This window comes from Paenibacillus sp. RS8 (genome assembly GCF_041956825.1).
Classification (GTDB): Bacteria; Bacillota; Bacilli; order Paenibacillales; family Paenibacillaceae; genus Paenibacillus_AQ.
In genome coordinates this window covers 2,069,249-2,124,451 of sequence record NZ_CP168131.1, presented here as the reverse complement: position 1 = coordinate 2,124,451, position 55,203 = coordinate 2,069,249, and the positions used below count along the sequence as shown (strand labels likewise).

The 55,203-nt window shown below is 45.5% G+C and carries 68 protein-coding genes, 1 tRNA gene and 2 riboswitches (2 of these 71 only partly in view); of the genes, 12 read left to right on the top strand and 57 right to left on the bottom strand.

The window, feature by feature from the left end; genetic code table 11:
- Positions 1-882 carry the 5' portion of a choice-of-anchor A family protein gene (locus ACDZ28_RS10875; protein WP_375104659.1) on the bottom strand. It extends 1,341 nt beyond the left edge of the window, so 882 of the gene's 2,223 nt are visible here — the first part of the coding sequence; its start codon is at positions 880-882; its stop codon lies beyond the left edge, outside the window.
- Positions 883-992: 110 nt separating this feature from the next.
- Positions 993-1,083, bottom strand: a riboswitch (cyclic di-GMP riboswitch).
- 386 nt (positions 1,084-1,469) lie between these two features.
- Between ACDZ28_RS10875 and ACDZ28_RS10870 the strand changes: the two genes are divergently transcribed.
- Complete coding sequence (locus ACDZ28_RS10870; protein WP_156114707.1) at positions 1,470-1,967, top strand: hypothetical protein; 498 nt, start codon at positions 1,470-1,472, stop codon at positions 1,965-1,967.
- Between the two features lie 198 nt (positions 1,968-2,165).
- Here ACDZ28_RS10870 and ACDZ28_RS10865 read toward each other — a convergent pair whose 3' ends face one another.
- From ACDZ28_RS10865 to ACDZ28_RS10830, 8 genes are all read right to left on the bottom strand, one after another.
- Positions 2,166-2,579, bottom strand: coding sequence for an ASCH domain-containing protein (locus tag ACDZ28_RS10865; RefSeq protein ID WP_375105335.1), 414 nt, complete (start codon positions 2,577-2,579; stop codon positions 2,166-2,168).
- A 247-nt stretch (positions 2,580-2,826) separates the two neighbouring features.
- A complete protein-coding gene (locus ACDZ28_RS10860) occupies positions 2,827-3,360 on the bottom strand; it encodes a hypothetical protein (protein WP_339288985.1) in 534 nt (177 codons plus the stop codon).
- 506 nt (positions 3,361-3,866) lie between these two features.
- Positions 3,867-4,574 carry an N-acetylmuramoyl-L-alanine amidase gene (locus ACDZ28_RS10855; protein ID WP_375104658.1) on the bottom strand — a complete coding sequence of 236 codons (708 nt, stop codon included), beginning with the start codon at positions 4,572-4,574 and terminating at the stop codon, positions 3,867-3,869.
- Positions 4,574-4,981 carry a holin family protein gene (locus ACDZ28_RS10850; protein ID WP_375104657.1) on the bottom strand — a complete coding sequence of 136 codons (408 nt, stop codon included), beginning with the start codon at positions 4,979-4,981 and terminating at the stop codon, positions 4,574-4,576. Before ACDZ28_RS10850 ends, ACDZ28_RS10855 begins: the two co-directional genes overlap by 1 nt.
- Positions 4,981-5,166, bottom strand: a complete 186-nt coding sequence (locus tag ACDZ28_RS10845; protein ID WP_375104656.1) for a hypothetical protein — start codon at positions 5,164-5,166, stop codon at positions 4,981-4,983. Before ACDZ28_RS10845 ends, ACDZ28_RS10850 begins: the two co-directional genes overlap by 1 nt.
- A gap of 69 nt (positions 5,167-5,235) precedes the next feature.
- On the bottom strand, positions 5,236-5,772 hold the full coding sequence (locus tag ACDZ28_RS10840) for a hypothetical protein (RefSeq protein WP_375104655.1): 537 nt from the start codon (positions 5,770-5,772) through the stop codon (positions 5,236-5,238).
- A 66-nt stretch (positions 5,773-5,838) separates the two neighbouring features.
- Positions 5,839-7,533: a phage tail protein gene (locus tag ACDZ28_RS10835; RefSeq protein WP_375104654.1), complete on the bottom strand. Its 1,695-nt coding sequence runs from the start codon at positions 7,531-7,533 to the stop codon at positions 5,839-5,841.
- Between the two features lie 16 nt (positions 7,534-7,549).
- A complete protein-coding gene (locus ACDZ28_RS10830) occupies positions 7,550-8,542 on the bottom strand; it encodes a tyrosine-type recombinase/integrase (protein ID WP_375104653.1) in 993 nt (330 codons plus the stop codon).
- Positions 8,543-8,661: 119 nt separating this feature from the next.
- On the opposite strand from ACDZ28_RS10830, the gene ACDZ28_RS10825 reads away from it, so the two are divergent.
- A complete protein-coding gene (locus tag ACDZ28_RS10825) occupies positions 8,662-8,883 on the top strand; it encodes a helix-turn-helix domain-containing protein (protein ID WP_375104652.1) in 222 nt (73 codons plus the stop codon).
- A gap of 136 nt (positions 8,884-9,019) precedes the next feature.
- Here the strand turns inward: ACDZ28_RS10825 and ACDZ28_RS10820 are convergent, their stop codons facing one another.
- The 26 genes from ACDZ28_RS10820 to ACDZ28_RS10695 form a co-directional block, all read right to left on the bottom strand.
- Positions 9,020-9,181 carry a hypothetical protein gene (locus ACDZ28_RS10820; protein ID WP_375104651.1) on the bottom strand — a complete coding sequence of 54 codons (162 nt, stop codon included), beginning with the start codon at positions 9,179-9,181 and terminating at the stop codon, positions 9,020-9,022.
- A gap of 41 nt (positions 9,182-9,222) precedes the next feature.
- On the bottom strand, positions 9,223-9,390 hold the full coding sequence (locus tag ACDZ28_RS10815; protein WP_375104650.1) for a hypothetical protein: 168 nt from the start codon (positions 9,388-9,390) through the stop codon (positions 9,223-9,225).
- A gap of 134 nt (positions 9,391-9,524) precedes the next feature.
- Positions 9,525-11,543, bottom strand: a complete 2,019-nt coding sequence (locus tag ACDZ28_RS10810) for an SGNH/GDSL hydrolase family protein (protein WP_375104649.1) — start codon at positions 11,541-11,543, stop codon at positions 9,525-9,527.
- Between the two features lie 14 nt (positions 11,544-11,557).
- On the bottom strand, positions 11,558-12,343 hold the full coding sequence (locus tag ACDZ28_RS10805) for a distal tail protein Dit (protein WP_375104648.1): 786 nt from the start codon (positions 12,341-12,343) through the stop codon (positions 11,558-11,560).
- Between the two features lie 14 nt (positions 12,344-12,357).
- On the bottom strand, positions 12,358-16,926 hold the full coding sequence (locus ACDZ28_RS10800; RefSeq protein WP_375104647.1) for a phage tail tape measure protein: 4,569 nt from the start codon (positions 16,924-16,926) through the stop codon (positions 12,358-12,360).
- 175 nt (positions 16,927-17,101) lie between these two features.
- The gene (gene gpG, locus ACDZ28_RS10795; RefSeq protein ID WP_375104646.1) at positions 17,102-17,416 is read right to left on the bottom strand and encodes a phage tail assembly chaperone G; all 315 of its coding nucleotides are present in this window, start codon (positions 17,414-17,416) and stop codon (positions 17,102-17,104) included.
- Positions 17,417-17,485: 69 nt separating this feature from the next.
- Positions 17,486-18,367 carry a major tail protein gene (locus ACDZ28_RS10790; protein ID WP_375104645.1) on the bottom strand — a complete coding sequence of 294 codons (882 nt, stop codon included), beginning with the start codon at positions 18,365-18,367 and terminating at the stop codon, positions 17,486-17,488.
- Between the two features lie 2 nt (positions 18,368-18,369).
- Positions 18,370-18,744, bottom strand: coding sequence for a DUF3168 domain-containing protein (locus ACDZ28_RS10785; RefSeq protein WP_375104644.1), 375 nt, complete (start codon positions 18,742-18,744; stop codon positions 18,370-18,372).
- Entirely contained in the window at positions 18,741-19,166 is a 426-nt protein-coding gene (locus ACDZ28_RS10780) for an HK97-gp10 family putative phage morphogenesis protein (RefSeq protein WP_375104643.1), read from the bottom strand. Before ACDZ28_RS10780 ends, ACDZ28_RS10785 begins: the two co-directional genes overlap by 4 nt.
- Positions 19,123-19,443 carry a phage head closure protein gene (locus ACDZ28_RS10775; protein ID WP_375104642.1) on the bottom strand — a complete coding sequence of 107 codons (321 nt, stop codon included), beginning with the start codon at positions 19,441-19,443 and terminating at the stop codon, positions 19,123-19,125. The genes ACDZ28_RS10780 and ACDZ28_RS10775 overlap by 44 nt, the downstream gene beginning before the upstream one ends.
- Positions 19,440-19,712 (bottom strand): hypothetical protein, encoded by a 273-nt coding sequence (locus ACDZ28_RS10770; protein WP_375104641.1) that lies wholly within the window; start codon positions 19,710-19,712, stop codon positions 19,440-19,442. Before ACDZ28_RS10770 ends, ACDZ28_RS10775 begins: the two co-directional genes overlap by 4 nt.
- Positions 19,712-20,002, bottom strand: coding sequence for a hypothetical protein (locus ACDZ28_RS10765; protein ID WP_375104640.1), 291 nt, complete (start codon positions 20,000-20,002; stop codon positions 19,712-19,714). The genes ACDZ28_RS10770 and ACDZ28_RS10765 overlap by 1 nt, the downstream gene beginning before the upstream one ends.
- 39 nt (positions 20,003-20,041) lie before the next feature.
- Positions 20,042-21,322, bottom strand: coding sequence for a phage major capsid protein (locus ACDZ28_RS10760; protein ID WP_375104639.1), 1,281 nt, complete (start codon positions 21,320-21,322; stop codon positions 20,042-20,044).
- A 20-nt stretch (positions 21,323-21,342) separates the two neighbouring features.
- Positions 21,343-21,981 carry an HK97 family phage prohead protease gene (locus tag ACDZ28_RS10755; RefSeq protein ID WP_375104638.1) on the bottom strand — a complete coding sequence of 213 codons (639 nt, stop codon included), beginning with the start codon at positions 21,979-21,981 and terminating at the stop codon, positions 21,343-21,345.
- Positions 21,968-23,227, bottom strand: a complete 1,260-nt coding sequence (locus ACDZ28_RS10750; protein ID WP_375104637.1) for a phage portal protein — start codon at positions 23,225-23,227, stop codon at positions 21,968-21,970. Before ACDZ28_RS10750 ends, ACDZ28_RS10755 begins: the two co-directional genes overlap by 14 nt.
- A gap of 4 nt (positions 23,228-23,231) precedes the next feature.
- A complete protein-coding gene (locus tag ACDZ28_RS10745) occupies positions 23,232-24,944 on the bottom strand; it encodes a terminase large subunit (protein ID WP_375104636.1) in 1,713 nt (570 codons plus the stop codon).
- Positions 24,941-25,267: a hypothetical protein gene (locus tag ACDZ28_RS10740; RefSeq protein WP_375104635.1), complete on the bottom strand. Its 327-nt coding sequence runs from the start codon at positions 25,265-25,267 to the stop codon at positions 24,941-24,943. The genes ACDZ28_RS10745 and ACDZ28_RS10740 overlap by 4 nt, the downstream gene beginning before the upstream one ends.
- 139 nt (positions 25,268-25,406) lie before the next feature.
- A complete protein-coding gene (locus tag ACDZ28_RS10735; protein WP_375104634.1) occupies positions 25,407-26,090 on the bottom strand; it encodes an HNH endonuclease signature motif containing protein in 684 nt (227 codons plus the stop codon).
- Positions 26,090-26,836, bottom strand: coding sequence for a phage terminase small subunit (terS, locus tag ACDZ28_RS10730; RefSeq protein WP_375104633.1), 747 nt, complete (start codon positions 26,834-26,836; stop codon positions 26,090-26,092). Before terS ends, ACDZ28_RS10735 begins: the two co-directional genes overlap by 1 nt.
- A 241-nt stretch (positions 26,837-27,077) precedes the next feature.
- A complete protein-coding gene (locus ACDZ28_RS10725; RefSeq protein WP_375104632.1) occupies positions 27,078-27,638 on the bottom strand; it encodes a tyrosine-type recombinase/integrase in 561 nt (186 codons plus the stop codon).
- Between the two features lie 25 nt (positions 27,639-27,663).
- Positions 27,664-27,990, bottom strand: coding sequence for a hypothetical protein (locus ACDZ28_RS10720; RefSeq protein ID WP_375104631.1), 327 nt, complete (start codon positions 27,988-27,990; stop codon positions 27,664-27,666).
- A complete protein-coding gene (locus ACDZ28_RS10715; protein WP_375104630.1) occupies positions 27,983-28,105 on the bottom strand; it encodes a hypothetical protein in 123 nt (40 codons plus the stop codon). Before ACDZ28_RS10715 ends, ACDZ28_RS10720 begins: the two co-directional genes overlap by 8 nt.
- A gap of 58 nt (positions 28,106-28,163) precedes the next feature.
- Positions 28,164-28,649, bottom strand: a complete 486-nt coding sequence (locus ACDZ28_RS10710) for an ArpU family phage packaging/lysis transcriptional regulator (protein WP_375104629.1) — start codon at positions 28,647-28,649, stop codon at positions 28,164-28,166.
- A gap of 92 nt (positions 28,650-28,741) precedes the next feature.
- On the bottom strand, positions 28,742-28,951 hold the full coding sequence (locus tag ACDZ28_RS10705) for a hypothetical protein (protein WP_375104628.1): 210 nt from the start codon (positions 28,949-28,951) through the stop codon (positions 28,742-28,744).
- A 2-nt stretch (positions 28,952-28,953) separates the two neighbouring features.
- Positions 28,954-29,256, bottom strand: a complete 303-nt coding sequence (locus ACDZ28_RS10700; protein ID WP_375104627.1) for a hypothetical protein — start codon at positions 29,254-29,256, stop codon at positions 28,954-28,956.
- 45 nt (positions 29,257-29,301) lie between these two features.
- Positions 29,302-30,384 carry a DNA-methyltransferase gene (locus tag ACDZ28_RS10695; RefSeq protein WP_375104626.1) on the bottom strand — a complete coding sequence of 361 codons (1,083 nt, stop codon included), beginning with the start codon at positions 30,382-30,384 and terminating at the stop codon, positions 29,302-29,304.
- 223 nt (positions 30,385-30,607) lie between these two features.
- On the opposite strand from ACDZ28_RS10695, the gene ACDZ28_RS10690 reads away from it, so the two are divergent.
- A complete protein-coding gene (locus tag ACDZ28_RS10690) occupies positions 30,608-30,949 on the top strand; it encodes a hypothetical protein (protein ID WP_280788593.1) in 342 nt (113 codons plus the stop codon).
- Positions 30,950-31,066: 117 nt separating this feature from the next.
- Here the strand turns inward: ACDZ28_RS10690 and ACDZ28_RS10685 are convergent, their stop codons facing one another.
- From ACDZ28_RS10685 to ACDZ28_RS10650, 8 genes are all read right to left on the bottom strand, one after another.
- Positions 31,067-31,813, bottom strand: coding sequence for a hypothetical protein (locus ACDZ28_RS10685; protein WP_375104625.1), 747 nt, complete (start codon positions 31,811-31,813; stop codon positions 31,067-31,069).
- A 14-nt stretch (positions 31,814-31,827) separates the two neighbouring features.
- The gene (locus ACDZ28_RS10680) at positions 31,828-32,151 is read right to left on the bottom strand and encodes a hypothetical protein (RefSeq protein ID WP_375104624.1); all 324 of its coding nucleotides are present in this window, start codon (positions 32,149-32,151) and stop codon (positions 31,828-31,830) included.
- Positions 32,152-32,232: 81 nt separating this feature from the next.
- Entirely contained in the window at positions 32,233-32,391 is a 159-nt protein-coding gene (locus ACDZ28_RS10675) for a hypothetical protein (RefSeq protein ID WP_375104623.1), read from the bottom strand.
- A 10-nt stretch (positions 32,392-32,401) separates the two neighbouring features.
- Positions 32,402-33,802 carry a replicative DNA helicase gene (gene dnaB, locus ACDZ28_RS10670; RefSeq protein ID WP_375104622.1) on the bottom strand — a complete coding sequence of 467 codons (1,401 nt, stop codon included), beginning with the start codon at positions 33,800-33,802 and terminating at the stop codon, positions 32,402-32,404.
- Positions 33,768-34,115 carry a hypothetical protein gene (locus tag ACDZ28_RS10665; protein WP_375104621.1) on the bottom strand — a complete coding sequence of 116 codons (348 nt, stop codon included), beginning with the start codon at positions 34,113-34,115 and terminating at the stop codon, positions 33,768-33,770. The genes dnaB and ACDZ28_RS10665 overlap by 35 nt, the downstream gene beginning before the upstream one ends.
- The gene (locus ACDZ28_RS10660; protein WP_375104620.1) at positions 34,093-34,902 is read right to left on the bottom strand and encodes a DnaD domain protein; all 810 of its coding nucleotides are present in this window, start codon (positions 34,900-34,902) and stop codon (positions 34,093-34,095) included. Before ACDZ28_RS10660 ends, ACDZ28_RS10665 begins: the two co-directional genes overlap by 23 nt.
- A gap of 21 nt (positions 34,903-34,923) precedes the next feature.
- Complete coding sequence (locus ACDZ28_RS10655) at positions 34,924-35,112, bottom strand: hypothetical protein (protein ID WP_375104619.1); 189 nt, start codon at positions 35,110-35,112, stop codon at positions 34,924-34,926.
- Positions 35,113-35,124: 12 nt separating this feature from the next.
- Positions 35,125-35,430, bottom strand: a complete 306-nt coding sequence (locus ACDZ28_RS10650; RefSeq protein ID WP_036679401.1) for a hypothetical protein — start codon at positions 35,428-35,430, stop codon at positions 35,125-35,127.
- Between the two features lie 158 nt (positions 35,431-35,588).
- Between ACDZ28_RS10650 and ACDZ28_RS10645 the strand changes: the two genes are divergently transcribed.
- Positions 35,589-35,864 (top strand): hypothetical protein, encoded by a 276-nt coding sequence (locus ACDZ28_RS10645; RefSeq protein ID WP_375104618.1) that lies wholly within the window; start codon positions 35,589-35,591, stop codon positions 35,862-35,864.
- A 304-nt stretch (positions 35,865-36,168) separates the two neighbouring features.
- Here the strand turns inward: ACDZ28_RS10645 and ACDZ28_RS10640 are convergent, their stop codons facing one another.
- The 5 genes from ACDZ28_RS10640 to ACDZ28_RS10620 form a co-directional block, all read right to left on the bottom strand.
- Positions 36,169-36,441 carry a hypothetical protein gene (locus tag ACDZ28_RS10640; protein WP_375104617.1) on the bottom strand — a complete coding sequence of 91 codons (273 nt, stop codon included), beginning with the start codon at positions 36,439-36,441 and terminating at the stop codon, positions 36,169-36,171.
- Complete coding sequence (locus tag ACDZ28_RS10635; RefSeq protein ID WP_375104616.1) at positions 36,438-36,728, bottom strand: hypothetical protein; 291 nt, start codon at positions 36,726-36,728, stop codon at positions 36,438-36,440. The genes ACDZ28_RS10640 and ACDZ28_RS10635 overlap by 4 nt, the downstream gene beginning before the upstream one ends.
- 25 nt (positions 36,729-36,753) lie before the next feature.
- Positions 36,754-37,020 (bottom strand): helix-turn-helix domain-containing protein, encoded by a 267-nt coding sequence (locus tag ACDZ28_RS10630; RefSeq protein WP_375104615.1) that lies wholly within the window; start codon positions 37,018-37,020, stop codon positions 36,754-36,756.
- A 140-nt stretch (positions 37,021-37,160) separates the two neighbouring features.
- Complete coding sequence (locus tag ACDZ28_RS10625; protein WP_375104614.1) at positions 37,161-37,319, bottom strand: hypothetical protein; 159 nt, start codon at positions 37,317-37,319, stop codon at positions 37,161-37,163.
- A 134-nt stretch (positions 37,320-37,453) separates the two neighbouring features.
- Positions 37,454-37,663: a helix-turn-helix transcriptional regulator gene (locus tag ACDZ28_RS10620; protein ID WP_375104613.1), complete on the bottom strand. Its 210-nt coding sequence runs from the start codon at positions 37,661-37,663 to the stop codon at positions 37,454-37,456.
- A 125-nt stretch (positions 37,664-37,788) separates the two neighbouring features.
- Here ACDZ28_RS10620 and ACDZ28_RS10615 point away from each other — a divergent pair, with 125 nt between their 5' ends.
- Positions 37,789-38,223 (top strand): helix-turn-helix domain-containing protein, encoded by a 435-nt coding sequence (locus ACDZ28_RS10615; RefSeq protein WP_375104612.1) that lies wholly within the window; start codon positions 37,789-37,791, stop codon positions 38,221-38,223.
- A 202-nt stretch (positions 38,224-38,425) separates the two neighbouring features.
- Positions 38,426-38,641 carry a helix-turn-helix domain-containing protein gene (locus ACDZ28_RS10610; RefSeq protein ID WP_375104611.1) on the top strand — a complete coding sequence of 72 codons (216 nt, stop codon included), beginning with the start codon at positions 38,426-38,428 and terminating at the stop codon, positions 38,639-38,641.
- A 189-nt stretch (positions 38,642-38,830) separates the two neighbouring features.
- Here the strand turns inward: ACDZ28_RS10610 and ACDZ28_RS10605 are convergent, their stop codons facing one another.
- Entirely contained in the window at positions 38,831-39,163 is a 333-nt protein-coding gene (locus ACDZ28_RS10605) for a LytTR family transcriptional regulator DNA-binding domain-containing protein (protein WP_375104610.1), read from the bottom strand.
- Between the two features lie 105 nt (positions 39,164-39,268).
- Between ACDZ28_RS10605 and ACDZ28_RS10600 the strand changes: the two genes are divergently transcribed.
- The gene (locus ACDZ28_RS10600; RefSeq protein WP_375104609.1) at positions 39,269-40,489 is read left to right on the top strand and encodes a tyrosine-type recombinase/integrase; all 1,221 of its coding nucleotides are present in this window, start codon (positions 39,269-39,271) and stop codon (positions 40,487-40,489) included.
- 81 nt (positions 40,490-40,570) lie between these two features.
- On the opposite strand, the gene ACDZ28_RS10595 is transcribed toward ACDZ28_RS10600, so the two are convergent.
- Positions 40,571-40,642 (bottom strand) — tRNA-Thr (locus tag ACDZ28_RS10595).
- Between the two features lie 96 nt (positions 40,643-40,738).
- A complete protein-coding gene (locus ACDZ28_RS10590; RefSeq protein ID WP_042123742.1) occupies positions 40,739-41,047 on the bottom strand; it encodes an MTH1187 family thiamine-binding protein in 309 nt (102 codons plus the stop codon).
- Positions 41,048-41,416: 369 nt separating this feature from the next.
- A riboswitch (cobalamin riboswitch) is annotated at positions 41,417-41,651 on the top strand.
- Between the two features lie 216 nt (positions 41,652-41,867).
- Between ACDZ28_RS10590 and ACDZ28_RS10585 the strand changes: the two genes are divergently transcribed.
- The 4 genes from ACDZ28_RS10585 to ACDZ28_RS10570 all read left to right on the top strand — a co-directional run bounded on the left by ACDZ28_RS10585 (position 41,868) and on the right by ACDZ28_RS10570 (position 48,033).
- Positions 41,868-43,853, top strand: a complete 1,986-nt coding sequence (locus ACDZ28_RS10585) for an anaerobic ribonucleoside triphosphate reductase (protein WP_339288983.1) — start codon at positions 41,868-41,870, stop codon at positions 43,851-43,853.
- The gene (nrdG, locus tag ACDZ28_RS10580) at positions 43,850-44,365 is read left to right on the top strand and encodes an anaerobic ribonucleoside-triphosphate reductase activating protein (protein ID WP_339288981.1); all 516 of its coding nucleotides are present in this window, start codon (positions 43,850-43,852) and stop codon (positions 44,363-44,365) included. The genes ACDZ28_RS10585 and nrdG overlap by 4 nt, the downstream gene beginning before the upstream one ends.
- A gap of 55 nt (positions 44,366-44,420) precedes the next feature.
- Complete coding sequence (locus tag ACDZ28_RS10575) at positions 44,421-46,754, top strand: ribonucleoside-diphosphate reductase subunit alpha (RefSeq protein ID WP_375104608.1); 2,334 nt, start codon at positions 44,421-44,423, stop codon at positions 46,752-46,754.
- A 247-nt stretch (positions 46,755-47,001) separates the two neighbouring features.
- Complete coding sequence (locus tag ACDZ28_RS10570; RefSeq protein ID WP_042123735.1) at positions 47,002-48,033, top strand: ribonucleotide-diphosphate reductase subunit beta; 1,032 nt, start codon at positions 47,002-47,004, stop codon at positions 48,031-48,033.
- Positions 48,034-48,204: 171 nt separating this feature from the next.
- Here ACDZ28_RS10570 and ssuE read toward each other — a convergent pair whose 3' ends face one another.
- Together ssuE and ACDZ28_RS10560 are read right to left on the bottom strand one after the other, a co-directional pair.
- A complete protein-coding gene (ssuE, locus tag ACDZ28_RS10565) occupies positions 48,205-48,753 on the bottom strand; it encodes an NADPH-dependent FMN reductase (RefSeq protein ID WP_042123733.1) in 549 nt (182 codons plus the stop codon).
- 147 nt (positions 48,754-48,900) lie between these two features.
- Positions 48,901-49,104 (bottom strand): hypothetical protein, encoded by a 204-nt coding sequence (locus ACDZ28_RS10560; protein ID WP_139328433.1) that lies wholly within the window; start codon positions 49,102-49,104, stop codon positions 48,901-48,903.
- A gap of 147 nt (positions 49,105-49,251) precedes the next feature.
- On the opposite strand from ACDZ28_RS10560, the gene serS reads away from it, so the two are divergent.
- A complete protein-coding gene (serS, locus tag ACDZ28_RS10555) occupies positions 49,252-50,550 on the top strand; it encodes a serine--tRNA ligase (protein ID WP_375104607.1) in 1,299 nt (432 codons plus the stop codon).
- A 70-nt stretch (positions 50,551-50,620) separates the two neighbouring features.
- On the opposite strand, the gene ACDZ28_RS10550 is transcribed toward serS, so the two are convergent.
- The 4 genes from ACDZ28_RS10550 to ACDZ28_RS10535 form a co-directional block, all read right to left on the bottom strand.
- On the bottom strand, positions 50,621-51,259 hold the full coding sequence (locus tag ACDZ28_RS10550) for a histidine phosphatase family protein (protein ID WP_375104606.1): 639 nt from the start codon (positions 51,257-51,259) through the stop codon (positions 50,621-50,623).
- A gap of 38 nt (positions 51,260-51,297) precedes the next feature.
- Positions 51,298-52,101: an aminoglycoside N(3)-acetyltransferase gene (locus ACDZ28_RS10545; RefSeq protein WP_375104605.1), complete on the bottom strand. Its 804-nt coding sequence runs from the start codon at positions 52,099-52,101 to the stop codon at positions 51,298-51,300.
- Between the two features lie 148 nt (positions 52,102-52,249).
- A complete protein-coding gene (locus ACDZ28_RS10540; protein WP_375104604.1) occupies positions 52,250-53,812 on the bottom strand; it encodes a response regulator in 1,563 nt (520 codons plus the stop codon).
- Positions 53,809-55,203, bottom strand: partial view of a sensor histidine kinase gene (locus ACDZ28_RS10535; RefSeq protein WP_375104603.1) — the 3' portion only. It continues 579 nt past the right edge of the window; the window shows 1,395 of its 1,974 coding nt (coding positions 580-1,974); its start codon lies beyond the right edge, outside the window; its stop codon occupies positions 53,809-53,811. The genes ACDZ28_RS10540 and ACDZ28_RS10535 overlap by 4 nt, the downstream gene beginning before the upstream one ends.

Sequence of the window (55,203 nt, the reverse complement as noted above, 5' to 3'; positions counted from 1 at the left end):
TGGTGTTGGTGTCACGGTCGGCGTTGGTGTCGGAGGTGGTTCCTCCCCTCCATATGGATACCAATGCATCTGTACCCCACCAGCAAATCCCTTTGCAATCAGTGTCCCATGCAGTTCACCAGAATTATAAGTTACTTTCGCATGCGGAGCTAGGATAGTTCCTTCTATCGTTAAACTTCCTATGTTTACAGTGCTAGCTTCATAAAAATTAAATAATACCTTGTTAGGGCTGCCTCCCCATATTTGAAAACTTGGAATTTCAACTGAACTTCCACTAACGTTAACGATAACTGTGGCGTTATTTGCAATATTAAACTGTAAGCCATTAGCATTAGCGAAATCGGCAGCACTTAGATTAAGAACGTTAAATGATTCCGGAGCATCAATTGTTATTTTCCCATATTCCTTTTTGAAAGTTCCAACTGTAGTAAGTGAAGAGAATTCATTAGAACGTCCGATAAGAAATTGCTCTTCAGCATCAAAATCAATAGGCGTTCCTTTTCTCGCTGGTTCTTTAAGATCTACACCGTTGCTGGAAAAAACACCACCATAAACGGATGCTCCATGAATAGTACCATTAGTAAAAGTAATGTCATTACCAGCAATAAGGACATCTCCACCTGGATTATCCTTGGATACGCCGTAATTCTGCAATGTAATGTTACCTTTGGCGGCAAGGCGCCCATGAACCTGATCATTAGATTGTTTGAAATCCCCAAAAATAAAAGTATTAAAATTCCCTGCAATACCTAACACAGGTGTAGGAGTATAGGGAGGTACCTCCCCTGCTGCATTTACCAAATGCCCTCCGGAAAGTCCATTGCCTACCATTAAAGCCCCCGCTAATACTAGTGAGAGTAGCGGTTTTATTCTTCTTTTCAAAAAGCACACCTCCTAAATCTATCATTTATATCTAATCAGAATAATTACCAGAAACTCTAAAAGACCTAACAACAAAAAAGACCGCCAAAAAAGAAGTAGAATTCCCTTCTCATGGCAGTCGGACGGTCATAGTGTCCTTAAGACACTTTAGACTCCTGGACTTTGCGTCCCACCCTTTCGGGCGGTTTGCTATTATCATGATTATATATGTATACCCTTTGCAAAATAGAACCGGCAGTTTAAGCATCCTATTAAATAATCGTCTATGACTTTTAATACTTTTGAACTAATAATAGTTTAGCGCTCCGCCCCCACAAATGTCAATCAATTCCTTTTAATAATCATACACATTAACCAGCACAAAAAAAGCACCTAAAGGCGCTTCACGCAAAAGTTTTTATTCAATTTTAAAGTAACTGTATATAGCCTAATATCGATATCCATAATGGAATACTAAAAATCAAACCAAATACCAATCCACGGCGGAGACTTCCTTCCTCTCTCATCCTAATTCTCCTTTTCATAAGCCTAAATCATTAATTTTTATTATTACAATTTTAATATATTTTATTCTTTCTATTTTAGTTGTGAATTTAATCACATTGGACTGGCTGTTTAGAAATACCATTGATTATTTTTGGGATATCGGGGTAGAATACGAATATACGTTCCCATTAGAGGTGATGAGATTCATGCATAGAGCTGAAAGCAGAGACAACATGCTGGTGAAATCTTATTTATTGCTTCCGATGATTTTATCAGCTTTCGAACGGGACTCCGCCATTTTATCTACACATTTACGAACGCCCGCCCCCTATCTGGAGGTTCTTGGAACCGCCGCGGCAGTAGCTACAGCAGATCTAAGAGATGTTCGTTCGGAAATGAGAAAACGGGGAATCAAGGTATATGAGCAGAACAGGCTCAACACAGGGATAGAAGCCAAATTTATATGTCGCGGATACCATGAACGAATGCTGCTGTTAAACGACATCGTTGCTGCACAAGCTGCTATTCATATGCGCAGATATCTCGGGCTGGATATTTCATCTTTTAAGAGCTATGAAGGGCAGTATCAGATTAAGTAAAGCCGCGTAAAAAGTTACGCCCCTCCCCCCATTTCCATTAGCGAACAAAAAAATAGGCCTTACCATGGGAGTTGGCAAGACCTAAGAGATTTATACCACAAAACACTGGGGGGTGTTTGGTGTCTTCAATATATACCCCGAACCTGAAAATAAGATGATGCTCACATGAAAATCACATTAAAAAGATCAATTTTTGGTTTAGGCTAGATCTGGATGCTCCCATAAGCTTAATCTGCCCTTAGCCGGTACAGGATGACTTAACTGATGAACATCTTCAAGCTTCCAAGCAAAACGCCCTTCACTATAGTCGCCAAAATCATATTCATTTCCCTTTATCCATTCCCTTAGGTCCACCTCCGGTGTAACCTCATAACACCCCGTGAGTTGACCTAACGCAATAATAAACCCTGTTGGTAAATTTATTGCTGTATAACCATGCTTCGCCAATATCGACCTGAATGGTTCCTGTTCACATATCTTCTTATCTATCCTCATTCCGGCATGAATACCTAACCCCCCGCGGTAGGTTGTTCTCCATGATCGAGTTTCGAACTGTTTTTCACCAAGAGCAATCAACGTTGCCCAAGGCTGTCGTATCGTTAAACACCGCATCATATCCATCCCCTCGGAAGATACAGAAAAGCGTGGTCTCCGAATTCCCGGAATACCGCGGTTAACTGGTTCGCGCTTAATGAGTTCATAGTAATATCCCCTTTAACTATATGATTAATTAAACCTATTAAAAGGAAAAATGTACATAACAAAAAGACCACCCGAGAGATGGCCATAGTATCATGCTTATGGTAGGTGCATCTCAGATCCAACATATAGAGGCTTTGGTTCAACATGCACCAGTGCTTTATTCACCAAGCTGCTCCTTGATCTGCGCAATTTCTGTTTCCGTGTACACAAGGCGTTTATTCAAATCGGCGATATAGCTTCTGCGAGCTTCTTGGTCCGCTGTGCTTGTTAGATCGGCCGCAGTAGCTTCCGCTTGTTGGATCGCTTCTTTGAGAAATTGCACGCTGGATTCTGCCACTGCTAATCTTTCCCGGAGTTTAGCCGCCTCAATGATTGCCTTTGGTGTTCCTGTCCGATCTGCAGCCGTTGTGTCAGTCTCAGATATTGCCGCGGGCTTCTCCGTTACTTTACTCTCCAGTATTATTGTCTTCCCTTCTACTGTCAGGTCCGTTCCAGTCGCTTCGGATATCGTGCGCACGGGTACGTAAGCTGATCCGTTTATAATAGCTGCGTCCGCAATCTTCTTTCCGTCTTGCTTTATCGTATACAGTCCGGTAACTTTAGCGCCAATTATTGACGAGCTTGCTGCAAATCCTATTGATCCTCCGAGCAACAGCGCTGCAGCTGCAATCCCTACTATTTTCTTCTTCATACGTATGAACCTCCTAAGGATAGCATTATTCCAATTATACCCAACAGTTCTACATTATGAAAGATATATTAAGAGACTCCGTACGTACGACCGCCCGCTGGTGTCAGCGTAGTGCTTCCGTGATTATGATTAGGTAGAGTGATTAAATGTACATAACAAAGCCTCCCACAGTTTTCCGTAGGAGGCTTCATATTTAACCGTATATCAGCAGGTACGCACCGACGAATTAACGTCCGGAAAACAACATTTAACGCTGACAACGTTGATATAGCGGAAAATATGCTGGTGAAGGGAATTGAACCCCCGGCCTACGCATTACGAGTGCGGACAACACGGGTTTTCTATGGTTTTACATGGTCTTTTTAGCCTCCGACTCCGCATATAATATACGTTTAAGGTTCCGCAAGTTACTGTTCGGTTTTTCATGACGGTAGAAGAATTGGTAGAAGAACAGGTTATAAGAAATTAAAAAAAGCCCCTGCGCTCGGCAGAGGCTTCGTAATAGTCTACTTGGTTACACTAGCCGTTTTCGTAGTGTTGTCCCATCCAATCTTAACACCTAACGCTTCGGTTACTGCACGTAAAGGAACATAGGTTGTCCCTTCAATCAGCAGCGCATCCGTCTCTAGCTTCTTTCCATTCACAGTGACATTTGCTTTAGTAGCTTTCACTTCGAATACCTCCTTCGCTTTCAAATTATCATACAACCTTGCCCACGGAAACTTAGGTCCAGGGCAATAAGGCTTACGAATAGGATCAACCTGAAAATGCCCAATTACATGTTTACTATCCAACATGATCGACTTCCCATACAACCGTTCAACCTCGCTACTGATCCATTGGTGTAACCAAACAGAAGCAGCATACTGCGCCTCCGTCAAAGTGCCATCTGTGCCTTCGTGTTCGATACTAACACTATACTTGTTCGGATTGACCGGAGCTTTCTCCTTGACAAGTGCGGCTGGCGCTTTTCGTGAATCAGCAGCGGATAACCCATTTGCCCAGGCCATCCGCTGGATGTCAACGTACTGGTGGATCACTCCGGTCTTAGACACACCGAAGTGAGCGCTGCTAACCTCATTGCTCGGGGACTGGAACCAGTTATCCATGCTGGTCATTGTCCCACCACTGATATGGTCCACAATCATAATCGGTATGTGTCCGTCTCGACTGCTACTATTTGTATGCTTATTCCCCTTTTGAATAATCTCCATTACTCCCCAGCTCCTTTGTCTCCTGACTTACCTTTAAGCACCTCGACTGCTTGCCGCAGACCTGGTGGGATTGGTGCATCCAGCCGACCAGCGTTTTCAATCAACGAAAGCAGCTCATTTGCCAAATAGAAAAATATAGCTGCATCACGGAATAAATGAGATCCTCCCAGCGCCTGATCTACCAAGTGCGCTACGGCAACAATTACAAAGATGATAATCTTACGTGGGATACCCCACCAACCTACTCTACTGTTCAGCTTGCCTTCTTTAGCTGCGGCTGCCACGCCTGTAGCATAATCCAGTACCACAAACACAAGTAAAATGTTCAATAATGCCGACCAGCCTCCAAACAAAAATGATGCTAATACACTAGCGATAGGCAAAACTACTTTAATAAATCCATCCATTAAGACTCATCCTCTCTTTTAGTTTCCTTCAGTTCTAGCAACCTATCATTTAAGGCCTTCATTATCCCTTCAATGAATTCCACTTCCCTTCCAGGATAATAAGCACTCACTGCTGAGATTACTGCACATACCTCCGGCACCGTTGGTTCCATTTCAATCGCTAACCGATTTCTAATTAATGGCATAATAATCAATCCTTTCGTTCAACTAAAAGAGCCCCACCAATGTTGGTGGGGCTCTAAATGTTGGATATGTTATTTTTGGAGTTCTGCTATTTGAGCATCAATGTCAGCTAATTGCTGTTGTAACGTAATTATATCTTGCTTGTATTGGTCTCTCTCAGCAGTTCTACCAGCAAGCCAATTCGCATAAGATTGCTCCATATCAGAACCAACCGTAATTCTTGCATTTTCTTCAGCTCTTGGGATGATATCCGTTTCATAAAGCTTAACGCCACCTTCAGCAGTTTCAATTTTCCTAATGATTCCGGCGCGTTGATATTGCAACTTTTCAATTTGTGCTACAACATTTATTGTTGCGCTAGCCTTGCTCTCCATAATTATCTTCTTCCCATCTACGTTCAGATCCGTACCAGTCGCCTCTGACATAGCTCGCACTGGTACGTAAGCCGATCCGTTTATAATTGCGGCGTCTGCTATCTTCTTTCCATCCTGCTCTACTGTATATATTCCAGTAACCTTAGATCCCAATAGTGTCGAACCCGCCGCGAAACCAATCGAACTTCCTAGGAATAATGCAGCCATAACAAGTCCTATAATCTTCTTCTTCATGTGTAACCTCCTGAGTATAGTAATCTACCCAATTATACCCAATAAGGCCGTAACGTTAAAGGAAAATTAAGAGACTCCGTAGGTACCTCCACCAGACGGAACTAGCGTTGCACTACCGTGATTATGGTTTGGCAACGTGAGAGAGTGTGAATGAGATAGATTTGCTTTATCAGCAATGGCTGACCGTATCTCGTCTAACTCTGCTTGTAACGATCTTCCATCCAGCTCTGATCTCAAATTAGCCCAACTTAATACTGAAGTACTGTTATATCCTCTAAGTTTGATATCACCCAAAAACTCCATTGTTAGATTGCCACTACCATGTAAATAAAACCCAGCCTCCCCTCCTGGTAAGCTAGCATTTGCATACTCATTGTCGTTTGTAAATCTTAAGGTTGCAATAGAGTTTGGATAACCTGAAGACTGCATTTGAATTCCGTTGGTAACGGATGCCCAAACTGAGAATGTTTTATCTGAATCGCTCATTTCAGCACGCGGGTAAACACCAAATAATCCGGTGCGGATCAATGCCCCTGTAATTACTCCGCCATCGATATCTGATGCGGTAATTTTCCCACTAAATTCAGCATCAACGGCTTTCATGTGTCCGGCAGGATTTACACTGAATGGTGCATCAGCAAAGGCCGCGTTTCCCAGCCATATTCCCCAATCACTAGCTCGGAAGGCATTATTCCCGCTGCCGATCATGATGGTACCACCCTCGAAGGATGCAGCGATTACTCGGCCTGAAAATATCCCATTACCTTCGGTGTCCAGGTAAATGACATCTGTCCAGCTTGATCCGCTGCCATTACCCTTCTGCAGCTTGATTCCTTCTGTGGCATTCATTACCGCGCGGGCCATCTTGTCACTACGGATTGCCTCAAATCCAACCTCCGGCCCGATCCTGGTCCCGTTGTACACCTTGTCTTTGACGATGGTTGTCTTTTTCAGACTAACGACTGCGTCCGTGATACCTGTGATCGCATTCGATATGACCACCTTACTATTGATTCTTCGGCGTGGGCTATAAGTGTAACTGATTATCCGCTGCTCCTCATCGATGCCGAGTTCAGGGTCCACAATGAACACTGAATCCCCAAGATCAAACTCTTCCCACCCCGCGAACTCCGGAAGCTCCCGCAGTTCCTGCACGTCCACCTCATAAGCAGTAATTATCTCGCCGGAACGTGTATCAACATCTTTGATAATACCCTTTAGGTTTTTACCGAGTAGGAATTGAACGCCTCTCAGCTGCCCTCGTGGAGCCAAAAGGGATATCGTGTAGCGATCAAAAAACAACTCACCTCCAGACAACGCCGCAATCTCCATCATAATGGTCCTAGCGTTGACATTTTCCTCAGCGAGATCCACCGAGATATACTCGCTGACCTCCACGCTGCCAATACTAAATCCTGTACCCTCCAAGATCATCGCCAGCAGATCCGCAGGCGTTCCGGCATGTACGAAGCCATCTTCCCATTCGAAACGCAGCAGATCATACGCCACCTGTTCCCCGTCCACGGCCACAATTAAAGATCCGTCATTTGCCCGGGTCCTACGGTGGTGGACAATATTGAATAGTTGGTCTTCCACTTCGATTAAGTTGTCCTCAACCAGGTATTCACTCTTGCCATCATCTTCGATGAGTGCCGTGAATGCCAGCTTATACTCCCCATTAATCGTCTCCTGAATAGTGTCATTGGTGTACCGATCAATAATGGCCAACGCCTCATGATCTGGACCTAAAACTGTAATCAATTAACTTCACCCCCTCTTATTGAACCAGATAACGTTTGTGTTGTTCTCGCTTGCGATCCTCTGTGATACGCGCGTACCGTAGTGTTGTCTGAGGGTCTGAATGCCCCATAAGTTCCTGCACAGCAACTAGTTCAGCGCCATTATTGAGTGTCAAAGTAGCAAAGGTGTGTCTCAGTACATGCGGACTGACCTTTTGCTGTAGTCCTGCTGCTTTGGCTATAACTCCAACTTCACGCTGTATGCCCCGCTTGGTTAATCTGCGGTGTGGCTTACGCTCCGTCACCATGAGTGCTTCGCAATCATCGTTCCGGGTCTTCAGATATTTATTAAGGTGATACATAGCCTTAAAGCTAAAATAAACCTCCCGCTCCTTATTGCCTTTGCCAATAACGCGGCAGCTCATGGACTGCTGGTTGATTGCGTCTCGATCCATACCGTAGACCTCTGACAATCGACAGCCTGTCGCGTACATAATCTCAATAAAGGCACGCTGGCGAACTGTGACACAGGCTTCACGAAGCATTTCAAGCTCTGGAATGGTCAGTGCCTTCGGTAACCGCTTTTCTAGCTTCGGCGTTTTTAGCTTGGCTGATGGATCTCTCGGCAAGATTTCTTCTGATGTCAGCCAACCGAAGAAGCTCTTCAGTACAGACAACTTCTTGCCGATCGTGCTCATCTTTAAGTTATCGAACTGGCCTAAGTAAGCCCGAATATCTGCCGCTGTAACGGCGTCTGTACGCTTGCGTACATGTTTAAAGAATATGTGTAAGTCTAAGGTGTATCCATCCAGCGTGAGAGGGCTCAGTCCTTCCAAACGTTTAGAAGAGAGGAACATCTTGATTTTCTCATCTGAGTCTGGATGTGGTTCGTCTTCTTCAATTTTCTGAATATGGTATTTAGCCACTACGGCGGACAATATAGCTTTTGTTCTTTCTACTTCAATCTTAGGAAACGACTCATAAATCACGGCCACGACATCGGACAATAGTTGCTCGCTTGCGTTAATCATGGTGCTGCACCTCCGTCATTACTCGTTTTTCGTGTAATTAAATAATACCATTACACGAATTTCGAGTATATAGGGCTTTTTACACGTTTTTCGTGTATAATGTTTCCAGGAGGTGCCCCATGAGAATAAAATCCAATTTGAAAGCTATAATAGACGAGAAAGGCCTTAACCCGTTGCAACTATCAAAGAAAATTGATTATCGTTATGAGTCGGTACGAGTGATGTACAACGACACGGCCAAGCATTATCCGAAGGATCTACTTCTCCTGCTCTGCAAAGAACTGGAAGTAACGCCTGGAGATTTGATCATAGTGGAAAACGAAAAAGAGCCGCTGGAGTGATCCGGTAGCTCTTTTTTTATATCCATTTTCAGTTGTCCATTAGTGAACAGTATGGTCCTTGGTTCCGATATATCCATAAACGTTGATTTATCAGCATTTATAGCCATTTATAAAGGTTAATATCTACTACTGCGCACTACCTTTTGCGGCTAATATCTATGTTAGTAATAACTTCATTTTTATTCGTGAACGGATCTCTCAATTCAACTTTAACTAACCCTCCAAGTATCCCTACAAGTGTGATCAAAAACAGCCATCCAAGCCCGAACAACGCTAACAATGAAAAGATAACATGCATTCAGTACCACGCCCCTTTCACAAAATAAAAAGAAACACCCATTATGAGCGCTTCTTCCGGAACTCCTCGATCATCTTCTCTTCTTCGATGAACTCTTTCATCTGCTGATTAATCCAAGTTGATATCTTAATACCTTTCTTCCCGGCATATCTACAAAACTCTTCATAGACTTCCGGATCAAGCGTGATGTTGTGTCTGGACGTAGCCAATACCCCACCTCCTAATGTATAGGAGTATTGTCCAATATCCACCAGTAAAGATCAATACACATCAATACACACTAGTGCGCAGTATGGTCCTACTGCGACTACTGCGACTGCTGCGACTACTGCGACTACTGCGACTACCGGCTATAAAGTACTTCTCCGGTAACTTTCAGGTAACTGCCGCTTTGCACGTAACCTGCCGCAGTAAGCAGCACGACTGAGCTTAGCATTCTTCCGCATCCTCGGTTCGTCCCGTCTTTAAAAACATAGGACAACACGGCTGTTGTGAGCAACGGTGTCAGGTACACATCAATACGGTTTGCGGACAGTTTAACATATATATCAAGATTGCGAACCTGCTGCTCCAGCGACACATTGCCGACTAACTGCTGGCTAACGCCGATGTCGATTTTTTCAAGTCCAGCCGATTGATTAGACAAAACAATACTAATACCCTCGGTAGACTTTGAAAACAAGTCAACCTTAATGACGTCCTCTTCGCGGAGGTTACTCTCAATCTTGATTTTATATAGCGATTCTTTATAAGTATTTAACTTTTTCCCTTGCAACAGATTAAAACTGTTCGCGGGAATGTCATAAAGTGTGTCTGTATAAACCCGCCGCCGATCCCGATTGAATACAATCCCACTGAAAGAGCATAGAGAGCTGTTTGTGTAAACGATAATCCGGTTTAGACCCAGTTTTGACTTTCCAATATAAGATTCGAGAGAAAGTCCTGGCTTAGTAAACTCTGAATCACCTGCTTTTGCAGCGCAGTGCGCAATCTCAATGTTGGGACCGCCGTTGAAAGTGACGAGTAAAGGACTCCGGACTGTAACAGTATCATTTTTACTTGCCTCATCATAAGCAAGATCAAGGTGGTAATAATCATTCGAGAACATATAGAAATTAGACAGTACCCGCTGGTCGTCATCTCCGAAATCATGGAACACTTTGGTATTCGGCGTGTTATCCGGTCTGGATGGCACCTCACTACCGATAACAAAAGATTCGCTGATATCGCACTTGTTGATCCGATTGACGATCTCCACGACCTCGGATTCGGAATCAACGAACAGCACGCGCGGGCAAAAGTGTGCGAACAGCAGATCCGCAATGTACTTATGCCCCCTGTCGCCAAAATGAAGCTTATCCGGAATTACATCCGTAACGACATTGCCGTCTTTGTAGGATGATAAAAATCCGCTGGCGTATTTGTTGACATCGACAAGCTCCAGTTTATAGGCCCGGGCGAGGTCTTGTTTAACCCTGTTGGCTACGGAGTTGATAATCTCGTTGTTGCGGTTAGGATACTGCAGCATGGACGTGGACGGCTCCATAGTCGGCTGTGTCGTCAACAGGAATGGCTGTATGCCGTGAGTGTAGCAGTACACAATCATTTGCTCAATGTTGTTGTAAAAGGCCACGTAAAAGTCATGCGGATTATCGTAAAGCAGCCGGTCATTGATACCGAATCCTAACCCGAGCATCTTAATCCCCGCAAAGGGCGCTAAAACAGAGTCGATGTTATCCTTAGCCCACGTTGAGTTTTGTCCGGCGAACCCAAAGTTGTATCCGATGTTATATGCCGTACCAGTTTCTTCCTTTATCAGTTGCTCCAGGACGTAAGGAAAGGCATTCGGAGAACGATTCAGAAATCCAACGGTGTTTGGGGTCCAGCCGGTTGTTCCTGTGCCGTCTATCGTAGAGTCTCCGAAAAATCCGATAGGAAAGAAATCGTTTTTCTGCCACGCCGTCCAAGCGTCCTGAAACGTGTACAGCGCGTTTATCTTCATCGCTGTTTCCGCCAACTGTTCATCAGTGGCATTCAACCGTTCGGATAAGAGCTTTTTACCTCCACGAGCGTCAATCAGCTCCGTATCCTTCGTACCATCCCCGTTATGAGCAATAATGCTCGTAATGCGATTGCCTTGGTTAACCTGTTCCGTTTCGACCGTAGTAAGTCGGCTACCGTGGTTACTAAGCGCTCCTTCGGCAGACAATATACGCCCTTCTTGATTCGTTATATTTTGTCCATGAATTTCTAACTCCGTGTTGGCTCGCTGGAAATTTCTATTGATCTTTGGATAGGCCTTGGAAAGCGAGTCAGAGGCACTCCCGTTGTCCGCTCCTTTGATTAACTCAATTTCTGCCATTTCATTCACCTCATTTATGCATATTTCGCGTGCAGGTTAATCGACAATGAGCAATTTAGCCCGCTACCGTTCACCATGATAATTGAATCACCCACCGGTAGCGCCCCAAATCTACGATTGGTATTACGTAGGACATTCGTAGATCCGACACGTGCCGTCTTCCTTGCGAAGTCGAGAACCAATGTGCCGGACATAGCGGTGTTATATGTGGTTTCGACTCCACCGATAGTAATCGACAAATAGGAGAATGATCCTGATATTTCAAGCACCGGTGTTCCGTTTAGCGATCCAAAGTTTTTAAAAGGGATCACCATCGGACCCGTCACCGAATATGTGGAAGCCAGGTCAACGGATACTTCCATATCCACCGGGATCTCACTGTCCACGTTGATCTCATCCAAGTCATAGATGCTATAGGCAAACGGATCAAATGCAATGAAGGGTAAGACAAATTTCCCTAAACCCGCTTCCCTGGTTGTCGGCAACTGGCCAGAATACCGGACTAAAAATTGCTGATCCGGTTGATTAGTATAGATCAGGGACATCGTACGCGGCCTGCCCTCACCATCCACCAAATGAGCAGCGAGTGCCGACACCCGCCGCTGTAATTGGTAGGGATTTCGTTCCATAAATGCACATTCCAGTGGTAACGGGCGCGGACCAGCATCTGACCCAAAGTCGTATGCCCCATGCATAAATGGCATCGCGTATGTCCTGTCTACAGTCGGTGCAAGAATGGGCCGCTGTGAATCTCGGAGCGTTCGTAGCCCAAGATCCTTCGGAGATTTATCACCTAACATAGCAACTACACCCCTCATGTCACCAACCCCGCCCCTCGTAACGCATCTGCTAGTTGCCCACCAAATACTTGGCCAAGCCGCTTCGCTTCGTCTTCGTCCCTCATATTGAAATTCGCTCCCTCAAACATCCCTTGCATGACCACCTGTATAATAGCCGCTGGGGAAGCCATAGTAGATGCTCCCGCGGACAATCCTCCGTTGCTTACTGAAGGTGACTGAATACTCGGCATTGCCGCTGCCGCCATGGCTGCCGCCTGCCGCTCGATATTAGCCATAGTCCCAGCCAGTCCATCCACCAGTCCAGAGCCGGCCATTTCACCGATCCACGCCAGTTCGCGCGATGGCGAATGAATGTCCAGTGCTTTTTGCATCGTCTTAGTGACCGAATTGGCGATTTCCTTTGCCTTGGCGGACACGGCTCCCTGCATACTGGTCATGCCGTCTATCAGCCCCTGCATGGCCTGCTTGCCTATCGTTGGAAGGTCCGCCTTCATGGCGTTAAATTCCTTATTAGTGCTGCCACGTATCGCTTTAACCTTTGCCTCGAAATCGATACGTAATGCATCCAATTCCGCAACGGCTTCGGTATGCAGTTGCGCGATTTGTGTATTCGTATCCTGTCGAAGCCCGGTCAGCTCCATAACCGCCGCCGTTCGTGCTTCGGAAGATTTTGTTTTCCACAGTGATGTATACTCTGCAAGTTCAGCATCCGTCAGCGTATTGAGTGCCGCCAACTCTGGAGCCGCCTGCGGACCCATCTCCCGTAGCTCCTGAAGCAACCCCTGGTCGATACCTCTAGCGGACAGCAGTTGCAGATTGGTTGCCCATTTATCCAGGTATTCGACTTGCCCGCGAAGGTTGTCCATCAGATCCTTACCACTAGTTTCAGAAGCAATAGTCACCTGATCAAATAGCCCAGCGAAGTCATTGATAGACTTAGCACGCTGTTCAACTGCTGCCGCATATTCGTCATTCAGGCGTTTTTCTTCTGCTGCAACGTTGGCATTTATCTCCTTCGTTTTGGCCAAGAATTCCTCACTGGCCGCTGTCAGCTGATTATAGATTTCTAGACGCACCTTGCCCGCAGCTTCATCTGCTGCCTTGCGCTCGTCTGTGCCTTCCTTATACCTCGCCTGTACCCTTTCCCAAGCAGCCAGTTCTTCAGCAAGAGAAAGTTGATTCGCCTCAGAAGACTTCTCGATCCATTCCTTTGAAGCTTCAAAACTGGCTTTTGCCAATTCCTGCTGAACACGATAAACTTCTTTATCAGCCGCGATCCGCTGTGTGCTGCCTGCCTTATACTTGGCCTGCACCTGCTGCCACAAAGCTAGCTCCTGATTGAGAGTAAGCTTTCCAGTAGCTGCCCGATTATCGATATAGTTTTTGGAAGCGTCAAATGCCTCTTTTGCCGCCTTAATTGCCTCCGACGCAGCAGTTTTGTTCATTTTGCTGATCTCTTCAGTGACTTTCCTATGCTGATCTGCTGTTTTTGCGTACTGCTTATTGACCTTTTGAAGAGCAGTAATATATTGTGATGTGTCTAGTTGCCCAACCTTATATTTATTTTGCACTTGGGCAAAGGCTTCCTGAAATGCTGAATTGGTCTTCTGCGCCGTTTTCTTAGCTGCTGCCTCCGCTTCCTTGCTGCCGCTATCAATTCCGACAGCCAAGCCCTTGGCAACGTAATAACCGTATTCTGTAGTCAATTTCGACGGGGAGTGAATACCAAAGAAATCGCGTATACTCTCCCCAACCTTGGAGGCTACATTTTTCGCGGATTGCTCAAGCTCTGCCGCCTTGCTCGCGATCCCGTTTTTCAGTCCGTTCATGATATCTGCACCGATTTGAGTCAGGTCAATGTCCTTGAAGAACTGAATCATTTCATTCCATTGCCTTTCTACATCTTCTTTAATATCCGTTCCAATCTTGGTCAGCATCTTCCAAAATGCATCCCATATCCGCTTGCCATCAGCCTTAATTTCTTCCCACTTTTTAGCGGTATTGGACTTGAAGATATCCCATTTAGAGAGAATTTCTCCCGTCTCCCAATCTACCTGGTCAACATGCTCTCCAGCCTGCTTCTTCGCCACTTCTATGACGTTCTCATACATGGCATTTGCTTCGTTCAGTGTCTTGTCGTGCTGTCGCTTAGCTTCAGCGATCAGTTTATCTGCCTGTTCAGCAGAAATTGTCCCAGCTTCATCGCGCTGCTGAATGATCGTCTTTATTACTTCGTTGTACTGCTCATCAGCGGCGGCAATGCTTTCGTCACGCTGCTTGACGGTGTTTTGGACAACTTCAGCTGCTTGTCGAGCGCTCAAGTCTCCGGCGTTCTGGCGCATGCGCTCCATAATAGCCTTCTGTTCTAACTCATTCTCAGATAAATGCTTAATCCCAGTTGAAACCATCTGTTGCTGTAAACGGTCAATCTCACTTCGTTCCCATTCCGTAATCCCGCGTTTTTCTTGTGCAGCTCGGTCCATGATTTCAGCTATTTTCCGCTGTGCCTCTTCAACATAACCTTGTTGAGCGGTTTGATTTGCCTTCATCTTTTCTATTGCCGCAGCCTCTTCTTGATCAGTGAGAGCCTTTGATCCCGCAAAAAACTCAGTCATTGTCTGTAATTGCGCAGCATGATCCTCTTTCATAGCTGCGGTGACTTGATCCCCCATTTGTGAAAAGGTCTCTTTGATATCTGTGGCCATACCATTACTAATCGTTTGACCTGACCATCGCAATTGATCCAACGCAACGGTAGCTTTGTCATTGAGATCCATAAACCCGCCGACCGCTTTCTGTGTACTAGCAGATACTTCGGAACCGAAACGCTGAATCTCTGGTATCGAATCTTGCTTAAAGTGCTTGTATAGCCCTATCCCGACCATTGTCAGCCCCGCTATTGCAGCTACTGCTATACCTATAGGGCCTGTCGCAACGGCCATCAACGCAGCACCTAAGCCGCCAGCACCGCCAACGGCAACACTGATTGTACCGACAGCAGATACGACACTACCAATCGTACTGATCAGCATACCTATCCCCACGATTACCGGACCGGCTGCCGCTGCGATCGCACCGATAGCAATCCCGGCTTTAAGAGCAGCCGGAGATAAATTGCTGATGAAGTTAGAAGCTTCTTGAACCTTGGATGCAATCACCGGCAGATAATCTTCAGCAATCCCCACCAGTACTTCTCCAATCGGCACAAGCGCCGCCTGAGCTTCACGCCACACCTTGTTTGCCCGACTGCCCAGGTTATCCTGCAACGCCTCTCCTGCCTTGCGTGTGGCTCCCTCAAAGTCGCCCAAATCGGTGTTCGCGGTCGCAAAGAAGTCACGGAACTGTGGCCCAAGGTCTTCCAGTGGCGTACCCATGAGCGCCACTGCGGTCTGTGCCTGCTTCGCTGGGTCTTTCACGGTAGCGATGGCTGACACTACAGCCCCAAAGGCTCGCTGTGCGCCATCTCCGCCATCATTGATGTCATTCTCAACCTTATTGAAGTCCAGCCCCAGCGCCTTCAAGGCATCACGTGAGGAAGTGCTGCCGTCACCAATCCGCAGGAAGCTCTCTTTTGCGCTATCCCCGATCTTGTCTAGGTTGAAGGCGCCCTTCTCAGCTCCTGCAATGAGCAGTGCCGTGAATTCCTGAGCGCTGTAACCAAGCCCTTTAAATTGCGGCGAATATTCACGCAGAGTATCCAGCAGTTCACCTGAGAAGTCGCCGCCCCGCTGGAAGCCGACCGTGATTAGATCCATTGCTTCATCGCCATCGATGCCAAAGTTTTTCATCAGCACTGAGGCGGTTCGTGTCGTTTCATTTACTTCAGCATCAAAGGCATCACGGAGAATCAGAGCGCTGTTGGTTAATTCCTTCAGTTCAATCTTATTGAGTCCCTGAATGTTCTTGCTGGTTGTGATCAGCGCCTCATTGACTTCACTCAGACTTTCTCCGTATCCATCCTTCCAGATCGCTTGCGCTGAGGCAGCCAGCGCTTTTGATTCTGTTTTCGTAACACCCAGAGCCGCTTGAATGCGGTTTGATGCTTTGTCTACGTCGATTGCTACTTTAGCAGCCGCAACCCCGATGCCGACAAGTGGAGCAGTGACTCCAACTGTGAGTCCTTTACCTACACTCTGCATCTTGTCGCCGACGCCTTTCATTTTCTCGCCGACTTCCTGCAACGCGCGGCCATTGACCTTCCATTTATTCGTTTGGTCCTCGATCTGGTCACTCGTGTTTTGCAGGTCCGTCCGCATCCGGCCAAGTGCGGCGCGGGCGTTGTTAAGTTGTATCTGCAGACGTTGGGTTGCTGCTGCATCTTCTCCATTGGCTGCCGCTGACTGTGCGTGAGCTTGTGTCAGCGCGTTGATCTTCGCTTCCTGTATGCCAATCTGATCCGTAAGGGATGAGGCCTTCAGCCTTAACTGATCGGTTGAATTTGCCATTCCTCCTGCTTCCGCAGATGCTGCTCGTAATGAACTCTGTGCTAGCTGCATCTGTCGGTTTAGATTTTGCATACCTGCTTTAAATGTCGTATCTTCCATACCGATCCGAACTACTAAATCCCCTACATTCTCAGCCAATCCCTCACCCCCTACATAACCTGATCAATAAATCCTTCCTGAACTCCAGTGGATGACTTTCCTTTACGTTTAAGTAATCGAAAATATAAAACAATATCCATTTCATCGATTTGTTTAAGCGTCATTCCTTCTTCCATTCGGGTTAGATAAAAACGCTCGATGAACTCCAGAGGGTCTATACCCCCGCTCTGACGTTTGGGTCCTTTTCTGCCCCTATGGCTTCGTTGGATTCAGAGATGACAGCTTCCATCAAATATTGAAACGTGGGAATAAGTTCGTGACAGGATAATCCTGCGTACACATCATCTCGCTCGAATTGTTTTTCAAACGTATCGACGATAAAATCAGCAGCCGCATCCAAAGTATTGGCATCCATATCAGACAAGTTCATCGTCTTGTTTATTTCAATAGTGCGCCGCAACATAAAGGCGGATATTTGTTTCACAGTAAATGTTTTTTCTTTTCCATCCTTGCGTAATGTAATATTCAAAATAATCACCCTCTCGAATTTCTAAAAAGAAAAGAGCACCCCTTATGGAGTGCTCCGCAGTTAGATTGTTTAAACTGTTGTGAACTTCGTGATAATTGGTGCTACCAAAGCATTACCGGATTGATCCCGTACACCCACGCCAGCCAACGCCAGATATAGCGTAGCAGCCGAAAGACTAGCAGTAGGGGTGAATGTAACTACCTTCTTCGCGGCGTCCAGAGAGAGCGTGCCGGCTACTACACCGCTACCGTCAGCCTTCTGTACAACGAAGTTCGCTGAATTGACGGTATTTTCAGCCAAGGCCTTATTGAACGTCCACTTCTGTGTTGCCGTTACGGCTACCGCAGTCGCATTGTTAGCCGGTACGACTGTAGCTGTAGGCGGCGTGCTGTCCGTGCTGATTATCGGTACTTCGTCGAACCAGCTGTCAGCTCCAACAAATCCAGCTTCATCTTCGTCACCAGTAAATCTCCAACGCCCATCAGAATCGCGAATCACAAAATTACCATTGATTTCCGGCGTTTGAAATGTTGGGGTATCTCCCTTAGTTTCATAGGATTCCTCTGGCAAGGAAAATTTACCTTTTAACAGCCAAACAAAACGATACTTACCGTTGGATTTAAGAGACCGGAAACCGATGGCCACATCAGGGGCAATATCATCAGTTGAGTCAATCAGAACACCATTAATCAATTGCTTACCCAATAAATCAGCCTGAACAGCCAGGCTCAATACATCTACACCCAATGTGACTTCAATGCCGCCAATAGACGATGCGCTATCTGACGGACCATCATCAGCAAATAGAGTTTCAGTGTTGATAGTAGGTGTAACGGTGCCGGAGATTGCCTTTGCAATTCTCTTCGGTGTTTCGTATGTGGTGCCGGATGCTGTATCCTCAATTACCTTTGAATAGAACAAATCTTTAAAACCAATGCGTACACCAGCCATGGTTAATCCTCCTCATATCTGCGGACCGTCCGGTACCGCAGGGCTTTGTGATATATTTTTGTATCTTCTTCGAACAGGTCAGCGCCGGAATAACGAGCGAAGCCAGCTCCCTTCATGGCAGCATCAACTTCCGTTCCTAGCGCTGCGGTAGCCGCTTTATGCCAAACGTCAACTTGGAAGTGAATTTCACTTGCATCCGCAACATCTTCGACATATCGATTGTCGTTATTGATCATTTCAAAAAAGGTGATTCTAGGAAACTGTTCGGCGTAATCTTCAGGCACATCATGCCGCCAGATGTAGTCACCACCAAGCAGATCAATCAGCTCAGCTCTGCCACACAAAGCAGATACGACCTCAGGGATCAGATCAATCATCGCATTTCCCTCCGAACAGCCTCTGCCATAGCTAAAACCATTTGAGGAGCGCCCTCTACTGCGGCGGGACCCATAAACGGACGCGCAGCCATCTTCGAAGTTCCAAACTCTTGGAACTTCCCGTAGAAAAATTTGTTATTGTCACCGCGCTGCGGACCGACCAGGATATACTTAGCACCGGCATCAGTTCGCACATTGGTGACCACGATGTTATCCGCCAAATGTTCTTTTTGTGAGGAACTGCGTGGAGCACGGAGGGCAGCAGCGTCCTTTATAACCAAAGCCCCCGCTCGGAGCGCCTTGTTCTCGGCCTTCCCTTTTTTCTCAGCAAGCCCTTCCAGCATCCGACGGATCTCATCCATTCCTTCTAACTGTAGGCTAACCACCAGATCCACCTCCATTAAATCGGCTGGTGCAGACAAGCTCCGTCTCCTTGCCATTCTTATCAAACGTCCGAATGATGGAATAGGTCGATCCGTTATATTCAAGCTTGATTTCCCCTGCATATTCAATTGTCCAGACGACAAACACCAACTCCGGGTTAAGCTTTGCGGCAGCAGCTTGGTAGAATTCTGATTGCCTTACAGACTGCTTCTCACCCAATATGCGCCGCCGTATTATCGTGATAATCGGATCTCCGTTGGCATCCTTTCCGGTCGTCCCGCTCTTTAGCAAATACAACTCACTGTCCATCCTCATGATCTCACCGCCAATTGGTAAGCAAGCGTAAAAAAAGCCGGGGAAAATTTAACCTCCCCCGACTTCACTTCCCACAGATCACTGACACCCATGACAATAACACCAACCGCTAGTGGATCTTGTAGCGATTCCTCTGACACACCTGCACCGCGTAAATATGACTTGACTGCCAAAAGCTTCTGTTTCAGCGGCTTATCTATCGCCTCGTTAACATCACTGGAGTAACCAAGACCGATCTTGCATTCAATCAGAAGATCCGCATCCGTCATTACTCATCCCCACCTTCCCCTTGTTTCGGTTCTGTTGGAGAATCCGGTTCCAATACTGGTTCAGCCGCTGGATCAACTGTGGTCTGTTCTGTCACTTCTACGTCAACGGACAACGGCACCAGTATAATTTTAATACCACTATGCTCCTGCTCCTGCTTGAGCTTGATAGAAAGCTGCTCGTGCTCGACTTCGGATAATTCGCGCGTGGCCTTCCAAAGTAATACAGTTTCACCTGTAAGCGTAGAAACTTCAACACCGTCAATCTTTGTAGCTTGTAGCTTTTTAGCCATCTATTTCACCACCTTTAGGGGGCCATGCGGCCCCGTTTATTAGGATGCTGCACCCTTCTTGACAATGACAACGCCATTTGGATCAATCAGTTTGCCATCTGCGATCAGAATCGCCTTGTCCACATACTCATTCGTGTCATGGTCAAAGTAACGGAACATATTCATTTGCATATTGCTGTTCCATCCGTAGTTGCTAAGGTTGCAATATACGGCAACTACATCTCCTGTGGCTGCAGAAGCATATGGTACAATCACATCGTCCTCGACCTGGATCACTTCTTTCCCCGCAAATCGTTCCTGCGGTCCATCTGCAATGCCGTAATTCACTCGGCCAATCGGTTGTCCGTTATCATCGACCATTCCGTTGATATAACCCTCAAACGTACCAGAGGCCATCATAAAAGCAGCTCCAGCCTTATACGCCAGTGGCATCTTTGCAAGAACAAGCTTCGCCCAGCTCTCCCATTCTGCAAACTGAGTCGGTGTCATTGTTACGATTTGTGCAGCTGGAACACGGTCATCGACGGTGATTCCTTTTGGTTGTCCAGTTCCAGTACCTTTGATAACTGACAAATCAATTGCTTTGACCATAGCCTCTACAATCAGATCCGTGATTACCGTTTCAAATCCAGCAAGTGTTACAGTGTCAGCCAGGAGCGAAATGGCTACCTTGCATTCCAGACCGAAATATGTGAACGTCAATTTCGTATTGGCCTGCACCTTCTGTTTATCTGATACAGGAGTTTCACCGATCCAAGTAGCTACTGGTTTCAGGGCAAGAATAGGAACCTCCACACCACCCTTGATATTGAGCTTCCGAACACGGCTGAAGACTTGCCCGTAAACGGTGACCTTCTTGATAATCTCATTCAAGATGGTTGTTGGGATAACCGCAGATACATCTGCCGTGGTTGTTGTCGCATTAGCCCGAAGCTCCGGTTTGATCTCACCCGTTTTGGCATAGATCATAAAAGCATTCCGGTATTCAACGGTTCCGTAAGGATCAACCGGTTCCTCTGAACGTTGCTGCGATTGAGAACCGATTCCAAACGACTTCAAAAACTGAGCCATTGCAGCATTTCCGGCAGGTGGTTGCGCACCCCGTTGTTCTGGCTCTGGCGGAGTATCACCACCAGCAATCGGATCATCAGGCATGGATTCCAGTTGCTGTCGAATTTCAGCAATTTCAACATCAATGGCTTCTACTTGTGAACCAATCGAACGCACTTCTACAATATCGTTGCTCTTCAACCCCTTGTCTTTGAGCGCGGAGCGAGCCTCTTCTTTCTTTTTCAAAAGCTTTTTCAGGAATTCTTTCATTTACGATAACCTCCAGTTAATTAGATGAATTTCAATTTCTCTTTTGCCAAATCCAAATCGCTCAATGAACTATCCAGTCCAGACCTCGCACTATCCAGTGCGGTGCGAGCGCTCTCCAGTGCCTGCTGGTCACGAGCATTTATATCAGTCCCGTCATAAGCCGGGAAGGATACCGCAGAGATTTCAATCACTCGGCCAATGTCTTTAATGCGGCGGGTGGGAAGTTCTGTATCAAGACCTTCCCAGGTTTCGTCCCGTACAGTAAAAATAAAGGACATTCCAGAAATGTCCCCTCGCCCAACTGCGCTGTATAAAGCTTTAGCCTCCATGTTGTTCTCAACATCTAGCTCAGCCCTCGTATTCAGCCCCTGCTCGTCCACTTGAAGTTGAAGTGTGGAATTTGCATTGTTATTCCGACTTCGAGCCAAGGGAATACGCTTCAGATCATGATTGACGCTCATGATCACATCCTTAAAATCAGTTTTGTCGAATGCTCCGCGCTCAATGATTTCCTTGAACCAGCCTCCGATAATGGTTGCTTGATCAAACACGGCTGCATGTCCTTCCATGATATTCCCTGCCGGATCTGCCCGAAGATCATTCATAACAAACGCCCGGCGCTCCGGCTCATGCATGGCCGGTAGCTTATTCTTCTGCATCTTCTTTCACCGCCTTTCCAGATTTCGCATTTGCTCCGTTGAGCTGATAAATATTAATGATGGAACGGTCCACGTAATTCAAAGATTGCGTGATCCGGTTCCCATCAGGCAAAGGTGGATATCCCAACAGTGCCAGCTTCTGATTATCACTCAGCAGCCCCTGCTCCCCGGCCGTCTTGATCAGGCTCAGTTTGGCTGCTGTACTGAGGTACATCATGTCGCGTTGAAAAAAAACGATCTCATTCCCCATATCCAGCTCGCGGGGCGTGAAGATCGTCTTGGTAAAGGCTTGGCTAAGCCCGATTAATATGGGTTCCAGCGTGCTCTCATAGAATGCTTGATACTGCTCATCATTGTAATCCCGAGCGAGCATCGGTAGCGAGACACCAAACCATTCCTGTACACCCGTCTTCAAAAAGTCGAGTGTATCCTTGTCCACCATTTTGGGATCAATGGAGATTGGCGTAAACTCGCCCTTCAAGTCAACCGGCAGAACGCCGGAGTCACCGGAGGACATCAGCTTCTCGAAGCGTTCCCGCTCCTTACGCTGAGATTCATCATCCATCATGGTTGCAATCTTCAGTACCCCACGAATGGACATGCTCGTCTTGATCCCCTTTTCGATTCCTTGGAGAACGGTGTCGTTGATCCTCAGCATCTTTAGCAGAGCTTCGTTATCCGGCTGCCCATTCGCTCCGCCACCCATGATCTCATTTACCGAATATCGTTTGCGGATATGGATCAAATCAGAATACGGTACGGTAAACTGATCCCCTGATGCAAAATACATCTTGACGTATAGTCGGCCTGTCGGGTCCTGTAAATAATCAACCTGATAGGGATTTAACGGATACAGCGCAGTATAGCTGCGAATCTCTGATCCGTCTTCCCGGAGTTGCACGTTGTATACCGGATAAATGAATACGTTGAAGTTCATATAAAGCAGCCAGATTATTTTCTCCAAGAAGTCCCGTGTGGTCATAAGCTCATTTGGGCCAAATTTAAAGAGTCGGTTCAAGTTTCCCCTTGGCGTGGTCTGCATGCCGCTTCCGTCTGTTCGAATATGCCGGGGTTGCAGCTTGCTGATCTCCGTAGCGATAATATCAATGCAGTTCTGCACAATATCTGATGCATAAATGTTATTTCCGAATTGGCTGAATACCGGCATGTATCCGCCCAGCATCTTCGCACGGACAAATTCTTTCGTTTTGTTAAGCAAGCCCTTAAAATTGTTTATCAATGCCACTTTTTCACCCCGCTCTCTTCACAAGATCAAGGAATTCGGTTCGGTTATCGATGTACACCTTGTATACAAAGATCAAAGTCACGGTACCGTCGATCTTCTTCTCATCCTTGCCCTGAACCTTAACGGGCCGAATCTCCATCTTGCTGTTAATCTCAAACGCTGTATTCTCCAGGCACCAGCGGTCCATGGGATGCTGATTGTAATTAATCAGCTTGCTTTGCAGATCCGCTTTGACCAACTTCATCGGTTCCGACAAGCTGCCATACTCTTGGCTGATCCTCACCATATCAAAGCCGTACTCTTCCATTTCCTTCACCCAGTACGTGGCCGACCATTTATCATAGCCCACCTTGTAGAACCGGATGTTATAGTCCTTGAACAAACGAACAAACCAGGCCGTGACATGGCGGAAATCATTTTCATTTCCATCGGATATCGTAACCAGGTCGAGCGCTGTCCATTTCTCAAACTTCTCACGATCATCCTTGGAGAGTGTCGGAATCTTGGATGCCGGTACGAAATACTGTTGACACGTGAACTTCTTCCCGTCTTTCATCATCAGAGCCCGAGCGCAAGCCAAGTCACCGGACTTGGAAAGATCGACACCTCCGATAGCAAACGCCCCACGGAACTGCTCAATGTCGAACACATCCTCACTGGCTATGTCCTGATCCATAAGCCAGGCTGCGGCATTATTCTGCTTGATGTTGAAATCCTTAGAAAGTACAAAGGCACGCATTTCCTGATTGGTCTTGGACTCGTCAACCATGCGCCGCAGGAAGCTCCATTTCTTTATGCTACCCAGTCCGGGATTGCTCTTTGTCCAGGTCTTCTCATCCCGCCAGATCTCTTGCTCATTGTCCTGGGTATACATCCATACCAGCCAGCGCCGACGATCCAGTTCCCGGTTTAGCACCTGCCTTGCCTCCCGCATGCGCCCGTCCAAATATCCCTCATTGGTGAAGCCTTCCGTGGTCAGCTCAATATAAAGAGGCTCATCCTGAGTGGATAGAGCCTGACGGATTGGCATAGTGCTTGTATTGTCCTTCATCTCGTGGACCTCATCGACGGCACCAACCCCGATGTTCCGGCCTTCCTTCGCGCCAGTCTTGGCAGATATTTTCCGAATAGAACCTTTGTTGCGATATGAGAACTTCCCAGTGTGAGTCGGCTTCTTCGGATTTCCAAAGTAAATGCCCTTGATATTCTTCCGGGTCTTCCGCTCCAGCGACTTGCTCTCTTCCCGCATGGAATTAATAGCTTGAAACATAAGGTCAGCTTGCTCATAGTCATTGCTGGAACAAAGTGCCTTTAGTCCCTCTGGACCACAGAAGAACTCTGCCAGAATGAGAGCAGATACAAGTGGTGTCTTACCATTTTTACGTCCGACCAAATACAGAATGTCCTGGTACAGCCGGACCCAACGGCCAATTTCATCATCAAAGATTTTAAAACTGTAAATGGCCTCTATGAAAGCCTTCTGAAACAGCTCTAGTAGGAAGGGCTTGCCAGAGAATGGCGCTTCATAGTGCTTACATTTGGTTTCAATGAGTTTAATTCTCTTTTGGGCATCCGCTGTATCAAACTGGATGTTAGGATCACGCAGATTCTCTTCAAGGATGTCAAACATCTGCTTCAGTTCCTGCCCAACAATAATCTCCCCGGCCTTACATTTCGCAATATACTCATGTAGAAAGGAAGCATATGGAGCACTCATTCGAATTCATCCATATCATCTTCAGGATCAAGGGCGTTCTTCGACAGCACCCCGTTCAACGTCTTCACCACAACAGCATAAGCATTCACATTCTTAAGGTACTGCCGCGCTGCCTCCACCGGCTTCTGAAGATCAGGGTTGCTCGGGTGAATCTTAACCATGCCCGTAGCTTTCAGCGCCTCCTTCAGAACAGAGTTTTCAGCCTTCAAGAAAGCGGCGTCCTCCATGAGTCCTTCCACAAGCTGAGCCTTGGCCGGATCAACATCGGTGAAGATGGCCTGCAACTTCGCCAATTCTTGACTGTAGACCTCCGATTTTTCCATAGAATTCAACACCTCGATCCGATTTCAAAATTTTCGGTGTGTAACAAAAAAGGGTGCCCTCCTCGGTTCCCTCGGAAAAAAATATTTTATTTTTCTGGGGGGGTTTGGGAAAAAAATAAAAAAATAATTTTAAAAAAAATTAATTTTGGAATTGTTCAAACCATTTTTCAATATAACCACGCCATTCATCCTTCCGATAGCGAAGCGACTCTTCACTTTCCAATCGCGATAGACATTCCTCACGACTCACTGAGCAAAAGATCAGTTCAGCGCCAGTCTCTTCAGCCAATCGTTCTCGCTTAAACTTCTCGGCATACCCACCGATGATCCAAGCCGTACCCCATTTGCCAAGCCTGGTCTTAATGTTGTCCAGCAGAAGGTTCTGCACCCCTACCACATTGGAATATAATGCATCCGGCTTATCATAATCCGGCAGGCCAGACAGCGCAGTGTATAGCAGATCCATATTGACGATTAGATCGCCACGACTCATCTGCTGCCGCACCAGATCCATCATCCCAGCCAATGGCGGACCATAGACTAAGTAGACCTCTTTGGTATACTGATATCCGAATCGCTTATGCTCCCTGTTATGACAGTCATAGCAGATTAGCTCAACCATTTCGGGGTTAAGACTGATTGTATGGTCATGCACATTCTCAGGTGTGAGCTCAATCTTATGGTGACCGATGATATCAATGGACCTTGCAATGATCCCGCCGCAATGCTGGCAACGGTTCCCTCGTTCAAGGATCAAGCCAAGCCGGAAGACTCGCCAGTTCTCCGATGTGTAGAACGTCTGGAGTATTGCATGCCTTGCCATCACCACGCCTCCGATCTGAGTTTATTTACTTCAAGCTGCATGCGATCGATCTTCAAGCGCAGTTCTTCATTGGTTAGTTCGTTACGATCAAACTGGTCAAGCAGTGCGATACACCGCATCTTCCTGCCCTGAACCGCCGTAAGCGCGTTATGTATCTGAAGAATACGTTCCAGCTGATGCGGCTCTTTGGTCTTCTCTTCAACGATCTGCTTAGTCACAACCTTGACAGGCGTAAACTGCGGAACACCATCTACAAACCTTATCTTCTCAGCCCCGCCATCCTCCGCTGGTTCTTCAAAGAACTGATATTTGCGTTCAATGCTCAGCCTATCCTTACCCTCTTCAATATCCTTCATGTTCTTCATCATGAGGAACTCCCGGTATTCGAGCAGCGCGATCTCATTAAGTAGGATCTCGCGTGGGTCCGTTTCCATCTTCATCAACTGCAGCTTATGCTCTACCGCAATCTGACTCATCCACATGGACTCATAGTTTCCGTTCTTCCAGGCGTTTGAATTACCTGGTGGAGCAGCACCGCCCTTATTGCCCACGGAATTCACATTGCCAGGCTGACCGCCTCGTTTCCGGCTTGGCCTCGCCTCCCATGCATCCTCATACTTCCACTTACGAATGAGTGAAGCTGATACTCCTAACCGCTTAGCAATATCGACAAGTGGCAATACCCTGCCGCTTTTTTCCCACAATTTAAACGCTTTGTCCCGGTTCTCACTTCGCCCCCTACTCACTCATCTCACCACCTCCGAACGGCATTCGTGTTTGAACAGTACACTTTTAACAGTTATTTACAATCGTTACTTTAACTAAGTAAAGTCTGCTGCTGCTAAACCCCTCAAAAACAGGCTTTGAGTGAACCATAAAGGGATTCTGGTGCAGTAGAGTACCCTGCTCATTTTCCTGTTCCTTCATATAATGCGCTGATCCTTAATATTACGAGTGCGACACAGCCCAAATTGTGGTGCGCTAGAATCAACGCATAAGCATGGTTGCGCGGTCTAAAAGGTCCTGTGTCAGGCCAATATACCGTAATGTAACCCGCATATCGCTATGTCCGAACGCATCAATTAGTAACGCTAGATTTCGCTCGTCTTGATGATATAGCCTGTATCCCCACGTTTTTCGCAGCGTGTGGTTACCAAACTCTTCTAAACCAAAATGTTTAGCTGCATCGTTAAGAAAACGGTAGGCAGTTGAGCGATCTATCGGCTGCTGTTTGAGCTGACTTATTGTTTTTCTTTGCCTACTCGCGAACAAATATTCATCGTCTGCCTTCCCTGCAATAAATGAATCCAAATCGGCGCGAATGCTCGGATGAATAATAAATCGCTTGTTGTTCTTATTCTTTTTTTCCACCTTGTTCACATAACTGCTCTTAGCCTCTTTAACACGAAGCGTGAGCAAATCTGAAACCCGAAGTCCAGAATAGATGCCTATACAAAAGAAAAGATAATTCCGCATACTCCGCTCTCGGAAATAATACTTCATCCCTTCGATGATTCGTTCATCTCGAATGGGCTGTACTTGTTTCATATCTTCACCCCACGTATGGAGTCATTTATTGGCCAGATATCTGGCTGTTTTCTTGTGTTTCACTCTCAACAACCACAGTCACAAAATCACCTAAAGGAGACGATAGTATCTCTCTGATCTTCTCTAGCTTCTCTTCGAATGAAGAAAAATCTGCGTCAACCTTAACCTTCAAACTGCCGATTGTCGATTCAAGTTCAATTGTTTCCTCGGCGATTTCACCAACCATCACACCGCTGGCCATACCAAACAAGATTACTCTTTCCTCTTCCGTCAATTCTTGAAGATTATCCACTTCAACAATACGCTCTGATTCGTAATCCCCATTTCTACTCGTTGCCTGAAATCTAATCATTCACCTTCACCCTTTCATATTGGTTAATGGACAACAAAAAAGCCGCCCACCAATGAGCGACCACAAGATTATGACTATTCGGCTGGTTTGTGTTGTCCAGCGCTTCATTTCCCACAATAACAATTTATCACATAATCCGAAGCCCCGACCCACAATAAACGGTCGAATTCCGGTCACATTCCGGTCAATCTCCGGTCGAATTCCGGCTCATTATAAACTTCAAGCCGCAGGGCAAATGCCAGCAAAAACAGCGCCCGATCCCGCAGCTCACGATATCTCTTCTCTCCAATGCACATATCAGCAGCCACATTATAATCGTAAACCTCATCAGGAGTCATATAGCGCTGATTAACAATTTCACGTTCTATCCTATTAAGCTTGCTCATCGCCTTATCCAGCAAATCGGACTTTCTTTGAAGCTCGTCTTCTTTCGAGACATTCCACAGTGCAATGTCCTCTGCACTGCGACTAATGGTGTTGGTGCGTTGATGATACTGCGGTGATGCATTATGAGTTATAGTAGCTTCCCGGCGAACAAAGCCAAAACGCCGGAAGACCTGAACAGTCTCCAAAAATTCCTCGACACGTTGGCGAGTTTGGTCACTGTCCAGATCTGCGTATGGAAATGTTAATTGTTGAGTTTTTTTTATCTTTGCCATCGTTATTCACTCACCCTTTTGTTATAATAGAGGTGAGATGTTGTTATTGACCCCCGGAACCGGCCAAGGATTAGGGGGTCTTTGCATGTTCATTATGCATATTTCGATCCGCGCGGCATTTTCCCGTCTTTGTCGAGTACGATATCGCTGAGTATGATTGCTGATGTTGCTGGAATGTACTGACCTTTGAATTCACCGAATGTTATGCTGTACCCGTTCTTTTCACGTTGCGCCCGGAACGACACGCCGGATACAATGCTTCCAACTGGTGAATTAATATTTTTGACTGTTTTGATGATCATTTCTATGCCTCCTTTTGCCGATTTTCTGTTATCCTCGCTTCTTTAGGTATTGATACCCAAGCAAATCCTCTCTTATCGCCGCCTGAATCTTCCAGTAGATAAGAATATCCTTTAGGAACAAAATCGCTTATATGAATTTTCAACTCTCCAAAAGCTGTCTGAATGAGGTGATGCTGAGCCAGTTCGGAACGTGGACATACGTATAACTGCATGCGCTCGATCCTGCGACCTCTGCGGATTACCTGGTTAAGAGCGACATTTATCATTTGTACTGCCTGTGGATGAATTGGGGATAATACACTCATATAGTGCAAACCTCCTTTACAGTTTCTTCGTACTATTCAGTAGTGTCATAGATTTAATAGCGGTTGAATAACTTCTGTCCGTCGTTTGGCTATCTCCACATACTGCGGTCCCATTTCGATAATTGTACATTCACGGCCATTTTCTAGTGCTACCTTTAATGTTGTTCCGGATCCTCCGAACGGGTCCAATACATGACCGCCTACCGGAGCTCCGGCTAATATACACGGTTCTATAAGTTTTTCGGGGAATATAGCAAAGTGAGCTTCTGAGAACTGAGCTGTTGGCACCGTCCAAACTGATCTCTTATTCCTCATTTGTGGCAATTCAAAAGGCTTAACTTCTTCTCTCAATCCCTGATTAAGTGGGTTATCTATAACTCCTTTTGATCCTCGGACCGTGAAGACCGCCTTCATATTCCCGTTTGTTTTTGCCCCGCCATTCGCTCTCACTGATCCGTTTTGTCGCTCGAGATCCTGAGATATTCTATTGATCGACGATTCTGCTAAGGGCTCCATGATTGCGTCCTTATCGTAGTAATATTTCTCGGACTTTGAGAAAAAGAAAAAGTATTCATGTGCCTTCGTTGGTCTGTCCTGTACGCTCTCTGGCATTGGATTTGGCTTACTCCAAATATTGTCCATTCTGAGATACCAACCATCTGCTTGAAGCGCAAAAGCGACGCGCCATGGTATGCCAGTCAGGTCCTTATTCTTTAATCCCGATGGATTCTTTGGGACCTTCGTTAAATCACTACCAGGATCAGGTACCGACACTTCTTTCTGAGCATCTTTATTTTTCCATGCACCTTTACCACTACCGCCATAACTATCACCGAAGTTCATCCACAGCGTTCCGTCAGACCTTAATATCCGCCACACTTCCCGAAAAACCAGAACCATATGAGCAACAAACATTTCAGGCGTCGGCTCAAGTCCAAGGCACCCCGTCCAAGCCGGTACTGTGAAAGGTGGTAATCCAGTCATCGGGATGTATTTCACTTCTGGCCATTCGCTTTTTTGAAGTCCGTAATCTCGTAAACCCCAATATGGTGGCGAGGTAACACATGTTTGAAATGATTCCGCCGCTAACGTAGGCATGATTTTCATGTTATCCCCTTGCAGTATCATATAGGCTGATCCTCCTTTCTTGCTGAGCTATATACGTCCACTCTACCTTTGGGAGAGGAGGGATACTCCTACTCCCTTAATGATCTGTATCTTCGTACTGTGCATCATCTAACGGGCAGTATAAATAAACTTAATACCAATAATGAACGAGAAAACAAGTCATCTCCTTATTGCGCTGGACATACATATTATTAAGTGTACTTTCTGTGTAGGGGGGCTCGGTTTGAGACTACTGATTCTCGTGGTGGGTATAGTCTTACTTGTTCTACTTTGGACAAACCCTGATAGCTCGGATTTTGAAAAGTGGGTCTATAAGAAAGAAGTGACCTATTTCCAAAGAAGTACTCCTTTAGAACCTGTTGGTTTTCGAAGTAAAAATTATTTGTTTTTCTCAGTACATGAACTATCGATTGTAAGGCAACAGACGGACCTTATGACCGAGTACTCCTACTACGGGGGTGTAGGTATATTCGGAATGATATTCCCAACTTCAACACCTGGAGTTGATGGCAAGCAGTCCCCTTTAAGTCGGTCCTTGAGCTATCGGGAAACGTCAGTTCAATAAACCAACAGTAGTCTAAGACCTTATTCTTTGTTTAAGAAAGCAGTTGGTTTGTATATTGGAGCCCTAAAAACGGGCTCTTTTAGAATTCGCTAGTGAGCAGTATGCGTCTATCGCTCATTAACTAAATGTTGCTTCTGGTTCGGCTTCCGGTTCCACTTCATCGCTTTCTCCATCAGAATCAAGGATAAGCTTTGTTCCGTTTTGCTGTAGTTTCATCAAAAACATTTCGAATTTGTCCAAGTGTCTTAAGGATTTTATGTCGTGAATAGAATTCCGTTCGATTGTCCATACACCTTTGTCATATTTAGGCCATGTGTGAATTCGAATTTCGTAATTCATTTTTTCGTCATGCTCACATTCAAATACCAAAACGGCATGCTTCATACTGCTCCAAGAACGCTCTTCGTTGTATTCAACTTCAAAACGTACATCCACATATTCGTAAGATGGCGGTCCGTCTTCGTAACAAACTTCAAGTTCGTCTGTTTCAACGTTTTCCGCCACATGCAACATCCAGCGCTCGAATAGTTCAGTCACTTTGATAGTTTTTAATTCCTCTGGAATCATTAAATCCTTGAAATTTTCTAATAGCTTTTTATTTTCCAATGCCGAACTTTGCAGCACATCTACCAGGACGGAATCCAATTTCACAATGTACTTTGAATAGTCATAGGTTTCAAGAAATGGGATCATTACGGACTTGACCTTGTCTTCAATGACTTTTGTAACGTCTCCATACGATCTGAACAGACTATCCAAAGCATTTGCTACGCCTTTTTCGAGTTGCTGTTCAATGAGTTTCTCAACCGTTCCATCTTCTAACTTTTTAGTAATAACGTCCTTAATGCTGTTTTCCAATGACATATAATTCGCTCCTTTTAATTAGATATTTGTTTGCCCATGATTTCGCGCGGATGAAGTTTATCCTTGATCTCTGCATAAGCATCAGTGCGGTCATATAAAGCATAATAACGATGTTGATTGTCCCCTGTGCCTGACCCGGCATTTGCTGCATATAGGAATGCTGATGGTTGCTCTCCATGCTCCATGATCGGCACACCCAATTCCTTACAACGCGACTTACTAAGCAGCACCGCGAAGGGATAGGTCTTACCATTCCATTGACCAGTGCGTGGGATGAAGTACGGAAGCCCACTTTCCAGAACCTCTTGACGATTAAAACGACCTTGTGCGTTAGGCATTTGAATATTCCTTCCCTTGTAGTAGTAGATAATGTCTGACACGCTGTTAAACAGGTAAATCAATCTCCTTCCACAAACCAATTATGCGAACCTGCGGATATCCCTTGTCTTACCGGACATTCGATTAACAATGACAAATTCTTTCGGTGAGTCCTTTGATACTAACCAGTTCTCAGGGATCAGTCCGGCTGACTTGATATCTTGCATTTGGCGGCGTGTTGGTCTTTTTCCATTTTTCATAAAATTCTCCTTATGCCCATTGGCGATTATCTGTAATTTGTGGGGGCGGCGGTGGCGACTGATCGGCATGCGCCCTTTCATAATTCACGAATTTATTGAAGTTTTTTAGGAATATCAGTTCAACCCTTCCGATAGGACCGTTACGTTGTTTAGCAATGATGATTTCGATGATGTTTTTCTTCTCAGTTTCAACATTGTAGTACTCATCCCGATAAAGGAAAGCTACAATATCAGCATCCTGTTCAATTGAACCCGACTCTCGAAGGTCACTCATCATAGGTCTCTTGTCCTGGCGCTCTTCCACTTTACGACTGAGTTGGGATAAAGCGATCACCGGCACATCTAATTCACGGGCAATCTGCTTCAGGACTCGAGATATTTCGGATACCTCTTGCTGTCTGTTCTCGCCACGCTTACCGCTGCTACCTTGGATGAGTTGCAGATAGTCAATTATGATCATTCCAAGCCCATGTTCTCTCTTCAAACGACGACACTTGGCTCTAATATCATGTACTGTGACTACTGGATCGTCAGCAATAAAAATGTTCTTGTCTGCAAGAGAAGAAATACCAATGGTCAACTTGCCCCAATCATCGTCACTGGTGATATCACCCATTCTCAGGTCATTAGCGTCGAGATTAACCTCAGCGCACACCATACGTTGCATAAGCTGTTGCTCTGACATCTCCAAGCTAAATACAGCAATAGGTTCATCATTTCGAGTTGCTGCATTCTGTGCAATATTTAAGGCGAATGCTGTCTTGCCAACAGAAGGTCGAGCCGCAACTATAATTAAATCCTGTTTCTGAAATCCCCCAGTAAGCTTGTCCAGATCAGTAAATCCAGTTTCCTTGCCGCTAGTAGTCCCGTTCAGTCGATTACTCACACGCTTTTCAATGGTGTCGATATACTCAAGACCAATTTCCTTTGTGCTTTTGAAATCCTTTTTCGGTGCTGTCTGATCGGACAACGCCGCCGACTTGGTTAAGGCATTTGCTACCACGGTTCCAGCATCGTCACTGTCATACACAAGTTCGATCTGCTTATAAGCATCCTGAATAGCTTGGCGTAAGGTGAATTTATCCTTGAGTACACCGATAAAAAACTCAATGTCTGCCGCAGTTGGGGATGAGGAAGCGATTCGGGAAAGGTAATATGTACCGCCTACCTTATCCAGGCTTTTTTTATGATTCAACGTGGATACAAGAGATCTGATATCCACCTGCTCACCATCGTTGTGCAAATCTCGCATAGCAGAAAAAATTGTCCGATTCACAGGGTTATAAAAAATCTCAGGATCTACAGATATTGCCGTATCCATTGCGTTACCTGTCTCGTCAATCAGAACCGCACCAATAACGGCTATCTCTGCATTCTCATCGTGCGGAAGTTCCCTTATTGATCCTTGCATATAGTTCCTCCTTCCATCCTGGGGGTACTGGCTTAGCGGCAGCTCGGGATCTGTCTCTTTCGGCAAAATACTCTGATGTCTGATCCTTAAGAAGTCCCTTATCTCGTAAATCCCCTGCCCCACCACGAATCTGCGCAATCTTCGGAGGCCATGGATTAGTTAGCATGTGTTGACGAACATTCTCACAAGCAACGTCAAAAGGGAAATCCTTCAGGCTCTTATGCAGCCTTATTTCTTCATCTTCGCTTGTGTCAATCTGACTGTGCTCCTCAGCAATTATGCACAGCAGCTCAATAACTTGCGCTCTCTCCAAGTTTCCTAGCCTCCTCTGCTCTACGCCGCAGGTCAGCAAGCTTGTCTACCCTGCCGCCCTGCTTTTTTGGTGTATTGCCACCGGATTTCGGCGCTCTGTTGGTTGTCGATTGCTGGGAAGCGTCAAACGCAGCATCCAAGGCAACTGCAGCAGATAGCGTAATCGCCCCGGCGTGAAAGTAATCATCCAAAATCGTGGTAATAAGATTGAACCGATACCCCTTGGAAGCTAATCCAGCTCTTTCGATAGCTCTTATTACGACAGCTTCTTCCAGACCGTCCTGGTCGATGTACACACCCAGTTTATTTGCTTGGATGGGGTTACACTCGAACCCGAACACTCTTTTGTGAGCCATGTAATAGGATTCATATTCCGGCTGATCAGCAGATGAAGAAGAAGAAGAAGAATTAAGGTCTTTAAAAGATCTTAATAATGCTGAACCTTTTACCTCACCTTTTACCGCATACTTTACCGCACCCTTTACCTCACCTTTTACCGCATTATTTGATGTAAAGAAGATTAACCGATACTTTCCGGCTTGTTGCTTTCCTTGATTCTTATATTCAATCCGACCTTTTTGGATCAGCGTGTTCCTGTGCTTGGTCAGTGAGTTTTCCGAAATGCCCACCTTCGCCTGAAGCAGGGGATTGGTTACGGCAAACCACTCTGGATATCCACTCTTATTTGCAATCACCATGAGGTGCACGAGCAAAGTTTGTGCGGATGGCTCCAATGGGTTTGTTTCGAGCCAATCTGTGAAGGCGGTCATTTCGTCCGCAAAATCCATAATCTCACCTCTGCTATCTCATCATCGTTTGCCCTTTTTAGCTGGAGGGCGTTTTAAAATCTCCGTAATGTCTGTTCGCAGGATAAAGGCTAATTCGCCGCCTTCCTGCCGGAGTTTCGCCCAAGGTCGAGCAATACCCCATATATCCGTTATTTCACCTGATAGCCCGGAGTTTGTCCGAACGGTGTCGCCCTTGAGAACGAGTAGCATAAGCCCGCCTCCTTATCTCGCTAAGCGAAGTTGCAGAGCTTCTCGCAGGATTGCTGTACTCTTGTCATCTAAACGATCAGCCTGTGAAAGATCTATTTTGTTGATGCCATTGAACAAATGAAGAGCACATGTGAGCATAAATCTCTCGGAAGGACTCCAACCTTTTGATGCTTTAATCAATTCATCCACGTGGACAGTAAGTTCTTCAAAATCAACAAATTCCGGTTTCGACAATAATTGCTTAAGCTTGTTATGATTCATAAAGATATGAAGCAGCCCCCGCCAGTAACGATCCTGAAGTAAATGATCAGGTATCATAATGCCATTCCCCTTTCAAATTAGATTGTGATGCGTCAGCCGCATCTCGCAACGCCAAACCGGAGGAAGGTTATTTCTAAGGTTCGACGCTGCGAGACAGAGGCGGAAGCCTGCCTGTCCTAGTAATGCCATAGCGTCCACTCTGTTCTCTTGCTAAAATGGTAGTTGTTCAGACTGACCAATTGACGAGGAGAGATACTATGGAAAGCAAAAATCCTGGGAAAATAATTAAGCGTTGTCCAACGTGCCATTACGCGACATACGATGAAGAGAAAAAATATTGTATTCGCTGTGAAGAAAAAACTGAATTAGGTGTCAATTGTCCGTCTTGTCAAAAAACAATCATTTTGGAAGAAGAACAAATTAGATGCGGATCGTGCGGTGAGGATCTACGTGATCCCATGTACAAAATCCTTGATTTCAAAGGTGTCTAGCTTTGTCTTTTGCTCGCAAAACTTGCAATAATGATGATCTGGTGAAAATACTCGTTCGTGATTTGGACAGTATTTTTCACCGTTATTAATTTCACGCATGCTCCCACCACAAACTCCGCAAGTTTTATGACTTAGTGTAGAATTCATCCTTCCGCAATTACTGCAACATTTATGATCTGAAGTAAATTCGGACATCTTTGAACACTCCTCTCAAGTTATTGCGGATATCCGCGACCCCTTGCGGGGTTTCGGCCTGTATCCATCAGGCCTCATCAGGCGGAAGACAGGGGCCGAAGCCCTTATCTCATTTAATCCTGTCTATTTCTTGCATTACGAGTGCTTTGATATCTTCCGGCAACAGTTCTACGACTTCGACCATCTGATCCCACTTTCCAGATGCTATATGCTTCAGTTTCGAAGCAAGTTCTAACTGATCAATAGAGTTCATGAGTTGGTTATTTGTTACAATAATTTTGGTACTCATTACTCGATCGATGGCTAAAAACCATTCTTGGCGGCGGCGAACATAAAGTTCTGCAAGAGCAACAGAAAAATTATTTTTATCCTGCTCATTCACGCCATTTCCTCCTTGCTCTTTTGGCGATCAACGGTTAAAATAGACGACAAGAGACTCTTTAAACGGGATCTTAACTGCGACTGCCCTAGCCGGCGGTCGTTTTTCTTTTGTGCTTTTAAATGTGCTGCTTCGCATTCATGCAATTGAATCAAGGTTTCAAGATGTTCGATATTCCACTTTAATTTAGCTGGTTCAATAACTTCTGCTTGCTGTTTGACCATTTGTAGATTGTGTTTTGCATGCTGAGCAATGAACCGAATTTCACCTTCTAAATTTTCAAATCCCATATCAAAACCTCCTAATAATATTCGTTTATAATTGAGTTCGAGTTTGAGTTACCTGTTGACTCATTAAATTTTGCATAATAGCGATCCCATCAATACCAAACAGATAAGCGACAACAACTTCACGTGATTCTGTTTCAACCGCCCAGTTCACAACAGTTGGGAAATCAGGAATAGACTTTCCGCTTTCCACTTTACTTACATAGCCCTGGGAACGTTCAATCCTGAATGACATTTCTTCTTGACTCAAGTTCGCTCGTTCCCTACAAGCCTGCATAATTGCGCCAATTTTCATTTTATTTTTCTCCTTTTTATTCCATTTGGAATAGGAGAAGATGATCTTTCACTGTAATATGTAAGTAAGAGGTCACCCACCCCTATCCCCATATCTTTTCTCTCATCCCGCCGTAGCCGGTACCGCTCGGCGGGATTTCCTCAACCCACAGAAGCTTTAAAATTGTTTCTGAACCAATCTAGAAAATCTCCCCATATAATACGTTTTTGCCTTTCTCCACCTAAGTCGTATACTGGACAACCATGAATTGCGACAATATCATAAGCTTGGCCTTTAGCTACCTTCAAACGTTTAGCCAATTCAGGTATCGTAATTACGTCCGTTTCGGAAAAAGATATCTCTGCCGATTTAATATGAAACCCTCCTTAGAATTGAAGTAATACACGCTTGATTCTCTTAATATTCATTCAAACTAGATTGAATCCAACAAAAATTACTGTTCTACATGTAGTACAGTTTTGATAAAAAAAATATCCTCCACGTCTTTCCCGAAGAACTTAGCTATCTTGAACATTGTTTCTGCAGAGGCATTCTTTTTCCTTAAAATCCTTTGAATTGTATTCCTTGAAATCTTTGTTTTATCAGCTAATTCAGTAGGACCAATATTGGCTTTTCTCATTAAAACCCCAAGATTATTCTCCAATATTTCCACCCCTTTCTGTACTACTTGTAATACTGTAACCAAATAGTACTACATATATTACACACTGTCAACTAAGAAGTACAAAAGAGGTCGGTTGTTTTTCATATTATTGTATTACACTATGTATGATTAATATTACAGGAGGGAGGATTGACGACTTGTCTGATATTCATCAGCTTTTGAAAACAATACGCAAGGAAAGAAAGCTATCTTTACGTGCTGCTGCAGAAAAAAGTGGTTTGAGTCATTCTTATATTGATTCGCTCGAAAAAGGAATTCACCCTAAGACAAAAGGGCCCATAAAACCATCTCCAGATAGCCTAAGACTCCTTTCATCAGCATATGATTTTAGCTATAAAGAATTGATGGACGCTGCTGGATATTTGGATGATGAATCAGCTAACTATGACGAAGATCCAATTGTTATTGAGGAAGCAATAAATCAAATTATTAAAGATACAGAGAATGAATTTGGAGTTAGTCTTCGTGATGATCTTGACGTGATCTCTGCTGTTCGTGAAATGGTTCGTTCGTTAGCGAGAATGAAGAAGAAGCAATAGTCGTTGCAAACGTCACAAAATCTTCTGGAGTTATATTAATACCTGTTTTTTTTATAATATAAGTAGATAACTGAATAAGATTGTCTTCTTCGCTTTCCATGATGACACCATCCAAATCATAGGAGAATTATTTAATCATATTAACATAGGAACTCATGTTCGTAAACTTTCCAAAAAAATAGTATAATAAGGTGGCAGTGCGATGGAACTTGTTCCCGTGCGCTGTCGCATTCCTGAGCTACTTGTGCGAATTGATAAAAAACAACAATGGCTTGCAGATAAATTAGGGATTAGCAAGCAGCAAATGTCCGATATCATTAATATGCGATATGAAGACATGACCCTAAAGCGAGCAGCTATGATAGCTTATCATCTCGACTGTCAGATAGAAGACTTGCACGAATGGGAATTGCGATAGCAGAGTAGCTATGCTGCTCTTGGGAACGAAGTCATGTTAATCACGTACTCCGAAAACGACCATACATCCTCGCAATGAACAATCATTGCGTGTTCATACATAATATAACAGACAAGGTCATAAAACATTGTCGTAAAATGACGAAAGAAAACGACCTTTCAACACCAGTGAAGGGGTTGACAATAACTACTAAACTTGCTTAAGCACATATAATTGGGTTCCATCCTTAAAAGTAATCAGCGAACCATTATTCTCTATAGATGCAATAGTATCAATTTTAGATTCTTGAACTAATGCAGTTCTTCCGATCATGACAAAGCCTTTATCTTGGTATGCCTCAGCTGCATCTGCCAAAGTATCAATATCCTGAAATGATCCCTTTGTTGTATGATAGGCGAGCTTTGAATTTGAATTTTTTGTTCGGTGCCATAGATCAATATAATTTACATCCTTAAGATCGACTGCAACTATTTCATCGATCTCCGTTTTCTCTGTTTGTAACTTCTTCATTACTCGCTTCATGTTGTCTCCTCTACGGCTGTGATACCAAAATCATACGCCACGAAACAAACGTTATCATTGTATAAAATATTACAATTGTGAGTTATTACAACTAGGAGGGATACTATGCGAGGGCACATAGCTCAAAAAGGGAAGAAATACTATATTGTGATTGAAACGAAGGATGAAGTAACCAATAAGCGAAAACGGAAATGGATATCAGGACCAGATGGAGGATTTGATCGAAAAAAAGATGCTGAAAGAGCTATGCCGGATATTCTAAGCGCCTTCCAAAAAGGAAAGTATGTCGAACCAACAAAAAAGACGTTTGGGGAAATTATGGAGAAATGGCTTGAAGATAAACGGACAGTCGTTAAATACAATACATGGAAATCGTATGAGTGGCTTGTTAATACCCATATCGTCCCAGCTCTTGGTAAGAAGAAGGCGATCAGTTTAAAGCCACAGGACTTTCACGATCTTTACCATAAAACATTGTTGCCAAAGTTATCTACGGGATCAATCAAAAAGGCTCACGTGCTGATTATGGACGCGCTGAATCGAGCTGTTGTTTGGGGAGAAATTAACCAAAATGTTGCAATGGCAGTTAGCCTACCGCAAAGTAAAAAGGTTAAATTCGAAGTCTGGAATGAACAGCAACTTAATCTATTCCTTGAGGTAGCGGCTCACGATCAGCATCATGTCGCATTTGAACTTGCCGCATCTACCGGAATGCGCCAGAGCGAAATACTCGCGGTCAGACGGATGGATGTAGATTTAACCAGAAGAATGCTATCTGTACGTCAAGCCTATACACTTGCAGAAGTTGGACATGACTTCGATGATACCAAAAACGATAGCAGTCTGCGCTCCATAGCGTTGTTTAAAAATACGGTGGATATGTTGGAGAAACACTTTATTAATATTGATAAATCAGCTAAAGATAACCCACTTTACAATGACAACGGTCTTGTGGTTCAAAGCGGAATCGGAACACCCCTGAACCCCCGGAACCTCATGCGTAATTATTATACAATTATCGAAAGAATACAAAAGGAACAACAGAGACTTAAAGATTCGGGTCAGACATACATTGATTTCCCACGCATCCGTTTCCACGACCTGCGACACACTCATGCCACTCTGCTGTTGAAGGCTGGCATACACCCTAAGATCGTTCAGGAGCGCCTGGGGCATTCATCAATCAATGTCACCCTAGATACGTACTCCCACGTTCTCCCGAATTTGCAGGAGGCAGTTTTAAAGAACATTGGGGACTCCATTACAGGAGATCGTAAGCCTGTTTTGGTAGAAGAATTAACTCAAAATAACGCTTTAGTCGAGTAAAGGGTAGAAGAATGGTAGAAGAATAGAAAAGGCGCGGTTCCAAAAACTCAAGAAATCCGCGCCACATATGGTTTTTTAGGATGCTGGTGAAGGGAATTGAACCCCCGGCCTACGCATTACGAGTGCGTTGCTCTACCCCTGAGCTACACCAGCTTATAGCTAATTTTCTGTCAAACAAAAAACATTATACAACTTTCAGCTAGAAACGCAAGTCTATTTCTCCCTGTTTTCTACTCTCCTAGACTGCTGCTACTCCACCTGTAGCTTACGCTCCACAGACTCCAGCTTTCCGCGGCTAGTGGAGGGCTTATCGCGGCGGTCGTCTATTTTAAGCGAGGTAGAGACACGTTCTGCACCTGCGGCAAAAGGAGACTCATGCAATGCTTCCACCGCTGCAAATATACGTTGGAGAGGTCCTTCAATGATTGTACCCATCGATGTAAGCTCATAAGTAATTCCTTCTACCGTCTGCAGCACTCGCTGCATATCCGCAACATAACTGCTAAGGCTGGTACTGCCTGTTCCAATCGGAATAACGGTTACTTCAGCAATAGGCATGGGAATACCTCCTTCGAATTTTAAAGTGTGTCTCCATCTATTGTAACAACTCCACCGCTCTCCCACAAATGATGCCCGCATTATTATGCCCCTTCTTTCCCCCAAGTACTCCGAAATACAGCTTTCGCCACGAGTACTTTCTCTTACATGAATTCTAGGGTCGTCTGCACTACATTTATGGACTATTTGTGGCATCTTTTCGGACAATTTATGAATCATTTTCCATCTGCCTGTGGATCAATTGTGGATTACTTATGGACAGCCTGTGGATCATTTGTGGAGTACTTTTAAAGAAGCCGCTCCCCGCTTGGGTTTTCTAAAAAACTGTTTACAAACACAACATCTTGGGTTATTTTTATCTAATCACAACAAAATATAGTGGAGACAGGCGCTTTGATCCTTTATTTGAATTAGAGCTTAATAGGGAAGTGCGGTGAGATTCCGCTGCGGTCCCGCCACTGTAACCGGATGTCCTTCACAAGCTTTTAGAAGCTTAAGACGGACAGATCTCCCAGCAGAAGCCACTGAGGGTTACGAACCCCTTGGGAAGGCGCTGAGAGATCCTGCGGAAGCCAGGAGACCTGCCTGTTTCGACGACACCAACTATGAGTGCCTGCGAGGAACAGGAACGGTGTCCGCATGCAGTCATCTTCTGAGAGACCACCGCAAATATCCGTGTGGATATTTACATAACGCATCGGGCATTTTCTGCCATCCTCGCTAGGGGATGCTTTTTTTATGAGATCAGAATGAATATACGGCCGCTTATGCGGTCCAACTTCTTAATGATAGGACGATAGACTGAGAGGAGAGCTATACAATGACGTTGTTGGAGAGACAATTTAACGGTACAACAAATGCACGAGAAGTTCTTTTAGAAGAGCTCATTGATTTAGGGCGCGATATTATCGACAGTCGGGATTTGGACTTACTGCGCGAGAATGCCAATTTGAACGGAGAGAGTTTCTCCGGTAAAATGAGCAAGTTCGGCAGTGAATATTCAAAATGGTATGCCCGCAACTTTACGATGCCACCGCAGCTAGTGCAGGCCATTGATGACAATGTCGTCTATGTGCATGATCTGGATCAATACGCGATCGGAACGACGAACTGTATTTTTATCCCGTTTGATAAACTTCTCCGCGAAGGCTTCAACACCGGCAACGGCAGTGTTCGTCCTCCAAACTCCATAATGACGGCTATGTCACTGGTAGCAATCATTTTTCAATCCCAGCAAAATGCTCAATATGGCGGTGTATCCGCTAATAAGCTCGACTATGATCTAGCCCCTTATGTAACCAAATCCTTCGCTAAGCTATTCCGCAAGGGTCTGGATTATTTTGAAGAAGGACAAGCTGATGAATCTTTGGGCGAGATTACGATGAGCCGGACCGATCTGGCGGAGTTATATCCAAAAGCGTTCCGTTTTGCACTAAAAGAGACCGAGATTGAAACCCTGCAAGCGGCTGAAAGTATGGTACATAATCTGAATACCATGTCCAGCCGATCCGGTGGGCAAATTCCGTTCACCAGCATTAACTACGGGACTTGTACTTCACCAGAAGGTCAGCTTGTGATCAGCTCCCTGCTAACAGCAACGATGAACGGACTTGGCAGCGGAGAGACACCTGTGTTCCCGATTCAAATCTTCAAATGCAAGCAAGGCGTCAATCAACAGCAAGGTGATCCGAACTATGAATTGTTCCTAAAAGCAGCGGAATGTTCTGCACGAAGACTATATCCGAACTTCGCTAATCTGGACGCTCCGCTCAACTTGCAGTATTATGATCCAAGTGATCCTGATACGGAATTTGCTACAATGGGCTGCCGCACCCGCGTGCTCGGTGACCGTTTTGGGCGTAATCATTGCTCCGGAAAGGGCAACCTTTCCTTTAATACACTGAATCTGGTTCGACTCGGTCTGGCACACGGCACAGTAACGGGCCGACGTACCGTCGCAGACGAAGCTGGCTTCTATGAAGATCTAAATCATTATATGGATATTGCGCTGGAAGGACTTCTTCATCGTTTCAACATCCAAGCCGCGCAAAAAGCTAAAGCGTCCGATTTCATGATGCGAGAAGGCGTCTGGGAAGGCGGCGAACATCTCGCTCCTGAAGACTCTGTAGGCGAACTGCTGAAGCATGGTAGTCTTTCGCTTGGCTTCATCGGTATGGCGGAATGCATGAAAGCCATGTATGGCAAACACCACGGCGAGGATATGGACGTCCACGCCAAAGCAGTCGCTATCGTGCGTCATATGCGGGAGTATTGCGACCTTAAAAGTGAGGAACTGAATCTCAACATCACTTTGTTCGCAACACCAGCCGAAGGCTTGTCCGGCAAATTCACCAAGATTGATCGCAAGGTACTGGGTTCTATTCCGGGTGTAACTGACCGTGAGTATTATACGAACTCTTTCCACATCCCTGTATACTACGATCTAGGCGCTGCTCAGAAGATCAGCTTGGAAGCTCCTTTCCATGAATACTGCAACGCCGGGGCTATTTCTTATGTCGAATTAAATGGCAATGCCCGCAGTAATCCGTCCGCTTTTATCAAAATCATTAAATACGCACTAGAACAGCAGGTCAGCTATTTCAGCATTAACCACCCGATTGACCGCTGCTCCGGCTGCGGATACGAAGGCGTAATCGGGACAAACTGTCCTTCCTGCGGCGTGCATGAGAAGGATGTTCATATCCGCCGTTTGCGTAGAGTTACAGGTTATTTAACCGGCGACTACCAGACCCGCTTTAATGCCGCCAAGCAAGCTGAAGTAAGAGACCGCGTTAAGCATCTATGAATATTTGCGGTTACTACCCGGAGTCGATTAACGAGGGAGAGGGCATGCGGGCCGTCCTCTTCCTCAGCGGCTGCCGCCATCGTTGCCCGGGATGTTTTAATCCCGAGACGTGGAATTTTAAATACGGTGAAGTCTTCACCCTGGAACGTCAACACGAAATTATTGCAGAAATTGCCGCTAATCCACTGCTTGATGGTTTAACACTGGCCGGTGGTGATCCTTTTTTCTCGGCTGAGGAGGTTCTGGGATTCATTCATGAGCTCCGCGTCGTGCTCCCAGGCTTTAATATCTGGATTTACAGTGGTTATACGTATGAGGAACTAATCGCCCTTCCCGGTTCGCCGGAGTGGAATCTACTTACGCAGTGTCAGGTGTTAATAGATGGACGATTTATAGAAGAACTGAAAGATACTACACTTCCTTACCGAGGAAGCTCTAACCAACGCATAATTGACATTCCGGCCAGCATGAACGGCTCGGAGGTCTTTCTGTGGCAGCCTACTGCGCTATAATATATCAATTTTTGATATTCAAAATTAACCCAAAATAAGAAGGGATGAAATAACCATGCCACAATTCGTAGTAAAACCAGACAATCGCCAACTGGCTTTTGATGAGAAGCGCCTTTCTGTCTACGCCGACCGTATCTTGGAAGGTCTTGATCAACTAAATAAAGAAACTTTGCTGCGGGGAGTAATTTCCAAATTGCGCCGTGACTCCGTAAGCGGAGAAGAAATCAGCAACGCCTTCACTATGAGTGCTCTAGAGCTTGTAACAAAGGAAGAGCCTACTTGGAAGTTTGCAGCTGCCCGTGCCCTTCTGACTACTCTTTATAAAAAAGCAGCCGTTCATCGCCGCTATAAAGCTTATCCAGAAGAGCCTTACGGTGAGTTGTACCCGCTAATTACGGATCTCGTAAAAAAAGGAATCTACCGTGAAGAGCTTCTAACTCACTACACTAAAGAACAAATCGTTGAGCTAGGTGGATGCATCGATTATACGCGCGATCTTCTGTTCGATTACATTGGTCTGCTTACGCTATCCGACCGTTATTTGGCGCATGATTTTGACGGTCGTGTGATGGAGCTTCCGCAAGAACGTTACATGATTATCGCTATGTACCTGATGCACCGTGAGCCAGCCGAGAAACGTCTTGAGCTTGTAAAAGAAGCTTACTGGGCCATGAGCAACATCTACATGACAGCTGCTACCCCTACCATGTCCAATGCCGGCAAAAAGGTCGCTGGACAGCTCTCCAGCTGCTTCATCGATACAGTAGACGATTCCCTTGAGGGCATCTTTGATTCCAATACAGACGTAGCACGTCTTAGCAAAATGGGCGGCGGCATCGGCGTCTACCTTGGTAAAGTACGGGCACGTGGTTCGGATATCCGTGGTCACAAAAACACTAGCTCCGGCGTAATCCCTTGGATTCGCCAATTGAACAATACAGCAGTCAGCGTAGATCAGCTTGGTACACGTAAAGGTGCTGTCGCTGTCTACCTTGATGTATTCCATAAAGATATTCTCGCTTTCCTCGATCTTAAGCTGAATAACGGCGACGAGCGTATGCGTGCACATGACGTGTTCCACGGGGTTACCCTGCCGGATCTGTTCATGGAAGCCGTTGAATCGCGCAGCCATTGGAACCTCTTCTGCCCACATGAAGTGAAGAAGGTTATGGGCTGGACGGATGAGAATGGTCGTCCGCTTGGTCTGGAAGACTTCTACGATGAAGAGCTTGGGAAAGGCACTTTCCGTGAAAAGTATGCTGAAGCAACAGCTAATCTGGAATTGTCCCGTATTACAGTTCCTGCGATTGACATCATGAAACGGATTATGAAATCACAGCTTGAAACAGGTACTCCATATATGTTCTACCGTGATACGGTTAACCGGACGAACCCGAACCGTCACCAAGGTATGGTCTTCTCTTCCAACCTGTGCACAGAAATTATGCAGAATCAATCCGCTACCGTTATTGAACAGGAAGAGTTAGTAACCAAAGATGGCAAGACCCGGATTGTTATCTCCAAAATTCCTGGCGATTTCGTAGTCTGTAACCTGAATTCGATTCACTTGGCACGTGCGATTCCAGCTGGTGTGCTGGAAAGACTTGTACCTATCCAAGTACGTATGTTGGACAACGTAATTGACATTAATAATATTGAAGTTCTGCAAGCACAATACACGAACAGCCAGTACCGCGCAGTGGGTCTCGGCACATTCGGCTTGCATCACCTATTGGCACTCAAGGGCATTCGTTGGGAATCTGATGAAGCCGTAGAATATAACAACCATTTGTATGAACACATCAACTACCTGTTGGTACGTTCGAGCATGGAGCTTGCCCGTGAAAAAGGCCGTTATCCGAAGTTCGCTGGTTCCGATTGGGAGACAGGTACATACTTTACTTCACGTGGCTACGTTAGCGGTGAACAAGAAGGTAAATATGTAACCACTGAACAATGGCGCGAGCTGCAAGAAGAAGTGGCTAAAGACGGTGTTCGTAACGCATGGATGTTCGCGATTGCACCGAACGGCTCCACATCGATTATTGCCGGCTCCACAGCCAGCATTGATCCTTTGTATGAATTGCTTTCCTATGAAGAGAAAACAACTTACAAGATCGCTAACCCAGCACCGGATCTGTCCGACAAGACAATCTGGTACTATAAAACAGCTTTCACAATTGACCAAAACTGGTCGATCCGCATGGCTTCTGCTCGTCAGCGTCACGTCGATCAAGGTCAAAGCTTCAACCTGTATGTTCGTCCTGACATCAAGGCTACTGAGTTCCTTGAACTGCATCTAAACGCCTGGAAGGGCGGATTGAAATCAACTTATTATGTGCGTAGCCGTGCTTTGACAATAGAAGAGTGTGATTCTTGCGCTAGCTAATTATCTTAGTGCCCTGAATAGAAAAACGATGATGAATTTCGTAACTGCGAGGAATGTTTGGGCTTCCGGCCGCTGTTGTCATCAGATGTCTTGATCTTTACCGCTATTAGCGGATGACATCCGATGACAAAGGCGGTCGCTGACGCTCCTACAGCTCCAAACTTCCTCTCCGTTACTCCATCACCGTCTTTCTATGAACAAGACACCAAAGAAAGATTACCCGCGCAAAAAAATGGAGGGAAAATAAATGCAACTACAAAAGATTTTTAATACTGAAGCACCTAACCAGTCCACACGCATCATCGACGGTGAATGCTCAGGCATTCTGAACTGGAACGATATCCGCATGCCGCATATGTACAAGCTCTACAAGGTACTGCTGCTTAATCACTGGATCGCGGATGAAATCCCAATGTCCAAAGATGCGCAACAATTCCCAATGCTGGATGCGGAAGAGCAACGCGTATTTAAGATTAATATCTCCCTGCTCGCCGTGCTAGATTCGATGCAGACGATGTTCGTCGGCGACGTGAAGCGTTATTTTACCGACTCCTCACTAGAAGCTATCTCTGCCATTATTGGACAACAGGAAGTAGTGCATAACCAATCCTATTCCTATGTTCTATCCTCTATTGTGTCGGATAGTGAACAGAAAGAGATTTTTGAATATTGGAAGAAGGATCCGGTTCTACTGGAGCGTAATCAGTTTATCTCCGATATTTATCAAGAGTTCCGTGATAATCCATCAAAACAAACCTTTTTCCATGCGCTGGTAGCGGATCTCATCCTAGAAGGAATTTTCTTCTACAGCACCTTCGCCTTCTTCTACAATCTGGCCCGTGACCAGAAGATGATGGCAACCAGCCAAATGATCTCTTATATCCAACGTGACGAGAATCAGCACTGCTACTTCTTCGCAGAAGTATTTAAACAGCTGCTTGTAGATTTCCCTGAGTTGAACACTAAGGAGAACATGGATTACGTGTACCGTACGATCGACCGCGCGGTAGAGCTCGAAACCAACTGGGCTTACTATACCCTCACTAATGTCCGCGGTATTGATCTTAACGAGCTTAGCGACTACATCAAATATACAGCGAACAAACGCTTAACCTTGATGGGTATGGAAAAAGCTTACCAAGGCGTTGACGTAAACTGCATGCCTTGGATCAAGCCTTTCTCCGATGATGCTCTTAATGCCACCAAAACCGACTTCTTCGAAGCTAAATCCCGTAACTACGGTAAGGTTGGCGACGATAACGGATTCGACGATTTGTAAGACCGGATTATAACGAACCCTATATAAAAAAAGAGGCCATTCTCTACTTTCACAGTGAGATGGCCTCTTTGCTATAGCAAAAAGCGTCCCTTCACCCCTTGTATCAGGTATGAATGAGACGCTAATATATTTGATATGAATCCATCCGAAGCAGAATCTCCGCTGCGTAGTCTACACCTTGCGCTCTACTCGATGTGTAGTTTCTTCTGCCAGCTCAGCTAGCGCATCATTCAGACGCAGCTTCAGCTCCTCAGCAAGCTCTACCACTCCGTGATCATTACGAACCACCTGAGAATCCACAGCATACACACCACCGAGAATATAGCGTGCGCCGAGTACAGACAACACAGGCTTCAACGCATAATCAATCGTAAGAAGATGTGCAAGACTGCCGCCCATGAAGAGCGGGAGTACGATTTTGCCGGCCAACCCCTTTTGTGGAACTAGATCCAAGAAGGTCTTCAGCACACCTGTATAGGAGGCTTTATAAACCGGGCTAACCACGATTACCGCGTCCGCTTCGGCTACAAGGCCATTCGCTTTGACGATAGAATCGCTCTCAAACTTGGTATGAATCAAATCTTCCGCTGGTAGCTCGGCTACGTTAATACGCTCAACCTCAAAGCCCTGATCGGTTAAGCTTGCCTCCGCATACTCTATAACTGCATTTATGCGCGATACCAGGGAAGGCGTTCCGTTAATCACAACAATTTTAGCCACTTCTCCACCTCTTCCATCCCATTTAAGCAGCTTACACTGCAAATATTTATCCCGACAGGAATACTTTAAATTAATACTAATCCTATCGCAGATTAGATATTATTGTCAAACTATAAACGCTTGCGCTCATCCCACTCTTACGATATACTAAGCAACAATATTAAATCCAAAAATCAGGCCAATGACCGGCATCCAACCGTGAGGCGTCTGCGACCGGAGCCTATACTGACTCCCTAAGTTCACCGGGTTTCGCCCGTTACCGCGAAGACCAAAGAGGGTCGAATCCTTTTCTGTTGTTAAGAAGATTCGATCAACCTGGGTGGCACCGCGAGCTGACGCTCCTCGTCCCATGGATGAGGGCGTTTTTTGCGTTTTTTCAAGCTTAAATACCTTCAGCGTCCTTATAAGGACGGTAAGTGTTTATGCGAGAATTAGAAGGATAAAGTGAAGTGTGAACCTTATACTTTCTTATCTTTTAAACAAAAAGGAGCGAGCGATATGCTGGAAATGAACTGGATTAAGGATAATCAAGAACTTGTAAGAAACACTGCCACCTGGAAAAGAGTCGACTTCCCACTGGATGAATTGCTGGATTGGGATGAAAAGCGCCGGGGCCTGCGTCAAGAAACCGAACAAATGAGAGCCGAACGTAATGGGCTAACTAAAAAGGTTGAACAATTACTACGTAAGGGTGACCGCCCTGCTGGAGAGATCGTCAAGGCACAGGTACGAGAACTCAATCATCGGCTAAACCTGCTGGAAGCAGATCTGAACGAGGCTGAAAGCCGCTGTAGAGAGCTCATGCTGCTCGCACCGAATCCAGTGTCGCAGGACACACCCATCGGTCACGATGATCAAGATAACGTAGAACTGCGGCTGAATGGAGCTGTGCCGGAATTCGCCTTTACGCCTCGTGATCATGTGGAGTTAGGCGAGCTACACGATATCATTGATATCCCCCGTGGCGTCAAAGCCGGTGGGCCTCGCAGCTATGTACTTAAAGGAGCAGGCCTAAGGCTACATCTCGCTGTACAGAGACTGGCTCTAGATGTTCTCACTGCACGCGGATTTACTGTGATGGATGTTCCCGTGATTGTCCGTCCGGAAGCGCTGGAACGCACGGGTTTCTTCCCTGGAGGGATGGATCAGACATACGAGCTAAGCGGAGATAACCGCTGGCTGGTGGGCACATCGGAAGTGTCGCTAGTTTCGCTCTACAGCGACGAGATTGTGGAACTAGACACACCCATGCGACTTGCTGGAATGTCGACCTGCTTCCGCCGTGAAGTTGGATCAGCCGGGCGAGATGTTCGTGGTCTGTACCGTGTTCATCAGTTCTCGAAGATCGAACAAGTCGTATTATGCCGTAATGATGAAGGTGAGTCGGACCATATGCTTCACGAAATCCTCGCGAATGCTGAGCATATTCTCCAGCTCTTAGAGCTCCCCTATCGGGTCATGGCCGTCTGCACAGGAGATATGTCCCTGAAGACACATAAGCAATATGACATCGAGACATGGATGCCTAGCAGAGGCGCATACGGTGAGACCCATTCGGCTTCTAATCTACTCGATTTCCAAGCTCGCCGTTCGGGCATCCGTTATCGTGATGCAGACGGTCGCTTACAATACTGCCATACCTTAAATAACACCGCAGTGGCTACACCAAGAATTCTAATCCCGCTGCTGGAGAATCACCAGCAAGAGGATGGTTCTATCTACATCCCTCAGGCGCTGCGCAAATATATGGATGGATTAGAGCAACTAGAGTTTCCACATCAAGCGATGAATAAATAGCACAAAAAGACGATTTTCTAAGTGCAGCAGGCACTAAGAGATCGTCTTTTTTTCAAAAAAACTATTTATCCTAACTTTCCATCCCCGTCTCATTCTCTTCATAATGACTTGTATCCCCATGCAACAGGATCTCCGGCACGCCATCCGTAAAATCAATTCTGGATAAGCAGGTTGGATATATGTAAGGCAGATCCCACAGCTTAGGCAACTCTCTGCGCTCGAAATAAGCCATCAAGAGCTTGATCACTACCGTATGCGTTACGATAAGAATCGCCTCACCCTGATGAGCCTTGAGAATTTCCTGAAGCTTCTCTAGCGCTCTTGTCTGCACCTCTGCGAAGGTCTCGCTGCCCTCCACTTTAAACTGGTCGGGATCCTTCCAGAAATAACGATGCTGGTCCGAATACTGAGCCGCCAGTTCAGCAGAATCTCTACCTTCCCATACGCCCATGCCAATTTCTTTGAATGCATCGGAAATCTTCAGCGGAACATCCCGCTCTCCACGTATAATCTCAGCTGTACGCAGTGCTCTTGCGCTGGAGCTTGCATAAATGATATCCAGATCTATAGCCTGCATTCCCCGGCTCAACCATTCCGCCTGTTGTACGCCAAGTGTCGTGAGGGCAGAATCCATATGACCTTGCATACGATTCTGCACATTCCATTCCGTCTGCCCATGACGCGTTAAATATATCGTTGTAGTACTCATCCGCCGCTTCTCCTCCTACTCCCAAAACCAGAGATAGTCTACTTCCTGTTTCGCTCCATCCAGTTCACTGCAAAGTCAACGATTTCACGTTGCGGAATCAGTTGAGCTGTAGCTGAGGCGATATGACCATATGTAATGAGCCCTGCCTCTTGTCCGAATTGCTCAGCCAGTACAACGAAATCGTCAGAGTTCCAATCTAGCTCCTTGAATTCCACCCACTGCCTATGACCATCCACCATCATGGGTGCCCCGCCAATGACTTCCTTCTTTCCTTCATACAAGGCTCGGCATTCAGCAAGATGTAATGAAGTATTGTTTAGATTTCCTACACCTAGCAGCAGCACACTTCCACCCAGATCATAAATACGAGCTAGTGGAGAATCTTCCCCCAAACCGTATTCGAGGGTGTGACCATATACAATCTCATCTCTATGCTTGCCCCAAGCCGCAAATGAATGAATCGGATGATCGCTGCGCTTCACCCCTTTTTGTCTACGAAAAGAGTCTGGAATAATCCCCATCCCTCTCAGCGGAGTCAGGTCTGGATCATAAGCAGGCATCTGCTCCCGGATAGTCTGCCACCATGACTCGGGTACCGGCGGGTTACTCCAGCCAGCAGGGTCTGTCAGATCGCTGGAATGAGTCGGCATCACAAGTGTGCCTGATTCTCCGAGAACCTCCTCCAGCGCCAAAATAACGGCAACCGGCCCACCTGCCACCCATTGGCCTAGCGATTTGAAGGACGAATGCAGTAGAATCGTCATCCCCGCCTGAACACCCAGTCTCCGAAAATCCTCTGCCAGCGTCTGAACTGTAATCAAATTCCCTTGAATTTCTTCCACCCTTCATTCCTCCAAACTCTCATGTTGCTAATTCTAGCAAAGCTTCTCACAGCCATTATATAGGAGGATCACTTCTAACGACACCCATAATATTCACTACGGTTACAAGCGCAGCAATGATATATACTATAGCTACTTGTCCTGTCATTTACGACAAATCTTCAGACAGTATTTTGGCTCTATAATCCCCTGGAGAGATCCCTTCCAACTCTTTGAATACACGGGCAAATTGCTTACTGTTCTCAAAGCCTACTTTTTCCGAGACTTCGGCAAGCTTGCTACATCCCTTCGCTAGCAGTGCTTTTGCATGACGGATACGAACCTTTTTTAAATAAATGACAAAATTCTCACCGGTATATGCCTTGAAGGCTTCGCTAAAATAAGAATAATTCAAAGACACATGATTACTAACCATAGCCATATTTAGTGGACGAGCATAGTTCGTTTCAATATAATTCAGCGCTTCCTCCATATCAGCATGCTCCGTATGAGCAGACCGTACCCCTAAGATGTAATCATTCACACTCAGGAGCAAATTCTCAAGCGCTCGATAATAATCATGGAAATGACGATAATTATACATATTACCAACCGTACGATATAGCTTTAGCACCTCCACAGAGGCTTCGCCATATACCCGAAATACTTCATCCAGCACCTGCTCATTGATACTCTGACCCACGTTCTCAAGATAAGACAAGTCCAGTTCCTTCAAATGCTCAGTCTGAAAAATAACGGACAGCAGGTACTTTATTTCCTTCTCACGTTCGGTTCCAAGCATATTAAGCAGCTTCCGAAGCTCCTCCTTCGGCAAAGGAAAATTACGTCGTTCTTGACTGACACCCTCATAATCCAAAAGATTTTCTTGCGGATATAAAAAAGTATACTGCAATGCCCGGCACGCTTCCTTATAACAAGAACGAAGTACTTCGAGACTTTTTCCCTCACTGCTGATTCCGATTGATAAACCGTTTATTTCTCTAGCACCAGCTTGACGGGACAGCTCCATAAAGCTCTGAGTACTAGTCCCGATCAAGACTAATCTGCCATCCCAGTCCGTTATAATTTCCAAAAAACACTTCTCAATCGGCCCCATCAAACGTTCGATGAGCCCCTGAACTTCTGCAGATTTCATCCGTGTACCATCATTATAGTAGTAATTCAGCACACCTACTATAAAAGGAACCTCCAACCCCTCTAGCTCCGCTTGCTGCTCGGACTCCAATTGAACCTCCTGCTGCTGCAGCAGTCCCCGCAAACGGCTGGAGCGTAGCTCTTTACGAAACTGTTCTGTTTCCCGCTCTATTTTCTTGACACTGAACTCCTGTTCTTCCAGTTCCTTATGGATATGCTTCAAGATTTCGAACAGCTCATCTCGGCGAATCGGCTTAAGTAGATAATCCTTCACACGATAACGTATAGCACATTTAGCATATTCGAAATCATCATACCCACTTAGGATTACCACTGCTGGTCTTTTCTCGCTCCCAACTTCTACAGATAACTGCTCCAAAAGCATAATTCCGTCCATCACCGGCATACGAATATCCGTAATAATAATATCTGCACCGTCTGTCTTAAATACCTCGAGCGCCTCTGCGCCGTTGCTCGCCATTATGATCGTATATGCGGACGGAAATTCCCTTTCAATCATGATCTTCAGACCTACACGGATATTTTTCTCATCATCAACGATCAGTAATTTCTTCATGGTTGTTTTTCTCCCGTCAAAAGAACTTTCGGCAAGGTCAGACGTACCATCGTCCAACTTCCTGCCTCGCTCTGTACTACAAGCCCGTATTCTTCGCCATAAAAGATTTGCAGACGCTGGTGTACATTCCGTAGCCCTATGCCACCTGCTCTTCGGTTTACATCCTTCTTCTGTTCACAAGAGCTGTCACAACATTCATCCTTAGCATATATCGCCTCGTTTAAAGCAACTAGACGTTCTGGGGTAAGACCGATACCATTATCACGAAGCTCTATGGAAATATCACCTTCCGTTTCCGAAATATGAATATGAATGTTCGGGTCCTCTAAATTCTCTTTCTCACCGTTCCAAGCATGCTTAACACTGTTCTCTACAATAGGCTGCAGTGACATTTTCAGCACCTCCAGCTCCAAATATCGAGGTTCAATATGAAGTACAAGCTTAACCGGGTACTCAAAACGAATATTCATTACTTCAATGTAATTCTCAATATGGCGGACTTCATCGCGAAGCTTCACATACTCCCCAGACCATTTGAAATTATAACGCATCATTCCACCGAGCGAAGTTAGTGCGTCTGATATCGTTCGTTGATTTTCAATTTCAGCAAGCATTTTAATATTTTCAAGTGTGTTATACAAAAAATGTGCATCTATTTGATTATGCAGCGTACGCAGCTCAGCCTCTTTGGACAATGCCTGCTTACTCACAGCCTGAGCGACCAACGTATTAATTGTATTCATTAGCTTAGAGAAATGATGGGCAAGCTCACCGACTTCTCCCCCACCCCGAATCGTAATTCCACTATAGGCTTCACCTCTGCGCACGCTTTTCATCGTTTCGGTCAATCTGCGCAGATTTTTTAGAATAAAGGCATTCATCACATAAGCGATCAACGTGAGTAAAATAATAAATCCGATGTTAGCTCCAATAATAAAGTTGCGTGTACGGGAGATATCCTTCAAAACACCCTCCGTTGAGACCACATTTAACAGATAAGCATCAATGCGTTCCAGCGGTGTGTTAATAAGTAAATAAGATTTACCGTTGGCTGAATAACTGCTATCCCATTCACCAGTAGCCCTGAAGTTCTTGTATCGTTCAGTAATAACACTGGCCATCTCCTCGTTATCCTGAAGAAAAGACTGATCCGGACGAGTAAATAGCTGGAGCTCACCATCTACAAGGAACATTTGTGTCTGGTTATCCCGTACATCGGTATATGTCTTTGGCGTAAAGCGGTTCAACATCATATCTACTTGAACCATCCCAATATGGTTGCCAGCAGGACGACTCATCTCACGTAGTAAAGAAACCTTCGGCAAACTCTCAGTCGGTGCACCCAAGTATCTCTGCATCAGATCCGGATCACTCCTTTGAAAAGACCAGTA

Excerpts from the sequence above, each read along its gene's own strand:
- ACDZ28_RS10865 (WP_375105335.1), bottom strand. The coding sequence starts at position 2,579 with ATGCGGTGTTTAACGATACGACAGCCTTGGGCAACGTTGATTGCTCTT.
- ACDZ28_RS10860 (WP_339288985.1), bottom strand. The coding sequence starts at position 3,360 with ATGAAGAAGAAAATAGTAGGGATTGCAGCTGCAGCGCTGTTGCTCGGA.
- ACDZ28_RS10855 (WP_375104658.1), bottom strand. The coding sequence starts at position 4,574 with ATGGAGATTATTCAAAAGGGGAATAAGCATACAAATAGTAGCAGTCGA.
- ACDZ28_RS10850 (WP_375104657.1), bottom strand. The coding sequence starts at position 4,981 with ATGGATGGATTTATTAAAGTAGTTTTGCCTATCGCTAGTGTATTAGCA.
- ACDZ28_RS10845 (WP_375104656.1), bottom strand. The coding sequence starts at position 5,166 with ATGCCATTAATTAGAAATCGGTTAGCGATTGAAATGGAACCAACGGTG.
- ACDZ28_RS10840 (WP_375104655.1), bottom strand. The coding sequence starts at position 5,772 with ATGAAGAAGAAGATTATAGGACTTGTTATGGCTGCATTATTCCTAGGA.
- ACDZ28_RS10830 (WP_375104653.1), bottom strand. The coding sequence starts at position 8,542 with ATGATTAACGCAAGCGAGCAACTATTGTCCGATGTCGTGGCCGTGATT.
- ACDZ28_RS10825 (WP_375104652.1), top strand. The coding sequence starts at position 8,662 with ATGAGAATAAAATCCAATTTGAAAGCTATAATAGACGAGAAAGGCCTT.
- ACDZ28_RS10820 (WP_375104651.1), bottom strand. The coding sequence starts at position 9,181 with ATGCATGTTATCTTTTCATTGTTAGCGTTGTTCGGGCTTGGATGGCTG.
- ACDZ28_RS10810 (WP_375104649.1), bottom strand. The coding sequence starts at position 11,543 with ATGGCAGAAATTGAGTTAATCAAAGGAGCGGACAACGGGAGTGCCTCT.
- ACDZ28_RS10805 (WP_375104648.1), bottom strand. The coding sequence starts at position 12,343 with ATGTTAGGTGATAAATCTCCGAAGGATCTTGGGCTACGAACGCTCCGA.
- ACDZ28_RS10790 (WP_375104645.1), bottom strand. The coding sequence starts at position 18,367 with ATGGCTGGTGTACGCATTGGTTTTAAAGATTTGTTCTATTCAAAGGTA.
- ACDZ28_RS10785 (WP_375104644.1), bottom strand. The coding sequence starts at position 18,744 with ATGATTGATCTGATCCCTGAGGTCGTATCTGCTTTGTGTGGCAGAGCT.
- ACDZ28_RS10775 (WP_375104642.1), bottom strand. The coding sequence starts at position 19,443 with ATGAGGATGGACAGTGAGTTGTATTTGCTAAAGAGCGGGACGACCGGA.
- ACDZ28_RS10770 (WP_375104641.1), bottom strand. The coding sequence starts at position 19,712 with ATGACGGATGCGGATCTTCTGATTGAATGCAAGATCGGTCTTGGTTAC.
- ACDZ28_RS10765 (WP_375104640.1), bottom strand. The coding sequence starts at position 20,002 with ATGGCTAAAAAGCTACAAGCTACAAAGATTGACGGTGTTGAAGTTTCT.
- ACDZ28_RS10760 (WP_375104639.1), bottom strand. The coding sequence starts at position 21,322 with ATGAAAGAATTCCTGAAAAAGCTTTTGAAAAAGAAAGAAGAGGCTCGC.
- ACDZ28_RS10755 (WP_375104638.1), bottom strand. The coding sequence starts at position 21,981 with ATGCAGAAGAATAAGCTACCGGCCATGCATGAGCCGGAGCGCCGGGCG.
- ACDZ28_RS10745 (WP_375104636.1), bottom strand. The coding sequence starts at position 24,944 with ATGAGTGCTCCATATGCTTCCTTTCTACATGAGTATATTGCGAAATGT.
- ACDZ28_RS10740 (WP_375104635.1), bottom strand. The coding sequence starts at position 25,267 with ATGGAAAAATCGGAGGTCTACAGTCAAGAATTGGCGAAGTTGCAGGCC.
- ACDZ28_RS10735 (WP_375104634.1), bottom strand. The coding sequence starts at position 26,090 with ATGGCAAGGCATGCAATACTCCAGACGTTCTACACATCGGAGAACTGG.
- ACDZ28_RS10725 (WP_375104632.1), bottom strand. The coding sequence starts at position 27,638 with ATGAAACAAGTACAGCCCATTCGAGATGAACGAATCATCGAAGGGATG.
- ACDZ28_RS10720 (WP_375104631.1), bottom strand. The coding sequence starts at position 27,990 with ATGATTAGATTTCAGGCAACGAGTAGAAATGGGGATTACGAATCAGAG.
- ACDZ28_RS10710 (WP_375104629.1), bottom strand. The coding sequence starts at position 28,649 with ATGGCAAAGATAAAAAAAACTCAACAATTAACATTTCCATACGCAGAT.
- ACDZ28_RS10705 (WP_375104628.1), bottom strand. The coding sequence starts at position 28,951 with ATGATCATCAAAACAGTCAAAAATATTAATTCACCAGTTGGAAGCATT.
- ACDZ28_RS10700 (WP_375104627.1), bottom strand. The coding sequence starts at position 29,256 with ATGAGTGTATTATCCCCAATTCATCCACAGGCAGTACAAATGATAAAT.
- ACDZ28_RS10695 (WP_375104626.1), bottom strand. The coding sequence starts at position 30,384 with ATGATACTGCAAGGGGATAACATGAAAATCATGCCTACGTTAGCGGCG.
- ACDZ28_RS10685 (WP_375104625.1), bottom strand. The coding sequence starts at position 31,813 with ATGTCATTGGAAAACAGCATTAAGGACGTTATTACTAAAAAGTTAGAA.
- ACDZ28_RS10680 (WP_375104624.1), bottom strand. The coding sequence starts at position 32,151 with ATGCCTAACGCACAAGGTCGTTTTAATCGTCAAGAGGTTCTGGAAAGT.
- ACDZ28_RS10675 (WP_375104623.1), bottom strand. The coding sequence starts at position 32,391 with ATGAAAAATGGAAAAAGACCAACACGCCGCCAAATGCAAGATATCAAG.
- dnaB (WP_375104622.1), bottom strand. The coding sequence starts at position 33,802 with ATGCAAGGATCAATAAGGGAACTTCCGCACGATGAGAATGCAGAGATA.
- ACDZ28_RS10660 (WP_375104620.1), bottom strand. The coding sequence starts at position 34,902 with ATGGATTTTGCGGACGAAATGACCGCCTTCACAGATTGGCTCGAAACA.
- ACDZ28_RS10655 (WP_375104619.1), bottom strand. The coding sequence starts at position 35,112 with ATGCTACTCGTTCTCAAGGGCGACACCGTTCGGACAAACTCCGGGCTA.
- ACDZ28_RS10650 (WP_036679401.1), bottom strand. The coding sequence starts at position 35,430 with ATGATACCTGATCATTTACTTCAGGATCGTTACTGGCGGGGGCTGCTT.
- ACDZ28_RS10645 (WP_375104618.1), top strand. The coding sequence starts at position 35,589 with ATGGTAGTTGTTCAGACTGACCAATTGACGAGGAGAGATACTATGGAA.
- ACDZ28_RS10635 (WP_375104616.1), bottom strand. The coding sequence starts at position 36,728 with ATGGGATTTGAAAATTTAGAAGGTGAAATTCGGTTCATTGCTCAGCAT.
- ACDZ28_RS10630 (WP_375104615.1), bottom strand. The coding sequence starts at position 37,020 with ATGAAAATTGGCGCAATTATGCAGGCTTGTAGGGAACGAGCGAACTTG.
- ACDZ28_RS10615 (WP_375104612.1), top strand. The coding sequence starts at position 37,789 with ATGATTAATATTACAGGAGGGAGGATTGACGACTTGTCTGATATTCAT.
- ACDZ28_RS10610 (WP_375104611.1), top strand. The coding sequence starts at position 38,426 with ATGGAACTTGTTCCCGTGCGCTGTCGCATTCCTGAGCTACTTGTGCGA.
- ACDZ28_RS10605 (WP_375104610.1), bottom strand. The coding sequence starts at position 39,163 with ATGAAGCGAGTAATGAAGAAGTTACAAACAGAGAAAACGGAGATCGAT.
- ACDZ28_RS10600 (WP_375104609.1), top strand. The coding sequence starts at position 39,269 with ATGCGAGGGCACATAGCTCAAAAAGGGAAGAAATACTATATTGTGATT.
- ACDZ28_RS10590 (WP_042123742.1), bottom strand. The coding sequence starts at position 41,047 with ATGCCTATTGCTGAAGTAACCGTTATTCCGATTGGAACAGGCAGTACC.
- ACDZ28_RS10585 (WP_339288983.1), top strand. The coding sequence starts at position 41,868 with ATGACGTTGTTGGAGAGACAATTTAACGGTACAACAAATGCACGAGAA.
- nrdG (WP_339288981.1), top strand. The coding sequence starts at position 43,850 with ATGAATATTTGCGGTTACTACCCGGAGTCGATTAACGAGGGAGAGGGC.
- ACDZ28_RS10575 (WP_375104608.1), top strand. The coding sequence starts at position 44,421 with ATGCCACAATTCGTAGTAAAACCAGACAATCGCCAACTGGCTTTTGAT.
- ACDZ28_RS10570 (WP_042123735.1), top strand. The coding sequence starts at position 47,002 with ATGCAACTACAAAAGATTTTTAATACTGAAGCACCTAACCAGTCCACA.
- ACDZ28_RS10560 (WP_139328433.1), bottom strand. The coding sequence starts at position 49,104 with ATGGGACGAGGAGCGTCAGCTCGCGGTGCCACCCAGGTTGATCGAATC.
- serS (WP_375104607.1), top strand. The coding sequence starts at position 49,252 with ATGCTGGAAATGAACTGGATTAAGGATAATCAAGAACTTGTAAGAAAC.
- ACDZ28_RS10550 (WP_375104606.1), bottom strand. The coding sequence starts at position 51,259 with ATGAGTACTACAACGATATATTTAACGCGTCATGGGCAGACGGAATGG.
- ACDZ28_RS10540 (WP_375104604.1), bottom strand. The coding sequence starts at position 53,812 with ATGAAGAAATTACTGATCGTTGATGATGAGAAAAATATCCGTGTAGGT.